Here is a 56,247-nt window from a genome sequence, read left to right on the forward strand (position 1 = left end):
CGCACCGGCGGCCGCCCGATCGCCCGCCCCGGCCCGGCCCCGCGCGCCAAGGCGCCGACGGCCAAGGACCCCACGCTCCCCGTCCGCGAAGGCGAACGGATCGCCAAGCTGCTCGCCCGTGCCGGCGTTGCCAGCCGCCGCGAAGTGGAGCGCATGATCATCGAGGGCCGCGTGCGGCTGGGCGACGATCTGATCGAAACGCCCTCTACCGTGCTGACCAGCCTTGCCGGCGTCACCGTCGACGGCAACCGGGTCGCCGCGCCAGAGGGCACGCGCCTGTTCCTGTTCCACAAGCCCGCTGGCCTCATCACCGCCGAGCGCGACATGGCTGGTCGCCCGACGATCTACAGCGCGCTTCGCAACGCCCTGCCGGACGGTGCGGGCCGAGTCATGCCAATCGGCCGACTCGATCTCAACACCGAAGGCCTGCTGCTGCTGACCAACGACGGTGAGTTCAAGCGCCAGCTCGAACTGCCCGCCACCGGCGTGCCGCGCACTTACCGCGCGCGCACTTTCGGCGACATCACGCAGAGCCGTCTGGAAGAGCTGATGGAAGGCATCGAGGTCGACGGTGTGATTTACGGCAGGATCGACGCCAACATGGAGCGCCGCACCGGGCGCAACCAGTGGATCGAGATGACCCTGACCGAAGGCAAGAACCGGGAAGTCCGCCGCGTTCTGGAAGCGCTGGACCTGCAGGTCAGCCGTCTGCTGCGCGTGTCCTACGGCCCGTTCCGCCTGGGCGACCTGCCCAAGGGGGCAGCCGGCGAAGTGTCGCAGAAGGACCTCGAAACCTTCCGCCGTACCCTGAAGGAAAACGAGGCGCGCGAAGCCAACGCTCGGGCCGTCGACGCAAGGAAAGCCGCCGAGGCCGGTGACGAAGACACCGGCACCAACGAAAATGCCGGCGTGGACGAGAATATCCCCGCAATCGAGGCTGGGGAGGCCGAGGATTGAGCGCCAACCTCCGCATCATCGCGGGTGAATGGCGCGGCCGCAAACTGGCCGCGCCCGCCGGTGACACCACCCGCCCCACCGCCGACCGCACGCGCGAGACGTTGTTCTCGATGCTGGTGAGCCGGCTTGGCACGTTCGAGGACCTCAAGGTCGCCGACCTGTTCGCCGGATCGGGCGCTTTGGGTCTGGAAGCCCTGTCACGCGGGGCAGCGCATTGCCTGTTCGTGGATCAGGATGCCGCCGCCATCCGCGCGATGCGCGGCAACATTGCGGCCTTGCGCGCACAGCCGCGTTGCGATGTGCGCGCCAGTTCGGTGCTTTCGCTGGGTCCGGCGAAGGAACCGCTCGATCTGGTGATGCTCGACCCCCCTTATGACACCGGCGCGGGTGCCGTCGCTGTCGATAAGCTTGCCCGGCTCGGATGGATCGGCGAGACAACCTGGGTGAGTCTCGAAACAGGCAAGGGCGAACCGGTGTCGATCAAGGGCTTCGAAACCGAAACCGAGCGCGATGTGGGCAAGGCCCGCCTCCACCTGCTTCGCCGGGTCAGCTGATCTATACCGTCGTCCCGGATCAGATCCGGGACGACGATCCCATCACCTTCTACTTACCGCCGCGATTTACGCAGCTGTCGGTGACCGTCTTGCTGCACTTGGGGTAATTCTTCTCCATCGCGGTTGCCGGCGGCGGGGTCAGTGCGCCTTTATAGGGACCGCCCTGATAGTTCTCATCGGCGGGCATCGCCGGACGCGCGGCCTGTGAGGCCGCCTGCGGGTCGGGCACGCCGGCGGTCGGCGTCCCCTCACCCGGAGGATTAGCCTGTCCAGCGGGGGTTGCCGGCGTTTCGCCCTTCATCTGTTGGACCACAGAATTCCAAGCGATCTGACGCTGCTCGGGCGTCATCTTGTAGATTTGCCCGCGCTGCTCGCCGGTGAGGGCCCAGTAGCCGTTCTGCTGGTCTGCGTTGAGCGTCCAGTAATAAACCTTGTAGTCGTTAGGCCAAGAGGCATAGTCCGCCTTCTGCTGCGGCGTCCAACCATCATGCACAGCCTTCTGCGCGGGCGTCAGCGCCGCGCCTTGAGATGTGGGCATCGCGGAAGCCGGCGCAGCCGCTGGTCCGGCTGGCATCTCCGCAGGCATGGCGGCATCGTCGGTTTCGGGGGCACTTTGGGCCTGGGTGGTGGCGGGAACCGCCAACATGGCGAGGGCGGCGCATCCTGCGAGTAACGACTTACGCATTCTCACTCTCCATTTATTATTATTGCTAACGAAACGACGCACGCCGCTGGGGAATGTTCCGTGGGTGCGACGAACCGGGCTTGCACCGCGACGCCCCGTTCCCTAACTGTTCACGGTGAACAACCTGCAAGCACCTCCCCCCTCGTCTGGCCCCGCCGAGACCATGATTGGCGGCCTGAACGAGCCGCAGCGCGAGGCGGTGCTGACCACCGAAGGGCCGGTGCTGATGCTGGCGGGCGCTGGCACCGGCAAAACCGCCGCGCTGACCACCCGGCTGGCCCATCTGGTGCGCGAGCGCCTTGCGTGGCCCAGCGAAATCCTCTGCGTGACCTTCACCAACCGCGCCGCGCGCGAAATGCGCGAGCGCGTGGGCCACATGATCGGCCCGGCGGTTGAGGGGATGCCGTGGCTGGGCACGTTCCACTCGGTCGCCGCGAAGATGCTGCGCCGCCATGCCGAACTGGTCGGCCTGCAGTCGAACTACACGATCATCGACACCGACGACCAGCTGCGCCTCCTCAAGCAGCTGATCGTCGCCGAGAACGTCGACGAAAAGCGCTTCCCGGCCAAGCAGCTGGCCGGCTGCATCGATCGCTGGAAGAACCGCGGCCTGAACCCGGGTGACCTCGATGCGGGCGAGAACGAGGCTTACGCGAACGGCAAGGGCAGGAAGTTCTACCAGCTCTACCAGGACCGCCTGAAGGCCGTGAACGCCTGCGATTTCGGCGACCTGCTGCTACACATGCTGAACATCCTGCGCACCCACCGCGATGTGCTGGATCAGTACCAGCAGCGCTTCAAATACGTCATGGTGGACGAATATCAGGACACCAATCAGGTCCAGTACCTATGGCTTCGCCTGATCGCGCAGGGCCGCCAGAACATCTGCGTTGTGGGCGACGATGACCAGTCGATCTATTCGTGGCGCGGCGCCGAAGTGGCCAACATCCTGCGCTTCGAGAAGGACTTTCCCGGTGCCAAGGTCATCAAGCTGGAGCAGAATTACCGCTCCACCCCGCAGATCCTCGCCGCCGCGTCGGGCCTCATAGACGAGAACACCCAGCGCCTCGGCAAGACCTTGTGGACGACGCGGCACGCCGGCGACAAAGTGCGCGTCATCGGCGTCTGGGACGGGCCCGAGGAAGCGCGCCGCATCGGCGAGGACATCGAACGGCTGGAACGCGAAGGCGCCCCGCTCGACCAGATCGCCATCCTCGTGCGCGCGCAGTACCAGACGCGCGAGTTCGAGGACCGCTTCATCTCGATCGGCCTGAAGTACCGCATCGTCGGCGGCTTCCGCTTCTACGAACGCGCCGAGATCCGCGATGCGCTGGCGTATCTGCGGGTCATCGCCCAGCCGCAGGACGACCTTGCGTTCGAGCGTATTTACAATGCCCCCAAGCGCGGCCTTGGCGCCAAGGCGCTGGAGGCGCTGCACACCCTGGCCCGCCGCCAGAACATCCCGATGACTCGCGCCGCGATCGAAATCGCCGACACAGATGAACTGCCTGCCCGTCCCCGCAACACTTTCCTTGCCCTGATGCGCGATTTCGCCCGCTGGCGCGACCTGTCCGCCACCGAAAAACCTTCGGACCTGCTGCGCACCGTGATGGACGAATGCGGCTATACCGACGCACTGCAGGCGGAGAAGAGCGCCGAGGCAACCGGGCGCCTTGAAAACCTCGCCGAACTCGCCCGCGCGATGGAGGAATACGACACCCTCGGCGAATTCCTCGAACACGTCAGCCTCGTTATGGACAACGAGAAATCGGCGGACGACGAGAAGGTCACGATCATGACCATGCACGCGGCCAAGGGGCTGGAATTCGACAACGTGTTTCTGCCCGGTTGGGAGGAAGGCGTGTTCCCCTCGCAGCGTGCGCTCGATGAGGGCGGCTTGGCCAGCCTTGAGGAAGAACGCCGCCTCGCCTACGTCGCGATCACCCGCGCCCGGCGTAAATGCACGATAGTCCACGCCGCCAACCGGCGCATCTATGGCCAGTGGAACAGTTCGATCCCCTCGCGCTTCATCGCCGAACTGCCCGAGGAACACGTCGATAGCGAAACCACGCTGTCTGGCGGTGCCTCGCTATGGCGCGCGCAATGGTCCGAACACGGCGATCCTTTCGCCGAAGTCGCCCGCACCCAGCCCTCGCGCATCGTCACGCGCGGGCCCGGCTGGCAGCGCGCGGCCGCGAAGGAGTTCGACACCAAACCCAAGCGCGTTGCCGAAAGCACCCGCAGCGCCGCCAGCTTTGCCGCCAAGCCTCGCGGAGACATTTCGGTTGGCGACCGGGTCTTCCATGAAAAGTTCGGCTACGGCGCCGTCGCCGCGCAGGAAGGCAACAAGCTGGAAATCGACTTCGAACATTCCGGCCGCAAGCGCGTGATCGACAGCTTCGTAAAGCCGGCCTGAAGGGGAAAAGCGGGCTCATGTAGAGCCCGCCTGCTTATTCGAAACCTTCCCGCTTGCTCCTGACGGCAAGCTGCCAACGCATTTACCGTCGCTGCGATGACCCCGCGCGCCTCTTCGATTGCCTCGTGCATCCTGCCCTGTACATTAGTTCAACAAGGCAAGATCAAAGCGAGAGGTATTGGGAAGTGCTCAAATCAGCAGACGGCGGCCTGCGGCCGGTGCCGTTCCCGATCGAAGATCCCGAACGTATCCCCGTGAAGCGCTACTTCGATGCGGATTTCTATCAGGCGGAGCTGAAGCATTTCTGGCCCAACGTCTGGCAAATGGCATGCCGCGAGGAGCAGATTCCCGATGTGGGCGACTGGATCGAGTACGAGAACGTCGGCAAGTCGGTGATCGTGGTGCGCACGGCCAGCGGCGTGAAGGCTTTCCACAACGCCTGCCGCCATCGCGGCGTGCCCTTCGCTGGCGGCACCCCGCTGGGCGCCTCGCACACCACCGCCCATGGCAACTGCGCGAAGAGCGGCTTCGTCTGCCCGTTCCACGGCTGGCGCTGGAACATGGATGGCGAAAGCACCAAGATCTACGGCAAGCACCTGTTCTCCGAACACCAGATGCAGGACGCCGAACTCAACCTGATCCCCTGCCGGGCCGAGACTTTCATCGGCTGCGTGTGGATCAACCATGACAACGACGCCCTGCCAGTGCGCGATTCGATCGGCCCCCTGGCCGACCGCCTCGATGCCCACAACATCGACAAGTTGCGCGCCGAATGGTGCTTCGGCGCCGTCCTGCCCGCCAACTGGAAGGTAGCGATGGAGGCCTTCATGGAAGGCTATCATGTCCAGCAGACGCACCCGCAGCTGCAACACGCCGCGCCGATGATGTATGACAGCATGTACGCCTTGCCGCGCGGCGCTTTCCCGCAAATGGCGATGGACGACCTCTCGCACACCGAGAACCAAGAGCTTCAGGTGAAGTCGATGGCCCTCCTTGGCGAAGGCATGGCGGGCATGATCCACGCCAAGGAAGTCGACATCGCGCGCAGCATGATCGGCATCGAGGAAGGCCTGCCCGAAGACAGGAACCAGGCCATGTTCATGTGGCTCGGCATGGTCATGCACCAGATTTCCGAACGTCTGAAAGCCGCAGGAGAACCGGTGCCGGACTTGTGTGCGGTATCCCAGTCACACCCGATCAATGCTGTGGAGTTCCTTTTCCCGCACTACTTCCTGCTACCCTATTTCAGCTCGATGTCAGCGTACCGCATCCGCCCGCTCGGCCCAGAAAGCTGCTTCTTCGAGATCTGGTCGCTGACCTTCTTCCCCGAGGGCCAAGAGCCGGAACCGATCATGGAACCCACCGTGCTGCCCTACGACAGCCCGGAATTCCCTCCGATCCCGCGCCAGGACTATGCGAACATCCCGATCCAGCAGAAGGGCCTCCATGCCAGCGGGTTTGAATACATGCGCCTCTCCAGCCAGGTCGAAGGCATGATCAGCAACTACCAGCGCATCCTTGATGGCTACCTCGCTGGTGCTCCGGCGGAAAAGCTGGCGGCGGCAACGCACAAGCTGGGCGGCAATTTCGACGGAAAGATCGAGGATCTGGGCCTCTGAGTACCCGCGCGATGCTTCGTGCAATTACAGAAAAGGAACTTGCAAGGTTCAAGAATGCTCTGTTCGCTGTTGACACAGCAGCCATGCTTTTTGCATCCGTCGCCGCGCAGGCGGGCACCGTTGCATGGGCGTCGACCGGCAAGATCGCCAACCTGTCCGGTCTTGGTGAGCGCCGCTCGGCACCCTTCACGGCCAAGAAACAAGGCAGAGGCCGGCGTTGTCGTCCTCGCCGCAACCAATGCCGCCGCGCTCTGGTCGGGCCTTGCCGCTGGCGCCCCCCCCCCCCAACGGCAGAGTGGCTGCCGAAACTGGTGGTATGGCGGCAGGACTTCACGCCGTCCTTGCGTACCATTGATACCGTGAAGGAGCAGGCATAGAGCGCGCCGCCGCCCTTTTGGGTCAATGGATCGCACACGGCCTCATCATCGGCTCAGGGCCGGACTTACGCTGACCATGACGGTCAGGCCGGATCGAACTTCATGGCCGCGCCGTTCATGCAATACCGCAAGCCGGTAGGCTTGGGCCCATCGTCGAAGACGTGGCCAAGGTGACCCACGCAGCGCGCACAGACGACCTCGGTACGGGTCATGCCGAACTTGCGATCTGTCTTGGTGGTGATCGCACGGGGATAGTGGTCATAGAAGCTGGGCCAGCCGGTGCCGCTGTCGAACTTGGTGGTCGAGGCGAACAGCGGCAGGGCGCAGCCCGCGCAAAGGAAGCGCCCCTTGCGATGTTCCTTGTTCAGCGGGCTGGTAAAGGCCCGCTCCGTCCCGCCCCTTCGCAGGATATCGTAAGCCTGCGGCGAAAGGCGCTGGCGCCACTCGGCGTCGCTTAAAGTGAGCCGTCCCGAACCAGGCAATGCCGCCAGAGCCTCACCGCCGAATGCCCGCCAACAGATCGCAGCGATGGCGGCTGAACCGCAAAGTCGCAGGAGATCACGGCGGTGCGGGGACGAAGGCATGGTCGGCTCCTGGAGCTTGGTGAAAAAGGGAATGGCGGGGCCGCAACCTTTGGCCATCGGCCCCGCCTGCGCCCCATCAGGGCATAAGCACTGTGTCGACGACGTGGATCACGCCGTTGGACTGCATGACATCGGGAATCGTGATCTTGGACTTGCCGCCCTTGGCATCGGTAAGCCACCAGGCTCCGGCCTTGTCCTTCCACGCGGTCAGCTTCTCACCTTCGACGGTGGTCAGAGTGGCCTTGCCGCCATGCATCTTGGCGTTGGCGGCGATGTCCTTGGCGGTCATCCGGCCGGCGACAACATGGTAGGTCAGTATCTTGGTGAGCGTCGCCTTGCTCTCAGGCTTCACCAGCGTTTCGACGGTGCCTGCGGGCAGCTTGGCGAATGCGGCATTGGTCGGCGCGAAAACGGTGAAGGGCCCGGGGCCCGACAGCGTTTCAACGAGGCCAGCAGCCTTTACCGCCGCCACGAGCGTGGTGTGGTCCTTGGAGTTGACGGCGTTCTCGACGATGTTCTTCGTCGAATACATCGCAGCGCCGCCAACCATCGGGTTCGAGCCGGCATATACCGACGTGGCGCCGCCCAGTATAAGTGCACCTGCCAGGGCTACGGCGAATGTCCGGGATTGTGCCTTCATGTCTAAGCATCCTTCCTTCTCGCACCCCGTTTCGTGGGATGCGAGAGAAGGTACGCAGGCCAACCCCGACCGGATGCACCTTGCCGCTCAGATAATCGAAAACTTTCCGACCAGCACTGGTGTAGCACTGGGCGCCTTGTGGGGAGCGCTGGCTGCATCCTCCATGGTGATCGCCAGCGTCGCCCCGTCACTCATGAATCGGCGCATGCCTTCGTCGACCGTGAGTTCGTCACCATCGGCGCGCACGATACCCAGCGATCGCGGCACGCCGTCCTCAGGAATGATCCATAGCTCGGGGCGCTTCGCAGAACCCTGCAGCGAAACGGCACCCAGGCGCAGCAAGCCCTTCTGGGGATCGTATGCCACTGCCATGATAGCGCCGCCATCGGCGCCTGAAAGCTGTGACACGGCAACGGATGTAGCGGGAGGCACAGCGACGACCGAAGGCGCAGGCTGACGGGTGACAAGGACAAGGGCCAGCCCCGCCGCAATGGCGCCAGAAACGAGCGCTCCGCCGCGCCACAGCCTAAGACTGCGCAGACCTGCGGAAGAGCGTACAGCCTTCCCGTCGCCGATGCGTGCCTCGACCGCGTTCCAGACACGCGCCGACGGAGGCATGGCGGCCACCGTGCCCAGCAGCGGCGACAGACGCCGACGCCAAGCCTCCACCTCGGCGGCAAAGGTCGGGTTCGACAGCTTCAGGCACAGTGCCTCGGCGCGGTCGGCGCCTTCGAGGACGCCCAGAGCCAGTTCGGCGGCAAGGGACCCATGTTCGGGGGAAAGCGGCAGATCAGGCATCGCCAAGGCACACCTTGAGCTTGAGCATCCCGCGCCTGATCCAGCTCTTGATCGTCCCCAGCGGCGTCTGCAAGTGGTCGGCAAGCTGCTGGTAAGTCAATCCGCCCAGGAATGTGCTGCGGATAGCCTCGGCATGTTGCTGTTCAAGACCATTCAAACAGGCCAGCAGGCGCAGACGCTGTTCGTCCTCCACCATAACGTCATCAGCGCGCGGCGCGTCGTCGGCCACAGCATCAAACGCGCCTTGCGGCGCAGCATCGTAACGCGGCTGCGCGCGCCGCCAGTCAATAGCCGCATTGTGCGCGATCGTCGCCAACCAGCTTACCGGGCTCGCCCGCGAAGCATCGAAAGTGGCAGCCCGGCGCCAGATCTTGACGTAAACATCCTGCAAAATGTCCTCCGCAGCCTCCCTGTCGCCAGAGATACGAAAACAAATGCCAAATAGTTTCGCCGAAGTCAGGTCATAAACCCGGCGTAATGCCGAAACATCGCCTGCTCCGGCCTGGCCCAAGGCCGCGGCCAGCGTGGTTCTCGCATCGACTGCATTCTTTTCGGCGACATTACCCATTCGATGCCCCAGACGACCCTGACCCTGATGCCTAGCTCAAACCGGCAATGGAAGTACTGTTCCGAATGTGAATCGAATTCCTGCAAGCGCAAGCCGAAGATTTGGGCTTCAAGCAGGTCAAATTGGCAAGTTAGAATGCTGATGCCGCAGTCCGGTCAACTCGGCAATGTCCCCGTCTGGCGAAGGGCTTCGCCAAGTGCAAGCGCCGCCGATGTGGCAAGGTTCATCGAACGTACCTGCGGCCGCATCGGGATGCGCACCTTCGCAGGGCAGCTGTCAGCTATAGCGGCGGGGACGCCCGCACTTTCTTTTCCGAAGAACAGGACATCGTCGGCCATGAAGCGGAAATCGTAGGCCGATTCGCGGCTCTTAGTAGTGAACAGCACCAGTCTTCGGGGGCCAATGGCAGCCCGGAACGCGTCGAAATCGGCATGACGGGTGATGGAGACATGATCGATATAGTCCATGGCGGTCCGACGAACTCTTCGATCATCCCACTCGAAACCCATAGGCTCGATAAGATCGACAGCCGCCCCGAAACAAGCCCCAAGACGCAGAATGGCGCCGACATTGCCGGCAATTTCAGGTTCAAAAAGAGCAATGCGCATTCGGGCTAATTGGCGCGGACCAAGGTCCCATGCAAGCCCGCACTACAATCTCGGGCCGTATGCTCGCACACCGCAGTCGCAAGAGCCGCGAACCGGCTGCAATGAACCGGTACTCGCCCAGTTCGGCCGCCTGCGCGCACGCGGTCGTGCCATGCGCGGCAAAAGCATCCGGCGTCAAAACGGTGGGGGAAGCGGCGACTGGCGTGCGCAAGCCTGATAAGCCCTAGCGAAGGAAAAATATGGCTGAATGGGCATCGCGCCGGCCAGATTGCTCGACGCTTTTCGTCAGGCCGGAGCAGGCCATAACTCTACGTATGGGCGCGGGTAGGCGCCTCGGATTTTGTCGGTTGAAGCGGCAGCTCAAAATCCATTCCCGTGATGATAGAAATGTTAAGTCACGAAACAGTTTCATGAACGACATGAAACTGTCATTGCAGCGTCATATAGCCGGCCTCAGCCGAATTCGGGAATTGGGAAGTTCTGATGCGAAAGATCGTCAATTTGCTGTTCATGCCAGCAGTGATCTCGGTCGCGGCCCCTGCTTACGCGTCAGAAGATGAGCAGGCTTGGATCGGTGGCACAGCCACAGTGAAGCTGGGCGACAAATGGCGCCTTTCGCAGGAAATCATTTCCCGTTTCAGCAATGATCGCGACGGCCTCTATGAAGTCGAAATGAATTCCCTCATCGGTTACAAGGTCGCGGACAAAATAACCGTTTGGGTCGGCTATACGCACGATCCAAATTACGAGGGCGGCCATTTCTCGGTTATGGAACATCGAGGGCGGCAGCAGATCACCATGGATAATATCGTGAGGATCGGCCCAGGACAACTTAGCGCAAGGTTGCGACTGGAGGAACGCTGGCGTGAAGGGGTCGACGGCACCGCCTACCGGGTTCGACCCTACGTCAAATACGTCCTGCCCTTCCGTTCAGGTGGCAAAGCGGCTCTTGTTCTGAGCCATGAGAGCTTCATTGATCTGAACAAGACGAACTTTCAACGTGTACAGGGCGAGGAAAGGATGCGGAACATGGTTGCCGTTACGACGCCGGTAACGAAAAACGTGAACTTTGAAGTAGGCTATATTCACCAGCATGGGTTCCGTCCGGGCGTTGACGATAGCAACGACAATGTCCTTTCGGTTTCACTTGCTTCCAGCTTTTGACGGTGACGGCTGACCCGTTTCCCTGGACTTCCCGGAATGGTGATGACCGTCTCGCCGTTTGCCCGCAGATGAGCGATCGTCCGATGCTGACGCAAAAATAGCCGTCCAGTAGAGATGGCCGGCAGCCACGTCAGAAACATATCGGTTTTTTACGATGGGAGTTGACTGCCGTGAAATCATCGGCTAATTTCGATGCATGACCGATGTCGATGCCCTCGCAGCTTTGGGCGCGCTTGCCCACCCGACAAGGCTCGATGCCTTTCGCCTGCTTGTCCGGCACGAACCCGCCGGCCTCTCTACAGGCCAGCTTGTTGAGGCGTCCGACCTAACGCAGAGCACCTTCTCGACTCATCTCGCGGTTCTGGTGAAAGCTGGCCTCGTCAAACCCGAGAAGCGCGGTCGCCAGATGATCCAACGCGCCAACCTGGATGTGCTGCGGGCCTTGATGCTCTTTCTCGCAAAGGATTGTTGCCAGGGCCGCCAGGAGCTTTGCGAACCGCTGCTTGCCGAACTCACCTGCTGCTGAAGGACCTTCTAGTGAGCGATCCCATCGACATTGTAATCTATCACAATCCCGAATGCGGCACCTCCCGCAATACGCTTGGGATGATCCGTAATGCTGGCATCGAGCCGCACGTCATCGAATACATCAAGACGCCTCCCACGCGTGATTTGCTGGTCCAGTTGATCGCGCGCGCCGGGATCACCCCGCGCCAGTTGCTGCGCGAAAAAGGCACACCCTATGACGAGCTGGGTCTGGGCGACACATCGTTGTCCGATGATGTGCTGCTCAGTGCTATGATGGCGCATCCGATCCTGATCAATCGTCCGCTGGTCGTTTCGCCGCTTGGCGTGAAGCTGTGCCGGCCCTCCGAAGCGGTGCTCGATCTCCTGCCAAGCGCCCAGCAAGGTGCCTTCGCCAAAGAGGATGGTCAGTTGGTCGTCGACGATGCAGGCGTACGGATCTGAGACGCAAAGCCCGGCGCGGCTGCGGATAATGCCGATCGACGCCGCCGATTGCGACGTACTCGCGTTACCGGCCGAGTTCGCCCCGCTCTGCGCCGCCTACCTCGTGAAACACTCGAAAGCCCCGTCCTGATGCCCCTGCGCACGCTTGCCGATCCGACCGATCTTCCTAACCTCGACCGCACTTATGCGATCGAACGACCCGCGTTGGCTTTTGGCGCGGGGCATCCGCCGCCTCGCATCCTGCTGCTCTATGGATCACTTCGCGAACGATCCTTTTCACGGCTCTGCGTCGAGGAAGCCGCGCGGCTGCTTCAGTTCTTCGGCGCCGAGACACGGATTTTCGATCCTTCAACCCTGCCGTTGCCTGATCAGATTGCCGGAGACGACCATGACGCGGTCCATGAACTGCGCGAACATTCGATGTGGAGCGAGGGCCATGTCTGGTGCAGCCCCGAGCGGCACGGCCAGATCACCGGCGTGATGAAGACACAGATCGATCACCTGCCGCTCTCGATGGGCGGCATGCGCCCGACGCAAGGCCGCACGCTCGCGGTGATGCAGGTGTCCGCCGGCTCGCAGTCGTTCAACAGCGTCAACACGCTGCGCTTGCTCGGCCGCTGGATGCGGATGTTCACCATCCCCAACCAGTCGTCAGTCGCAATGGCCTACAAGGAGTTCGACGAGGCGGGCCGCATGACGCCGTCGAGCTATTACGACCGGATCGTCGACGTGATGGAGGAGTTGGTCCGCATCACGGTGCTGATGCGCCCCCATGCCGTGCAACTGGTCGACCGCTATTCCGAGCGCAAGCAAGCCGGCCTCCCGGTCGACCCGGCCACTGACCATTCGGCAGTTGCCATAACGCCCCAGAACGCCGTCGTGTGACGCAACGCAGCGGCAATCAGATACAGCGGCTGTTTACCCGGCTGCCTGGCCTCGACGCGAGGCACTCAAGAAAGATGGCGTGATGATCGCTGCGATACTGATCTTCCTGCTGACGATCACCCTGGTCATCTGGCAGCCCAGAGGCCTTGGCATCGGCTGGAGCGCGCTGGGCGGCGCAGCAATCGCGCTGCTCGCGGGCGTGGTGTCCCTCCACGATATTCCCGTCGTCTGGCACATCGTCTGGAATGCGACCGCCACCTTCGTCGCAGTCATTATCATCAGCCTGTTGCTCGACGCTGCAGGGTTCTTCGAATGGGCGGCGCTGCACGTCGCGCGTTGGGGCAGAGGCCGGGGGCGCAAGCTCTTCACGCTAATCGTGCTGCTCGGCGCGGCAGTCTCGTCACTGTTCGCCAATGACGGCGCGGCGCTGATCCTCACCCCGATCGTGATCGCGATGCTGCGCGCGCTCGGCTATGGCGACAGGGCAACTCTCGCCTTCGTGATGGCCGCAGGCTTTATCGCCGATACCGCCAGCCTCCCGCTAATCGTGTCGAACCTCGTCAACATCGTGTCGGCCGACTTCTTCGACATCGGCTTCGGCCGCTATGCGCTGGTCATGGTGCCCGTCGATCTCGCCTCGATTGCGGCTACGCTCGCCATGCTGATGTTCTATTTCCGCCGCGACATTCCTGCCGCCTACGATGTCAGCCAACTCTCTCGTCCCGACGCGGCAATCAAGGATACTGCGACCTTCCGTGCTGGCTGGGTGGTGCTCGCGATGCTGCTGGCGGGTTTCTTCCTGCTGGAGCCGCTGGGCGTGCCTGTTAGCGCTGTCGCGGCTGTCGGCGCCGTGCTGCTGCTCGTCATAGCCGCGCGCGGGCATGTGATCAGCACCGGCAAAGTGCTGAAGGACGCTCCGTGGCAAGTCGTGATCTTCTCGCTGGGCATGTACCTCGTCGTCTATGGATTGCGTAACGCCGGGCTGACCGGGCAAATCTCGATCCTTCTCGATCACTTCGCGCAAGGCGGCATCTGGGGCGCTGCAATCGGCACCGGTCTGCTTACCGCCGTGCTCTCCTCAATCATGAACAACATGCCGACCGTACTTGTCGGCGCGCTCTCGATCGACGGCAGCCACGCGACCGGCGTCGTCAAGGAAGCGATGATCTACGCCAATGTGATCGGCTGCGATCTAGGCCCCAAGATCACCCCGATCGGCTCGCTGGCCACGCTGCTCTGGCTGCACGTGCTCGGTCAAAAGGGTATCAAGATCCGGTGGGGATATTATTGCAAGGTCGGCGCCGTGATGACCTTTCCGGTCCTGCTCGTCACCTTGGCCGCGCTCGCGATCCGTCTGGGCATTGCGTGAGCCCTACCGCAGTAGTCGCAGGCTGATGGGATAGGTCGGGCCCGATTGAAGCATTCCTCTCACATCGGGTAATCTGCTGTGATTATCATGGCCTTGCCACGAAAGCAGGCATACCTTCGCAGCGCTTTGCCATTCGAGGCCCCTCGTGACTGACCTGCCCCCCCCTGAAATTGCTGACTTGCTGGTCGTGCGCAGCGAGACGGTGAACACCTGTCCCGCTGTGCACGCCCACGATGTAGTCAACCGACTGGTATCCCCGTATCGAGCCGCGCACCGGGGCCGATGGTGCCGCGCGCGAATTGCATCCTCTCGCTGCGCTCGGGCTCATGCCCCAGCGCGGGGACCTGCACCGCTCGCAGTATCAGGTCGCAGGCACCCCGAAAAGCGTGAGGCGCCTTGCCCTGCACGCTGATCTTGCCGCTCCGGCGGTTGATGGTGACGAGCAGCTTGTTCAACCGAGTTTCACACAGAAAAACACGATGCTCGCGTCATCACCTCAGCACCTTCAGAAGATCGCCGCCTTCACCCCGAGCACGAAGCGCGGGCCGTAATATTCGACCTGGAGCGGGCGTTCCTTGTGGCCCAGGTAGTAGTGCAGCTTCTGGTTGGTGAGATTGCCCGCCTCGCCGAACACGGTGACGTTTTCAGTGACGTTGAAGTTCACCGTCAAATCGAGGCTGGTGTAGGCGCCGTAATAGCTGTCGCTGTCCGCGTCGGCGCCATATTCCTCGATGTAGGCGCCCTTGTAGTTCATCGCCAGGCGCGTCGAGAAACGCCCGTCATCGTAGTAGACCGCCACGTTGGCGAGGTTGTCCGCCTGGCGCGGCACCCTTACCCCGCGTCCGTCGGGCAGGGTGAATTTCGAGCGGATCAGCGTATAGTTGGCATTGACACCCAGGTTTGACAGCAGACCGGGCAGGAAGCTCAGGCGGCGCTGGACGTTGAACTCGAAGCCGTAGAGGTCGCCCGCCGCGCCGTTGGCTGGGGTTAGGAAGGCCACGCCGTCGATGCCGCGATACGTGCCCACGCGGCGGCTGTCGTAGATCGGGTTGGAGATGCGCTTGTAGAAGGCGCCTGCCGAGATCACCCCGTCGTTGCCGAAATAGTGTTCAACGATCAGGTCGCCGTTCCATGAATACGTCGGCTTGAGGTCGGGGTTACCGCCCGAGAACTCGAGATCGGCCTCGCTGAAGGCGCCACCCGGCGCAAGGTCTCCGAAGTCGGGGCGGGCGAAAGTGCGGGTCACGGCAGCGCGCAGGTTGGTGTCGCCATCAAGATGCAACGTAGCGTGAAGCGAAGGCAGGATCGCAAGGTAGTCGTTAGAACTACGGGTGTTCTCCAGCGCGCCGTTAACCAGCACCTGGCCGTCCACGGTGGTCTTGGTGTATTCGATGCGCACGCCGCCCAGCAGGGTCAGCGCATCGCTGGGCGTCCAGGTGCCCATGACGTAGCCTGCCGCCTGCTTTTCGTAGAGCTTGAAGGTGCGGCCCAGCGCACCGCCGTTCTGCGCTGTGGCCGACCCGGCTTCGTCGAGCACGAGATTGCCGCGATTGGCAAGATACCAGTCGACGAGGTTCTGCTCGCTCACCACTTGCGAGAACTGGCCGGCGTACTGCTGCCCTATCGGCAGTTCATCGAGATAGCCGCCGCGACCCGGCTGGTTCATCAGCGGGAAGTCGGCCAGCGTCGGCACCGGCCCGGCGGCTGGGTTCCAGGTGTAGAACAGATCCTCGAACGTCGCGTTGCGTAGCTTGTCGCGGTACTTGCCGCCGGCCTTGAGGGTCAGCGTATCGCTCGCCGGGACGGTCAGGTTGCCTTCCAGCACGATGCGGTCGGTTTCCTTGACTCGGATCTTGTACAGCTCGACGTTGGCCAGGCGGGTGAGCGAGGGGTTCATCTGGAAGCTGGAGGGCAGGTGGTTGCCGATCGCATTCGCCGGATCGGTGCCGCCGTCGATCTCGTTGTAGGCAAGGTTGCCCGAGCCCCGGTTCTCCAGCCCCTCGTACCCCACGTTACGCTGATCGAAACGGACCACGAAATAACTGTTGTCCTGCCCATCGGGCGTGTCGCCATAGCGGAACAGGTTTTCGTAGTGCGAGACCTTCCAGTCGAACTTGGCGCCGCCGCCTAGCATGTGGATGCCGCCCAGCTCGCCGCCCGACAGCTCGGTGATGAGAGTGTTGAAGATATGCTGCACCTCGACCCGGTTGGAGGCGAAGTTCAGGCGGTGCTTGTAATGCGTCTCGTCGTCGCTGAGCGAGCCGTAGGTGCCGCGCGCATAAATCTTGCCGCCGTTGTCGAAGGCATATTCAACCGCGCCGTTGATGCCGGTTGTCTCGCGCACGCCGGTATAGTCGCGCAATTCCAGGCGGGTGATGCCGATCCCGTCGCCGCCGCGGCGCGGCTCGTAGTTGTCGGTCGCCCAGTGGCGCTTGTAGTACGAGCCGGTGAGTACAAAGCCCAGCCTGCCGATGCGGTTGCCATAAAGCGCGGTGGCGAGGAAGCCGGGCTTGTCAGCCTTTTCCGAATAGTTCGCGCCGGCGGTGATCTGCAGCGTGCGCTTGTCAGGCGCGGTCTTGGTGATGAAGTTCACCGAGCCGCCAATGGCGTCCCCTTCCATGTCGGGCGTCACCGCCTTGGCGACAACGACCTGCTCGATCAGTTCGGAGGGGAAGAAGTCGAACGCGGTGGCGCGGCTGGTGGTCTCCTCTTCGGCGGTGGGCAGGCGGTTGCCGTTGATGAGGGTGGAGTTCCATTGCGAGGGCAGGCCGCGCACGGCCACGAAGCGGCCTTCGCCCTGGTCGCGCTCGATCGAGACGCCCGGCAGGCGCTGCACTGCTTCGGCGGCGTTGCGGTCGGGCAGACGGCCGATGCCGTCGGCGGTAAGGATGTTGACGATGTTGTCGGCGCGGCGCTGCTCGGCAATCGACTTCATCTCGCTGGCGACGATGGTGCCGGTGACGACGATCTCGTTCGCGGGGTTCTCCTCCGCGGGAAGGCCCTGCGCCTGTGCGGCGCCGGCGACGATGATTGCGCCGAGGCTGGTGCCGAGGCCGATGGCGATCATGATTGCGCGTCTGGTCATAGATTTACCCCGAATTGTTCATAGCCTTCGGATCGAATCCGGCAGCTTCGCCAAATGAATTGCCATGGCATCGCAATTTCCGACCAATTCATTGAATGCATCGCAGCAATAGACGCGAAAAACAGGGGCGCTAGGAATAGATTAAAGCCCCGGAAGGTTTAACCATCCGAGGCTATCGCATTTTTATTATAGATATACGCCTACTTCATATTATCGTTATCAAATCTTTTTCTGAAATAAAGCGCTGATATCGTCATCATCGCCATGCACATCACGGCAGATGCATAAGCGAGCCAGATGAAGAAGTGCAGCCAGTCCAACGTCACGCCCGGCATGTTGCGCACCAGGGTCAAGGCCACACTACCCGAATAGCCTGAGGCATCGGCGACATAGATGAGGAACCCCGCTGTGCCCGCCCGCCGGCTCGCTGCGACCAGTCGGTCGAACAGCATCGCGTTGAACGGGGCATAGCCGAGGTACAGGCCAAGCCCGGACAGGATCATCCACGCCAGCGGCGACAGCAGGCCGAACTGGAACGCCAGCGTCGATAGCCCGATCAAAAGCGCGCCGCCCATGACGATCGCGTGGACCGCCATCAATGCTCGGCGGTTGTCGCGCACCAGCACGAGGCTGGCGAGGATCAGCAGCGTCACCACCGCCACTGGCAGTTCGCTTGCGGTGAAGACTTCCGAAACGCCGGCGTAGCCAAGCTCGGTCCAGATCTCGGCGGCGAAGTTGTCTCGCAGATCGCGCAGCGCGGTAAACAGCACATAGGCGCACACCAGCGTCGCTACGCCCGGGCCATAATCGCGCAGGAACGCGCGGCGCGCCTCAGCGGGCATCGGCGGCCGGGCCATGCGCTCGGCCTGCTCCTCGACACTGGGCGGGGGAAGCTGGGCAAGGCCGATCACGGCGATCACCAGCAGCGGGAAGAACAGCAGCCCGGTGGCGGCAGGCATCCAGAACTCGGTCACGTCGAGGCTGGTCATCAGCCACAGCGCCACAGACTTTACCACGCCCGACGAGACGATGAAGCTGGCGCACAGAATCGCAGCCAGCACCTCGCTGGTGCGCCGCCCCTCAAGGTATCCGAACACCAGCCCCCAGATCATGCCCAGCGGCAGACCGTTAAGGAACAGCGCGAGGACTTTCCAGTCCGTCGGCAACACGGCGAACAGCACGAGCGCCGCCCACGAGAATGCCACCAGCACGACGATCGCCACCCCGCGACGCGACGCCGCCATCTCGGAGACGACCTTGACACCGATCAGCTTGGACAGCGCGTATCCCGCGACCTGCGCGATCACCAGCGCAACCTTGAAATCGATCATGCCCTCCCAGCCCTGCACGTCGGCATAGGTCGCCGCCGTGAATGGCTTGCGGAAGGCGTACATCGAGAAATAGGCGGCGAAGCTGGCTAGGCCGCCGTAGAGCGCCAGCGCCCAGGGGTGGCCCTGCGCCAGCCACTGCCGCAGCGACACGTGCTGTGCCATCGCGTGATCCGCCGCCAGCACGGTCACGGCAGGAACCGGGTCGGCGCCGCGCCGGGGGCCTCGCCGCGCTCGATCGCCTTGGCAACTGCGGTGAGCGCGAGGTCGAGGTGGGCAACGCTTTCGATCACGAAATCAGCCCCGGCGGCGGTGAACTCGGCGACGACGCCCTGCATCAGCTCGGCCCGGTCGTCACGCGACAGGGCCAGGAAGGTCGCCTGGTCGAGGCCGACGCCGTTGCCCGAGCCGGCCAGACCCACGGTCCACATCCCGGCGTGTCGGCCAGCCTCAATGCCTACGGGCGCATCGTCAACGGCGATGCAGGCCGAGGCCGGCCACACGCCCATCTCAACCAGCGCCTTCCACAGCATCAGCGGTGCCGGGCGGCCTTGTGCGGTTTCGCCCGCGCAGACGATCGCCTCGGGGGCATAGCCCTGCGCGGCGGCGGCGGGGATGATGTTCGCCATCATCGTGCGCGTGTAGCCGGTGGTCGAACCGACGCGGATGCCGCGCGCGCGCAGCATTTCGAAAGCCTCGGCCGCGCCGGGGATGAGATCGCGGCAGATCGCGGCGCATTCCTGCATCGCCGGCTCCAGCCGCTGCATCAGGGCATCGACTTCGGCCTCGCTCCACTCCGCGCCCCTCGCCTTGAGCCAACGCGCGGCGATCGCCGGCTCGGACAGCATGGCAACGACGTGCTCGCGCTTGGCTTTGCCCATGTAGCGGCGAATCACCGGCTCCTCGACAAGGACGCCGACCTCGTCGAACACGCGCTGCATCGCCATGACCGGCGCGCGGCTGCCAAAGTCGATCATCGTGCCGGCCCAGTCGAACAGGACGGCGGCGATCGGGGAACGCGAAACCGAAGAGGCAGTCATCATGCAATCTCCTTTAAGGGGCTGTTGATCGCCGCACCGACCACGCGCTCGCCGATGGCGAAGGCGGTGGACATGCCAGCGCCGCACGTCACGACAGTGACATGCACGTCCGGGGCGACGGTTTTGGTGAACCAGTTCTGGCGGGGCGATGAGGCATAGATACCCACCCACCGCTCCACGGGCCTCGGCGCACGGCCGAGCACGGCCTCGAATTCGTCGAGGACGAGACGGTCGACCGCCTCGTGATGGAAGGGATCGGGCGCATCGCCGTATTCATGGCTGTCGCCCACGATGAGCGAGCCGTCGGCAGACTGCGCCACGATCAGGTGTACGCCGGCGTCCAGTTGCGCGCCCTGTTCGGTGCGCAGTTGCGCGGTCAGCGCCGGCGCCTCGGGCAGCGCGGAATAGCCTTCGTAGCGGGCCAGCCCGAGGTCGCTCATCACCGGGCGCGGCAGGCGATAGCCGGGGGCGGCAAGGCGCATCATCTGCAGCTTGCAGCGCGTCACTTCATGCTCGGCCATGACATTGGGAAACAAGGCGTTGAGGTCGTCGCCCGGGCACACGAAAATGGCCTGCGCGCGGTACTCGCCGCTGCTGGTCATGACGCGGCCGGTATCGCAGCCTATGACCGTCCCGGGTTCCGCGAAGGTCACACCCATGTCACGTTCAAGCCACGCCGCGATTGCCGGGATCGCGCCCCGCGCTTCAACGCGCAGTTCATGCGGGCTCACAAGCGCAGCCTCGCACGGCGCGAACGGCGTCGCGGGATCGAGCATGCGCAGTTCACGGTCCGACAGCAGGCGGCACCCCTCGGCCATCTCGGTTTCCATGAACGCCTCCAGCACTGCGGCCGCCGCCTGGCGGCGCACGGGCAGCACGAGGCCCTCCTGCTCGATGCCGATCCCGGCGCGCGGGGCCACTTGCGCCCAGACATCCCGGGCGCGGCGGGCAAGCGGCCACATGTCATGACGTTCCTGGCCGGTCACCGTGACGAAGCCGAAGTTGCGGATGCTCGCCCCCACGGCCCGCGCATGGCGGTCGATCACCACGACGCGCTTGCCGGCGCGCGCCGCAGCCAGAGCGTGGGACAGGCCCACTATGCCGCGGCCAATCACCGCGACGTCGAATTGAATGCTCGAAGCTGCCATTGCCTGCCTGTGACCGTCCTGTAACAATCATGCGTCACATGCGGTCTGGCCCGATCCCGTGATCAGGGCCAATGCATCTCGGGAATGGCGACCATAGACGGCGCAGCCCAAACCAGAACTGAGGGTCCGTGAGCGTCAACTTTCTCCATCTACGTTCGTTCTACGCGGTCGCCTCCGAGCGCAGCGTCAGCAAGGCCGCGCGCCGCCTGAACATCTCGCAGCCGACGCTGTCCAAGCAACTCAAGGCGCTGGAGGACCGCTACAAGGTCAAGCTGATCGAAGGGATGCGCCCGCCGCTGACCCTTACCACCGCCGGCCGCGCGCTCTACGACAAGGCGGAGCGCCTGTTCGGCATCGCCGACGAGATCGGCGCATTGCTGGGCGAGGACGACATCGATAGCGGCGCGCTGCTGCGTCTCGGCACCGATTCGCCGCCCTATGCCGCCGAATTCATGGCCGCCTTCAAGGCCGCCGTTCCCAACGCGCACTTCCGCGTCACGATCGCCAACGCGCACCAGACCAACGAATTGCTGCTCAAGGCTCAAGTCGATATCGGCATCATCTGCGAGCCGCCGGTCGAGAACGACTATACGTACGCTCCGCTCTACAAGGACCGGCTCGTCGCCATCCTGCCCGCCAAATGGCCCGACGATGGCTTGGCCGCCCTCCCGCTGGAACGGCTCGGCCGGGAAGTGATCCTGATCCGCGAGGCGACGTCGCGCACGTTAGCAGCGATGAACCGCCTTCTCGCAGACATCGGCCTAGCCCCCGGGCAGACGATGGAACTACACACCCGCGAGATGATCCGCGAAGCGGTGGCGCAAGGTCTCGGTATGAGCCTGATGTTCGAAAAGGAATGCCCGCCCGACAGCCGCATCCGCGTGATGCCGCTCGACACCCATTCGTCCACAATCGAGGTGAAAGGCTATCTGGCGGTCCGCACCGAACGCAGGCGAATGCCCATGATTCGACAATCGCTGGCGATTGCACGCGCAATGTCCGGACAATCGATCGTGGGTTGATGAGCATGCCGGATTTGGGGCGCGAATTACATTTCGACGAAGTTCGCGAGTGCGATCGGTGGGCCGCGAAATCTACCAATGCATTCAGGGCGAAGTTGCCCCAAGTCCTGCAAGGTCAAGCGCGTGAAGATCGGCAAGCCGTCCAAGCCCTTCATGCGGTCTGATCGGCATATCCCGATCAACGCAAAACGGAAATGTCATAGGTAGAAGAATACTTAGGCCGCCCCAGTCGACTGGAGCGGCCCATAAGAGCAGATCAATTTCAGATCTTGTCGCCCAATGCGCCCTTGACGCTACCCTTGACGTCTTGAGCCGTACCCTTCAATTGCTGGGCCTTGCCCTCAGCTTCCAGTCGTTCATTGTCGGTTGCCTTACCGGCCGCTTCTTTCACATTGCCGGCAACCTTGTTTCCAGCAGCTTTCACTTTGTCCGCAAATTCACCCATGACGGCGTCCTTCTTTATCGTGATCGAGGGCTGAAGACCTCGATGATAAAACCCGGATCGATGGGTTAGGTTCCGCGCGTCTGACCGCGGTTAACTAAAACGCGGGCTAGGCGTTCGTGTACGGATAGGGGTCGTGACCGTCCGGGTCTGCGTGGTTGATCGACGTTCATACGAAGAGGTTCCCCTCGCTTTTTTGCACGTTGGCGGTCGGACTGACGCCGCCTATCCACGCGCGCGTCTCCCTGAGCACTTCATCCGCAAACGCAATGTCGTAGACCGCCCGCGCCAGGACAATCGCGCCGACCATAGCCGGCCGGGCAAACGCCATATTTCGCCTCCCTACAAAATCTACCATGCGATCCGTCATTCACGAAATGCGGCAAAGTCCGGGATGGGCGCTGAACCAGGGCCGAAGGCTGACACGCGCCAGCCACAACAGTCTGCGGCAAAAGGGGAATACGGTGGACGCTCTTCCCGCGTCCAGTTCACCAGTTCCAAATACCGTTGGAAACCATGGTGAGCCCTGCTGGGTTCGAACCAGCGACCTACTGATTAAAAGTCAGTTGCTCTACCGACTGAGCTAAGGGCCCCGATGCCGCGAGCGGCCTTGGTGGGGGTCACCTAGGGGCAGCGCGGGGCTTGGTCAAGCGGGCACGCAGTTGTCGGACACTAAGTCCTGTAAGAGGATCGCACCAGCGGCCCGCGATCGTCGCCGCAGGATCGAGGACAAAGCGGCGTGTTCTGAAGGACGGGTGCGGAATCACGAGGTCGCTTTCCCCCTCTCCACCAACATAAGCGCCGCCGTTCCACAGCACGATATCAAGGTCCAGTACGCGGGCGCCCCAGGCGCTGCCCGTGCGGCGGCGTCCGAAGCAGCGTTCGATCTTGTGCAGCTTGCGCAGCATCTCGTCCGGCCCCCGCTTCGAGCGGACCAGTGCCGCCGCATTGGCGTAGCGGCGGCGCGAGGGGCCCAGCGGCGGCGTCTCGATCACGCGGGAGGCTGCCAGCAGGTCCAGCTTGCCATGATCCAGCGCCGTCAGGGCAGCCGCCAGCACCCGGCGCGGGGAGCCGTGGCGGGGGTGCCGCATGTTCGAGCCTAGCGCGACGAGGTAGCGGTGCTTCGCCACCCGCGTCAGATATCCTGCGCGATGCGGGTGTAAAGCTGCGGGCGGCGGTCGCGGAAGAATCCCATGCCGGCGCGGTGGGTGGCGGCGCGGGCGAGGTCCAGGGTGGCGACCAGAACGCCGGTTTCCTCGCGCCCGAATTCGGCGAGGTAATCGCCCCATTCGTCGGTGATGAAGGAGTGGCCATAGAACGCCTGCTCGCTGCCGCATTCAATTTCGGCACCGATGCGGTTGGCGGCGATCACCGGCATGCAATTGGATACCGAGTGCCCCACCATCGCGCGGCGCCACATGCGACTGGTATCGAGCGTGGCGTCATAAGGCTCGGAGCCGATCGCGGTGGGGTAGAACAGCAGTTCCGCGCCCATCAACGCCATCACGCGCGCGCATTCGGGATACCACTGGTCCCAGCAGACGCCGACGCCGATGCGGGTGCCGAACAGGTCCCAGACCTTGAAGCCATCGTTGCCGGGGCGAAAGTAGTACTTTTCCTCGTAACCGGGACCGTCGGGGATGTGGCTCTTGCGGTAGGTACCGATGATCTGGCCATCGGCATCGATCATGGCGAGAGTGTTGTAGTAGTGATGCCCGTCCCGCTCGAAAAAGCTGGTCGGGATAGCGATTTTCAGCTTCGCGGCCAGCGCCTGCATGGCGATCACCGAGGGGTGCTCGGCGGTGGGGCGGGCCAGCGCGAACAGCGCCTCGTCCTCCACCTTGCAGAAGTAGGGGCCGGAGAACAGTTCGGGCGGCAGCACGATCTGCGCGCCCTTCCCCGCCGCTTCCTCGACCAGCGCGGAAACGGCGGCGATGTTCTCGCCCTCATCAGCTGAGTTCAGCGCAAGCTGGAGCGCGGCGACGGTGATCTGACGGTTCGACATGGGCGCGGCCCCTATCAGTCCCGCTTGCGGAAAAGAAGGGTCATGCGGTCGCTCTCGCCGATCGCGAGGTACTTCGCTTTATCCTGTTCCTTCAGCGCCAACGTGGGCGGCAGGGTCCAGACGCCCCCGGGCCAGTTCGCAGTGTCCTTGGGGTTGGCGCTGACCTCGGACTTTCCGGCGAGGTCGAAGCCGTTGACTTCCATGAAGCGGATGACGTCCGCCTCGCGCAAGTAGCCCTTGGAGCCGTCGGTGTACGAATAAGGCGCATCCGCCTTGGCGCGGTGCTGCTCGATGCCGATCAGGCCGCCGGGCTTGAGCAGGGCACGCATCGCCTTCATCTCGCTGTCGGCAATGTTCCAGTTCAGCAGGTTGTGCATCATGCGCGGCACGATGATCACGTCGAACGTGCCCTTCTCGCCCTCGGGCACGGCGTCCAGCGTGTAGGCGGCGAAGCGCGAGGCATCCATGCCGGTGAACTTGGCGACGTCGGCCGGATAGGCAGCGGCGGCCTTGCGGATGCCGTCCTGCCGATCGGGCTTGAAGGCGCCGCTGGTTGGGTCGAAGAACAGGCCGACCAGATGGCCCTGTTGGCCCAGGTACAGGCCAAGGAAGCGCGAGTACCACTCTCCGCCCGGCGCATATTCGCCGACTTTCATCTGCGGGCCGACGCGGAAGAACGACAGCGTCTCCACCGGGTGACGCGCTGCGTCGCGGGCGCGGTCGTCCTTGCGCAGCGGGCTGGAGGCGGCCAGTTCGAGCAGCGCCTCGCAGCCCTTGCACTGCTGGGTCGGCGCGGTCTTTCCCGTATCGGCGGCGAGCGGCGCGGCGACAAGGCCGATGAGCGAGGACAGGGTCAACAGGGCGCGGCGCATGAGGCTCTCCATTTGTGGTCGGCGCGAGACTAGCCACACTCGGGGCAATGACAAGCGGCACCGGCGTACCTATCTAGCGGGCCAGTGCTTCGAATTGAGGACAGAGATAGAGATGGAAACGGCAATCGTAGCTGGTGGGTGCTTCTGGTGCACCGAGGCAGTGTTCCGCGACGTGGTCGGCGTGAACAAGGTGGAAAGCGGCTATATCGGCGGCAGCGTCGAGAACCCGACCTACAAGGCAGTATGCTCAGGCTCGACCGGGCACGCCGAGGCAATCATGGTGGAATTCGACCCCGCCGTGATCTCGCTGCCCGAAATATTCGACGTGTTCCTCGGCACGCATGATCCTTCGCAGCTCAACCGTCAGGGCAATGACGTGGGCACCCAGTACCGCTCGGCGATCTTCCCGCTGGACGAGGCGCAGACGCAAGAGGCGCAAGCGGCAATCGCCCGCTGGAACGGCGAGCATCCGGGCGAAAAGGCGGTGACCACCATCGAAGGCCCCGCGCCGTGGTATCCCGCCGAAGACTATCATCAGGAATACTGGGACGGCGAAGGCCAGCGCAACCCGTACTGCATGGCTGTGATCCCGCCCAAGCTGATGAAGCTGCGCAAGAGCTTCCAGAACAAGGTCAAAGGCTGACAAGGCCCAGGCCTAATCGTCCGTACATTCTGAACGACATCACAGATGACTTTCCCGCTGTTCCACCAAGGGACAGCGGGAAAGTCGAACTTTCCAAAAGTCCCAGTAACTATACGGAGTTTTTCAGCTCAACCATCAATAGAGAAACCGCCCGTGGCCCACTTCCGTACCGTTTCGCTGTCCTTGGCCGCCATAGCCGCCGCGCTCGCCGCCAGCCCGGTGCTGGCCGATTCCGCGATGATCGCCGGAACCGACGTGCTGCGGACATGGAACCTCGTGGTGCTGGGCGACCTCACCTCCTCTTCCGAAGTCGAGGGCCGCACGTTCGTCGGCGGTAACCTGACCGGCAATTCTTCGAACTACCAGATCCAGCCCATCGCCGCCTCCAGCACCGGCACCCCCGGCCTGACCGTGGTGGGCGATGTGAACGGCGGATCGAAGAACCTCAACAACGGCTCCGGCGCCGTGGTCGGCGGCAGCGTCAACAGCGGCCTCAACCTCAATGGAGCGGCGCAGACGGTGCTGGTCGGCGGATCGATCAGCAATACCAACGTCAACCAGAACACGGTAACCTCGGGACTCGCCGCCAGCGACCCTTCGTTCAGCCAGAACCTCACCCAGCAGAAGAGCCTCATCGAAACCTCGATGACCAGCCTCAGCCACAACATGAGCACGCAGGCGTCGAACAGCGCGCTGACCATCACCGGCAACACCGGCACTTTCAACGCCCAGCCCGATTCCAGCGGCGTGGCCGTGTTCAACATCTCGTCCGCCGACCTCGACAAGATCGGCGAGATCAAGTTCAACCTCAACGGCGCCGACACCGCGATCGTCAACGTCTCGGGCGCATCGATCACGCTGAACGATAACTTCCTCGGCGGCACCCAGAATTTGGGCGAACACGTCATCTGGAACTTCCCCGATGCCAAGGACCTGTCGCTGACCACCGCATGGGGCGGCTCCGTACTCGCTCCGGGCGCCGCGGCGACGACCGGGAACTACATCCAGGGCTCGGCCGTGTTCGGCAGCCTCGTCCAGAACGGCGAGATGCATATCGGAACCTACACCGGCGGCTATACCGCACCCAGCGATCCGGGCACCTCGACCAGTTCGGGCGGTTCTTCGTCGGGCGGCAGCACTGCGGTGCCGGAGCCGGGCGTGGTTGCGCTGTTCGCTGCGGTGCTGGGCGGGCTGGCGTTCTGGCGCCGGCGCAAGGTTGTTGCAGGGTAAGTTAAGAGTAGAAGCAGGGGAGCATAGCCCCCCCTGCCCCCCCATTATCGTCGTCGTGGCGCGCGCAGCTTTGTAGTGCGCTCACTTCGAGGTTTGCTTGCGGCAAAGCCGCCTTCCCTCCTCGACGTCACCTGACGCATACGCTGGAAAACAAAGCCTGCGGCGCGGTTACGTCATCGCAATGCGCACAAAAACGAAGCCGCACGCGCAGCCTCGACAATACCGGGGTCTGGGGCAATGGTCCCAGGTCTTGCCCTTAATCCTTGACCCAGCGCGCCACGAAGAACCCGTCCAGCCCGCCGACCTCAGCCAGCATCCCCGGATCGGTGCGCAGGAACCCATCAGCGGTAGGCGCTAGACCCTCTGGCAGTTCAGATGCCTCGATCGGCAGCACCGTCAGGCCTGCCGGAGCAGCCTGCTCCTCGCCCTCTGCCGCTTCCAGTGAGCACACGGCATAGATCAGCCGTCCGCCCGGCTTGAGCCAGCCCGCCGCGCGTTCGAGGAGTTTCGCCTGAAGCTCCACCATCTCGTCGATCTGGCGCGGGGAGATGCGGTGCAGGACGTCGGGATGGCGGCGGGCGGTGCCGGTTGCGGTGCAGGGAGCGTCGAGCAGGATCGCGTCGAACTTCTCCTCCGGCTCCCACGTCAGCGCGTCGGCCAGCACCACTTCGGCTTCGAGCATGGTGCGCTTGAGGTTGTCGCCCAGGCGCTCAAGGCGACGCTTGGCGTTGTCCAGCGCGGTGACCTGCCAGCCTTGCGCTGCAAGCTGCATGGTCTTGCCGCCGGGCGCAGCGCAAAGGTCAAGAACGCGCCCTTTGCCATTTGGCCCCTCGCCCGCGCCCAGCAGCCTGGCGGGCAGGCTGGCGGCGAGATCCTGCACCCACCAGGCGCCGTCCCGGAAACCCGGCAGCAGGTCGATCGCCGAACCGCGCGGGAGGCGAAGGTGCCCGGGCATCAGCGAGACGCCGCCCATGCGCTCTGCCCATTCGGCGGTCTCCGCAGGATTACGCAGGGCGATATCTAGCTGCGGCGGCTCCACCAGACCGGCGGCGATGGCATCGGCCCGCTCGCCCCAGCGCGTCGCGGCCGCTTCGGGCAGCGTTGGGACGGCAGGCAGCCTGGCCTCGCGCTTCATCAGGGTGGAGAAGACGCCGTGGGCCAGACGCCGCGGGCCGCCCATGAGCAGCGGCAGGCCAGTGGCGATCACCGCATGCGGCGGTGTCTCCAGCCGCAGCACCTGCGCCAGCATTATCTGCAGCACGGCGCGGGCCTTGGCGTCGTCTGCCAAAGCCATCTTGGTGGCCGAGTCTATCAGCTCGTCCAGATCCTGCCGCCAGCGCAGCGCCTCGCCGGCAATGGCGCGGGCAAGCGCCCGGTCGGCGTCACCGCGCACTTTGGCGAGGGCACCGCCCGCCGCCTGGTCGAGCGTTTCGCCCCTGCGCAGAACGGCATCGATAAGGTGAAGCGCGGCACGGCGCGCCGGAAGGCCGGGAATGTCCATCGCGGGCCCCTATACCGGATTGCGTTTTTCCGCCAGCGTCGCCACATGACAAGTATGACCAAGCGCGCAACCCAGCGTCCCGAAGGCTTCTCGAAGCCGAACCACTGGACGAACGAGCCAGCGCCCAAGCCGGCGCAATTCAAGGATGGTGAAGACCCGGACGGTCTTTCGCCCACCCGGTATGGGGATTGGGTGCGCAACGGGGTTGCCGTCGATTTCTAAGGATTGAAGTCTGAGGGAAGACCTGGGGCCATTGCCCCGGACCCCTTGTCTGTCTCGCTGCCCGCGCAGCAGTGACGCGCAATGGGCAAAGTTGTTGCGGCGAAGCCGCCTTCGATCCTGTCCTTGCGCGCGTGACCTCGACAGTACCGGGGTCTGGGGCAATGACCCCAGGTCTGCCCCTTCAACTATCGCTGCCACCCACCGCCAAGCGTCAGAAACACCGCAATCTGGTCATCCACCACAGCCGCCTGCGCCGCCGCGTGACTGACTTCCGCTGAGGCAAGGCTACCCTGTGCGCTCAGCAGGTCGAGGAACCCGCCGCGTCCGAAGCGGAACAGCTTGCCTGCCTGTCCTGCCGAAATCTCCGCGCTATCCCTCGCACGGCCCAGCGCCGCTGCACGATCGCGGCCGCGGGCGTAGGTTTCCATCGCGCTTTCCGCCTCGCGGAGGGCATTTAGCACCGTGCTGTCGAACGTCGCGATATCGGCGCGGACTTTTGCGTCGGCCTGATCGATCCGGGCGTGAACGACCGGCCGGTTGGGAAACGACCAGCTGAGCAGCGGGCCGAGGCTGAACCCGAAGCTGCTGCCTTTGCCGATATTCTCCAGCGGGCCGGACAGGCCGAGCGACGAACCGAGGCTGACTTGCGGATAGAGGTCGGCAACGGCGACGCCGATGCGCGCGGTATCGCCTGCGATGGTCCGTTCGGCCTGGCGGATATCGGCGCGGCGGCGGATCAATGCAGCGCCGTCCTCGACCGGAAGCGCTCCGGCCAATCGGGGCAGCGCTGCGCAGTCCGCTACTTCGCGCGGGTACTCCGCCGGGGGGCGGCCAAGCAGCGTAGCGAGCAGGTAGAGTCCGTTCTGGCGCGTTGCCGCGAAGGCCGGCAGGGCGGCGGCACTGGCATCGACGGCGGCGGCAGCGCGGCTGACATCGAAGGCGGTGCCGCGTCCGCCGCGTTGCAGGCGGCGCGTCGCGTCGAGGGTCTGGCGTTGCAGCTGCACGACCTTGCGGGTCACGCTCAACTGGTAATTGGCGGCGCAGACATCGGCGTAAGCCTTCGTTGCCGCACCGGCCACGCTCACTCGCACGGCGTCGCGCGCGGCTTCCACGGCGGCGCGGTCGTCCTCGCTTGCCTCAATGGCCCGGCGCAGCTTGCCGCGCAGGTCGAGCGGATAGCTGAGCGCCAGCCCGAGATTGTCAGTAATGATGCCCGGCAGCGGCCTGCCGGTCTGCGCTTGACGTGACACGTCTATCGCGCCGGACACCGAAGTCGTCAGCGCCCGCCCGCCTTCCGCCTCGCGCACTACCGCTTCGGCGCGTTCGAGGTTGGCGTCGGCGGCGCGCAGATCCGCGTTGGCGGTGAGTGCCTGCTCGACCAGCGCATCTAGGCGCGGATCATCGTAAAGGCTCCACCAGCGATCGGGCAGCGGGGCTTGTGTGAAAGCCGCGTCATTGCCCGAGACGAACTCTCCCTGCGCGGAAGGCGCGGTGGCCACGGACTGTTCGGGGGGGTGATAGTCCGGTCCGGCCGTTGCGCAGGCTGACAAAGCGAGCGCCATCGCCGCGGCCGAGAGGAAGCGCGAGACGGTCATCACTTGGCTCCCTGCGCCGCCGGCCTGGTCGCCGGAGCGGGATGCTCCACGGTCACTGTTGCGGTGCGGCCCAGGATCAGCCGCACGTCCTTGGCAACATGCGTCAGCTTCACGCGCACCGGGATGCGTTGGGCAAGGCGCACCCACGAGAAGGTCGCCGCGACGTTGGGAAGGAGATTGCCCGAATCGCTGCGGCTATCGTCATTGATGCCCGCCGCGATGCTTTCGACCCGGCCTTTCAGCGCCTGCCCCTCGCCCATGAGGTGGACAGTGACAGGGGCACCAACGTGGATCATCGGCAGCTTGGTTTCCTCGAAATAGCCTTCGACGCGGATCGAATCGTCGTCGACCAGAGCCATCGCCTGACTGCCTGCGGCAAGATAATCGCCAGGGTGCAGGTCCAGGTTGGTAACGGTGCCGTTGACCGAGGCATGGACCTGCGTGCGCGAAAGGTTGAGTTTGGCGCCGTCAAGCGCACTCTCCGCTTCGGCCAGCGCCGCGCGGGCCGTGGCGACGCGGGCGACGTTCTGCTCGTGCGATTCGGTGGCGACCAGGTCGCCCAGCGCCAGATCGCGTGCGGATTCGCGGCCCGCCTGCCCCAGCGTCGCTTTGGCGCTCGCCACGGAAGCCTGCGCCTGTTCGACGGCAAGGGTATAGCGCGGACGGTCGATCACGAAGAGGAGGTCGCCCGCCTTCACCGTCTGGTTGTCATGCACCGCCACGGATGTGACGAGGCCGCCGATGTCGGGGGTTACCCGCACCACGTCGGCGCGCACGCGGCCGTCGCGGGTCCAGGGGCTGCGCTCGTAGTGGTTCCACATCCAGAACGCGATGAACGCGGCCAGGACGACGATGACGATGGTGGCGGCGCTACGGCCGATCGCGGGAAGCAGGTTCTTCATGGATGGAGACCGATGTGGGGGGCAAGAAGGGAAAGCGCGCCGAGGACCATGATGTAGATGCACAGGTCCACAAGGGCGCGATAGGCGACGAAGCGATAAAGGCCCGAGACGTTGATGAAGCGCAGAAGAATCATCGTCAGCACCGAGGCGATCACCGCGAGCAGCAGGATGGTGGGCATGTAAACGCCCCCAATGGATATTTCGCCGTTCATGGCAGGCCTTTCAGCGCGGCGGCGTCTGGGAACAGGTTACGGCGCAGGGATACGAGCGCGAGCGCGGCCTGGCGGCGCACGGAGCGATCCTCATCGGCCACGAACAGGATGAGCGCCTTGTCGATATCGCCCAGCAGTTCGGGATCGGCAGGGGCGCGTTCCTCCGGCTCCAGGCGGCGGTAGTAGGCGCCGACTTCGGCCAGCACGCTGGTGAGTGTGCCGGTGCGCGCTGCCGGAAGATCGAGGCGCAATTGGCGCAGCTCACCGATGGCGACGCCAGTGCGAAGATCCCGCAGCACGTCGTAAAGGGGCTCGCCCGGCTGCTTGCCGCTCAGCACCAGACGGGGGGAAAGCACCGCGATGCGGTCGAGCATCCGGTTGATCCAGCCGCGCACATCGGGCGGGCCCATCACGTTGCTGCGCTCGGCGATGTCGCGCCACCCTGCGCGCAGGGTGCGGCGGATAGCGCTCTTCAGCCCGGCGGTCTGCAACAGACGCGCCATGACGATCGCGAACAGCGTCCCGGTAAGCTGGGCCAGCGCGCCGTTGGCAAAGCTGACGAAATTGTCGTTGTACTTCACGGCGATGATGAAAGGGCTGCCCATGCCCAACAGCGCGGGCAACGCCACCCCGGCAAAGCGCGGCGAATGCATCAGCGAGCCCAGCACCAACAGCGCCGGGGCAAGGGTCAGAGCCAGTTCCGGGAAGCCGGTCACCCTGGGCAGGATCATGAAGGCATAGATGAACCCGATGATCGTCGCGATCAGGGTGCCCCAGAAGAACAGGCGCAGTGGCAGCACCGGATTGTCCATCGCCGAGAACAACGCGAGGAACACACCTGAAAGCATCACGGCGGTGGCGCCATCGCTCCAGCCGCTGCCGATCCACAGCACGCTGCCCAGAATGATGGTGACCGCAGCCCCTGCCGCGCCGCGCAGTGCGCCGGCGACGTCGCGGTGCACTTCGCGGTTGCGCCGGCCTTCGAGCAGGCGCGGAATACGCAAGGACACCGGCTTGCGATCGAGCGTGCCGAGCTGCTCGGCAAGGTCGCGGCAGTCGAGATGGGCGTCGATCAGGCTGGAAAGACGCGAGCCGAGGCTGAGCTGGAGCAGGTCGTCCCAGTTGGACCGGGCGCTCACTTCGGGTTCCAGCGCCAGGCAGCGGGCTTTGAGATCTTGGGCTGCCGCTTCGCGATCTTCCCGTGGGCCCTCGATCGCATCAAGCCAGGCGCGGGTATCGGCAAGCAGGGCCACAGCGGAGTCGGCAAGCCCCCCGCGCTCACGCAGGGCAGCGACGCGGTCCGCCACGGCAGCGCCCAGCGGCATGAGCAGCGATAGCTGGTCCTGCAACGCCCGCACCGTCCGCACGCGCGGAGCGGGGCGGCTGGTTTCGTATGGCAGATGGATGGACAGGTTGTGCAGTTCGGTAACGTCCTGCGCCAGGCGGCGGCGTTCCGCCTCGACGGCCGCGTCCGGTTCCAGTTCGAGGGAATCGCGGCTCCACCGTTCGGCATCGCGCAGCATCATGGCAACGCGGCCCAACAGGAACGTGGAGACCGAATTGGGGAACACGACGCCGTGCATCAGGCTGGAACACAGGATGCCGATGGTGATTTCCTGCACCCGCAGCGAAGCGTCGGTGAAGATTTCGCCAGGGGTGTTCACTGCCGGCAGCACGATCAGCACGGCGGTATAGCCGGCCAGCACGAAAGCGTAGCCGCGCGGGGTGCGCTCAAGCAGCGAGACGAAGACGCAGAGCGCCAGCCACGATGCAATAGCCAGCGTCAGCAGTTCCGGGCTATGCGAAAGCGGCGGCACCATTATCACCGCCATAGCGGCGCCGACGAACGTCCCGATGACGCGGAACAAGGCTTTCGAGATCACCGCGCCCGCCAGCGGCGCCGCGACGATGTAGGAGGTGAGGAAGGCCCAGTAAGGGCGCTCCAACCCGATCGAGAAGGAAATGTAGGTCGCCAGAATGGCCGCCGCGAGCGCCTTGAGCGAGAAGACTGCAGCAGGAATGCCCCAGCGGTTGAAGAGCGCGGCGTTCATGCCCGGCTCCGCATTTCGGCCGCACGTTCGGCCACGATGCCGAGCAGGCGCACCGCTCCTTCGAGCTGCGCGTCGGGAATGCCTTCGAGAAGTTCGATGCGCAGTTCGATCAGGCGCTTTTCCGCCTCGCCGGCCAGCTTCTTGCCTTCCGCCGTCAGATGCAGGCGATTGGCGCGGCGATCTTCCTCATCGGGGCGACGTTCGACCAGACCGCCACGCTCCAACTGTTGCATGGTCCGCACCAGTGAGGCTTCGGTGATACCGATCGCACGGGCAAGATCGCCCTGCCGCGCGCCCTTTCCGAGCCGTTCGAGATGCACGAGCGCCCATCCCGCAGAATTGGAAATCGCCAGCGAGCCGAGAATGCGGTCGGCAAGCTGCAACCACGCGCGCGAAACCGGGCTCAGCTGCGTGGCGAGTTCATGGGCAAGGGTGATTCGATCAGTCATGGAAGCGGTTAGTTAGGCTCCTAACTATCCTTCGACAACATGGGCTTTCTTGCGTTTTACAAACAAGCAATGCCGGAAAGTGCAATTTGTGCAAGCCGTCCGATGCAGAAGAGTGCCAGCTTCCATCGCGCGGGCTCGATCTACGCCCGTGGGTCGGTTGCATTCTAAGGCAAGATCTCGATCGGGGTGCCATCAGCGACTGCCTCCCACAAAGCCTCGATCTCGTCGTCCGAAACCGCGATGCACCCGTCGGTCCAGTCGCCGGGCACGCGGCCTTGAGTCCACGAATTGGGCTGGCCGTGGATCATGATCATCCCTCCGGCAGAGCGGCCATGCGAAGCGGCATAGGCGCGGTCGGCCGCGCTGGGATACGAAATGTGGAGCGAGAGGTGGTAAGCGCTCTGCGGATTGGCCCAATCGATCGCGTAGCGTCCCTCTGGGGTGCGCTCATCGCCTTCGAAGCGTTTTGGGCCGACCGGCTCATCGCCGAGCTGGATATGTTCGATGACGTGCACGAGGCGCTCGTCCGCGTAAAGTTCCATGATCCGCGCCGCCTTGCGCACACGGATCAGGTCAATTTCAGGCAAAGGCCGCGGCAGGGGCTGCGGCGGGGCCTGTGCCTCGGCCGCAGCGATGCCAAAAAGCAGCAGCAACGGGGCAAACCGAAGTGCGCCCCGCATCGCCGTCAGTCCGCGAAAGGATCGCGCACGAGGATGGTATCCTCGCGCTCGGGGCTGGTGGAAACCAGCGCGACCGGGGTTTCGATCAGTTCCTGTACGCGCTGGATGTACTTGATCGCCTGTGCCGGAAGGTCGGCCCACGAACGTGCCCCTGCGGTGGTGCCCTGCCAGCCGTCCATTTCTTCGTAGATCGGCTCTACCGCAGCCTGGTCGGCGGCGTGGCTGGGGTAGTAATCCATCACCTTGCCGCGCAGACGGTAGCCGGTGCAGATCTTCACCTTCTCGAACCCGTCGAGGACATCGAGCTTGGTCAGCGCAATGCCGGTAACGCCCGAGATCGCGCAGGACTGGCGCGTCAGTACCGCGTCGAACCAGCCGCAGCGGCGCTTGCGCCCGGTGACGGTGCCGAATTCATGGCCACGCTCACCCAGGCGCTGCCCGGTCTCGTCTTCCAGTTCGGTCGGGAACGGACCGGAACCCACGCGGGTGGTGTAAGCCTTGACGATGCCCAGCACGAAGCCGGTCGCCGAAGGGCCAAGGCCCGAACCGCTGGCCGCCGTGCCCGAAACCGTGTTCGAGCTTGTGACGAAGGGATAGGTGCCGTGGTCGACGTCGAGCAGGACGCCCTGCGCACCTTCGAACAGGATGCGCGCACCGGCCTTCTTGACCTTGTTCAGGCGGCGCCACACCGGCTCGGCAAACTGAAGCACGAAAGGCGCGATCTCGCGCAGTTCGTTGAGCAGGGCCTCGCGGTCGATCGGCGGCTGGCCGAAACCGGCGCGCAGGGCGTCGTGATGAGCGCAGAGACGGTCGAGCTGCGGCTCCATCGAGTCGAGATGGGCCAGATCGCAGACGCGCAGCGCGCGGCGGCCGACCTTGTCCTCGTAAGCCGGGCCGATACCCCGGCCCGTGGTGCCAATCTTGCCGGCGCCGGCTGCCGCTTCGCGCAGGCCATCCAGCTCGCGGTGGACGGGCAGGATCAGCGGGCAGTTATCGGCGATGGCGAAGTTGTCGGAATTGATCTCGACGCCCTGCCCGCGCAGCTTCTCGACTTCGGACTTGAGGTGCCAGGGATCGAGCACCACGCCGTTGCCGATGATCGACAGCGTGCCGGTGACGATGCCCGAGGGCAGCAGGCTCAGTTTGTAGACCTGTTCGCCCACGACAAGCGTGTGGCCGGCGTTATGGCCGCCCTGGAAGCGGACGACGGCGTCGGCGCGGCTTGCCAGCCAGTCGACGATCTTGCCTTTGCCCTCATCGCCCCACTGGGCGCCGATCACGGTTACGTTGGCCATGGATATGCTCCTCCACCCTGCCCAGGCGGATCCGGTGACGCCCTTCGACAGGACTCGGCGAAACGGATGAGTTGATGGGGCATTGTGCCCCGGCTTTTCGCCCCGCGCCCTAAGGCGTAGGCGGCGGGGTAGTCAAGACCCAGCTTGGCCGTCCCGGAACGGGTCCGGGACGGCAGCAGTCAGATTTCCAGTGCCTCGCCGCTTTCGAGGCGGTGCGAGCAGCCCAGTGCGACGGCGTCATCGCCCTCGCTCAAAGCCGCCACGGTGATCCAGCCGATCGCCCGCTGGCGCGCCGCCACTTCGCGGTCGTGCCCGAGCGGGAGGAATAGCTTGCGTTCCTCGCTGCTGCCCGAGACGAGCACGTCGATCAGCCGATCGGGATAGAGCGAGAAGCCGGTGGCCGGCTCGGGATCTAGCCCCGCGCCGCCGAGAATCGCGTATGTACCGCCGCGCCCCATGCTGCCGGGGATACCGTCCGCATAGATCGTGAAGCCCAGCCATGACTGGTATTCGAAGCCATGCCGTTCGGACGGGTCCAGCGTCAGGCGGGCCTTGTCGCTCACACGCGCGGCGATAGCGCGCAGTCCGGCGATGCGGCTGGCCAGAACGCCGTCCACGTCGAAAGCCGCAAGCCTCTCGATCGCGGCGTCGAACGGACCGACCGCATAGAGCAGCGGCAGGTACGTCTCGCCGCCAGCGTCGACCAGCCCACCTGCATCCTTGGAATCGAGCATCCGGCGCACCGCCTCGATGTTCGCGGCGGGAAGCGGCAGGGCCTCGGCGCTCAGGGTGTCGACGAGGTCGGGCAGCGTGAAGTCGACCGAAACGCCGGTGGCACCCGCGGCCCGGAGGGTTTCGATGGCCAGTTCGACGATCTCGGCTACGGCGTCGATCGAATCGGTGCCGATCAGTTCGGCGCCCAGCTGCAACCGCTCACGCGCGGGGTCGAGGCCGTCGCCCTTCACGGTGACAACCTGCCCGGAATAGGAAAGCCGCAGCGGGCGCGGCGCCTGTGCCAGGCCGGTCGCGGCAATGCGTGCCACTTGCGCGGTGATGTCCGAACGCAGCGCGAGGGTGCGCAGCGAAACCGGGTCCATGAAGCGGAACATGCGGCGCACCTGCACACCGGCCATACGGCTGGCCAGCGCCTTCTCGAATTCGAGCACAGGCGTCTCGACCCGCGTATAGCCGTGGCTTGCAAGTACGTCGTGCGCGGCGCGGCGCACGGCCTGCGAGGCCCATGCCTGCTGCGGAAGTCGGTCGCCCAGTCCCTCGGGCAGAAGATCGCGGTCGTTTTCCTGCATAATGCGCGCGCCCTTAGCGGGATGGTGCGGGAATGTCGAATGGGTTGGCGCATGGCCCTCGCGTGACAGGCCATGCGCAGCGTCCTTCCCGCCGCGATCAGGCCAGCTGGTTGCCCAGCCCCGCAGCGTGCTTCGCCGCGATCCAACCGAAGGTCATCGACGGCCCCACGCTCGCCCCGGCGCCAGGGTAGACGCGGCCCATCGGCGAGGCGGTGGTGACGCCGCAGGCATAGAGCCCCGCGATCACCGAGCCGTCCTCACGCAATACGCGCGAATCGCAGTCGCAGACCACGCCGCCATAAGTGCCCACGTCGCCGGGAACGATGGGGATGGCGTAAAACGGTCCTTTCTCGATCGTGCCCATGCACTGGTTCGGCCCGTCCTTGAAAAAGGGGTCGCCCAGCCAGTTGTCATAAGCGCGCACGCCGCGCTGGAAATCCTCGTCCCGCCCGCCGCGCACGAAGCCGTTCCAGCGCTCCACGGTGTCCTTGAGCGCATCGGCGGGCACGTCGATCAACGCGCCCAGGGCCTCGACGGTGTCGGCCCGGCGCATCCAGCCCGAAGCAACCCACTGGGCCATATTCTTCTTGGCAGTGCCCCTGCCGGCGACGGCATATTCGTCCATGTACTGCTGGTCCATGATCGCCCAGCTGGGGATCGCGGGAACGGTGCGATTGCGCACCAGCATGTTCTCGCAGAACTCCTCGTAGGAACCGCCCTCGTTCATGTACCGCACCCCGGTCTGGTCGACCTGGATGGCGTGGGGTTTGCCGGTCGTGCTCTGGGTGCCGGGCTTGACGTAGTCGGTGTCCCAGCCGGGCGCCTCGGTCATCTGGAAGCCCACCATCTGGTCCATCTGCGCCAGCTGCGCGCCCTTTGCGGCCAGTTCTACATGCATGTCGCCGGTATCGCTCTCGATCCCGTTGGACCACTTTGAATGCGTGCCGGGCATGTGCTGATCGCGCATGGCCTGGTTCATCGAAAAACCGCCTGCATTCATCAGCACGCCCAGCTTCGCGCCGACACGCCAGGGCCGGCCGTCCCGGACGGTGACGACACCCACCGCCCGGTCGCCGTCCATGATGACTTCGCTGACGGGAGAGTCGGTGCGGATCTGCGCCGCCTCCTTCTCCAGCACCGCCTTGAGCATCCGCCCCTGCAGCGCTGCTCCGGCGGTGACCCAGTGCTTGCCGGTCAGCTTGCCGGCGACGACCTTGAGCGCGATCTTGAAGAACAGCCGCTTGATCGCCCAGGAATGTCTCATGAACGGCAGCTTCATCCCGTCGTCGAGCCGGACGGGCACTTCGAGGAAGCCCTGTCGCAGCTTCGGCGCCCATTCCTTGCCGAGCTGGTTCTTGTCGAATGGCAGCGCGGTGACGGTGCGGCTGGTCTTCACGCCGCCGGGAAGCTCGTCGTAATAGTCAGGCCAGAAGGTAGATCCGCGTTCCATCCTCACGCCTTGCGCCACGATGAAGTCGAGCATCTTCGGCGCTTCGACCGCGTATGCACGGCGGCGCGCGGGACTGGTGCCCGGCGAATCCGGCCCATCGGGAACCACTGCGTCGAGATACTGGCAGGCCTTTTCGAGGCTATCCTCGCCCGGGTCCATGAAACGGTTGCCGGGTATCCACATCACCCCGCCCGACTTGCAGGTGGTGCCGCCCACCCACGGCGCCTTTTCGAGGATGACGGCCGACTTGCCCGCCTGCTTCATCAGCAGCGCCGAGGCCATCGAACCTGCACCGCTGCCCACGACCACCCAGTCGAAAGTCTCGTCGAACTGCGTCATCGTAGCTATTCCTCTCATCCGTGATGCCGCGCTGCTGCGCATGCGTTCAACACGGGGATAGATCGGACTTCGCGGACTTTGGCAACGCCGGACAAGCCTGCGGATGCAGGTTTCGCCGGAGCGAAGGATTACACTTGCCGTCGCGTTTTCGTGTGCCCTTGCAAGGCCGTCTGCCTATGAGGTGAACCGCAAGAGAGGAAAACCCGCCGCAATGACCGAAACCGTGCCCGCACTGCCCGTTTTGAGCACCATCACCATGGCTCGCGAAGGACGGCTGCTGCGCATGACACTTAGCCGGCCCGAGGCGCTGAACGCGATAAACCTGGCGCTGCACGATGACCTCGCCGAGGCGATGTGGTTCGCGCAGGTCGACACCGGCTCCGACGTCATCTTGCTGACCGGCGCAGGCCGCGCGTTCTCCGCCGGGGGCGACCTTGGCCATATCGAGCGCAATGCCAGGAACCCGCACCTGTTCGACCACGAGACGCGCGTCGCCAAGCGCATCGTCTCGACCCTGCTCGACATCGACAAGCCGGTGGTATGCCGGTTGAACGGCCATGCGGTGGGGCTTGGCGCAACGCTGGCCCTGCTGTGCGACGTGATTTTCGCAGCCGAAGGGGCGAAGATCGGGGACCCGCATGTGGGCCTCGGCCTTGTGGCCGGGGATGGCGGCGCGGTGATCTGGGCCCAGCGCATCGGCCTGACCCGCGCCAAAGAATACCTGCTGACCGGCGACCTGCTCACCGCGAGCAAGGCAGCCGAGATCGGCCTGATCAACCACTGCGTCCCGCTGGAAGAACTCGACGCACGGGTCGACGCCTTCTGTGCCAGGCTGCTGGGCGGCGCGACGGGCGCTATTCGCGCGACCAAGATTCTCACCAACATCGAGCTCAAGCGGCTGGCGACTGCGCTGATGGACGCAGGCATTGCCTATGAAAGCGTGTCGGTACGCAGCGCGGACCACCTGGAGGGCATCCAGGCTCTAAAAGAGAAGCGGCCCCCGAAATTTACGGGCCGGTGATGCCAGCGGTGGGTTTGGTTGCGGGGTAGAGTGAACTCTCCTTCAGCCCGGCGAACCGCCATCTCCCTATTTTTTCAAAGCGGGGGCTCGGATCAACTTTCCGCGAACGTGTAGGGCTGCGCAGCCCGACGATAGTCGTCGGCCAGCACATCACGGCCGATTGGCGGGACCGACCGAGCTGTGCATTCGGCACGCTGGCACAAACGGCAGGTAACGCCGATCGGCGTGGTCGGCGCGCTTACCGGATCGACTTTGGCGGCGTAAACCAGCCGTCCCGCATGTTCGGCTGCACAGGCCAGCGCGACGGCGCGAACCACGCGGGGCGCGCCGTACCCAGCAGCCCCGCCGGTGACAGTGCGGGCGATCGAGAAGAAGCGCTCGCCGCCCGGCAATTCCAGCCACTGCGTCGCGATTTCGCCGGGACGGCGAAAGACCTGGTGGACGCTCCACAAGGGGCACCCTCCCCCATGCGCGGCAAAGGGAAAACCCGCGCCGTCGAGGCGTTTGGACACGTTGCCCGCCTCGTCCACCCGGATGAAGAAGAAGCCGACGCGCTCCTCGCCGGGGCGCTGAAGCGTAGTGAGGCGGTGGGCGACCTGCTCGAAACTGGCGCCAAACAGCGCACAAAGCGCGTCGATATCATAGCCGCGTTGTTCCACCGCGCGGGCAAAGCGGCCATAGGGCATGACGATCGCGGCAGCTGCATAGCCCGCCAGCGCGCGCAACAGCAGCGTGGCAGTGGTGCGGCTGGTAAAACTCTCGGTGCGAATCGACTGCTTGATTTCGGCACGAAGCGCGGTGTGGGCTATGTGCGTGGCGATCTGGAACATGCGGCTGGCGCTGTCGAGCGTATCGGCGATCAGCAGCTGCTGGTTGTGCCGGTCGAACCGGCGCAGCGATTCCATCAACACCTCTGGCGGCAGGAAGCGCACGCGCACACCCTTCTCGGCCAGCCACGCGGTGGCCCCGCCGGCCTTGTCGATCTCTGCCGCAAGTTCCTCGGCGCGTTGGTCCAGCACGTGGAAGTAATTGCGCGCGCTGGCAAGAAAACGCTGAGCCTCACGCACCGGTTCGTTCTCGTCCGCGCGCGGCCCGGCGGCGCGCTGTTCGGCCAGTGCCTGCGCCTCGCGCGTATAGGCCTGGTGCAGCCGCAGCAGCGCCTCGGACACGCCGGGGAAGCTGGTGGCAAGATCTGCGACTTCCAGCGCAGGCAGGTCGATATCGGCGAAGATGGGATCGCGCAGCACTTTGTTCAGGCGGCGGGCGTAGTCCTCTCCATCGTCCCCGGCGATGTCCGCGATATCGAGCCGGTAGGTGCGCGCCAGACGCAGCAGCATGTCAGCCGTGACGGGCCGCTGATTGCGCTCGATCAGCGCGACGTAGCTGGGCGAAATCTCGAGATCGCCCGCCATAGCTTGCTGGGTAAGGCCAAGTTCCCGGCGCAGGCGGCGCAGCCTTGGACCAAGGTATAAGGGACGGTTTTCTGCCATTACCGCCCCACCCTGTCAGGACAGCACAACTTTACAAGGAAAATCTGTAAAGATTGACAACAGCACCTTGCAAGCCATTCCGGCTCGCTAAATTTGCGACTAGCTGAAGGTCATCGAACGAAACATCCTTCCGCGAGAGGACCCTCCATCGTGACCTACCAGAGCAAGATCATCGAAGCCGGAAAGGCCATCGGCGCCGAAGCCCACTGGAACGGGATCGAGCCGGAAACGGTCGCCCGCATGCGCATGCAGAACCGGTTCCAGACCGGCCTCGACATCGCCCGCTACACCGCGCGCATCATGCGTGAGGACATGGCCGCCTATGACCAGGACCCCGCCAACTACACCCAGTCGCTGGGCTGCTGGCACGGGTTCATCGGTCAGCAGAAAATGATTTCCATCAAGAAGCACTTCGGCACAACCAAGCGCCGTTACCTGTACCTGTCGGGCTGGATGGTCGCCGCCCTGCGCAGCGAGTTCGGCCCCCTGCCCGACCAGTCGATGCACGAGAAGACTTCGGTCCCCGCACTGATCGAGGAACTCTACACCTTCCTGCGCCAAGCCGATGCGCGCGAGATGGGCATGATGTTCCGCGACCTCGACAAGGCCCGCGAAAGCGGCGACGAAATGGAAGCCAAGCGCCTGGAACACGCGCTCGACACGTATGAAACGCATGTCGTCCCCATCGTCGCCGATATCGACGCCGGGTTCGGCAATGCCGAGGCGACGTACCTGCTCGCCAAGAAGTTCATCGAGGCGGGCGCCTGCTGCATCCAGATCGAGAACCAGGTTTCGGACGAGAAGCAGTGCGGCCACCAGGACGGCAAGGTCACGGTTCCGCACGAGGACTTCATCGCGAAGATCCGCGCGGTGCGCTACGCCTTCATGGAACTGGGCGTGGACGAGGGCCTGATAGTTGCCCGCACCGACTCACTCGGCGCCGGCCTGACCAAGCAGATCGCCGTCACCAGCGAAGCCGGCGACATCGGCGACCAGTACAACTCGTACCTCGACTGCGAGGAAGTGTCCGCGATCGGCCACGGCGACGTTTTGATCAGCCGCGACGGCAAGCTGCTCAAGCCCAGGCGCCTGGCCAGCAACCTGTTCCAGTTCCGCCCCGGCACCGGTGAGGACCGCTGCGTGCTCGATTGCATCCACGCTCTTGAAAACGGCGCGGACCTGCTGTGGATCGAAACTGAGAAGCCGCACATCGGCCAGATCGGCGGCATGGTCAGCCGCATCCGCGAGGTGATCCCGAATGCCAAGCTGGTCTACAACAACTCGCCCAGCTTCAACTGGACGCTCAATTTCCGCCAGCAGGTTCATGACGCCTGGGAAACGGCGGGCAAGGACGTCTCGGCTTTCGATCGGGCCCGCCTGATGAGCATCGACTATGACGGCACCGAACTGGCGGACGAAGCCGACGAGCGCATCCGTACCTTCCAGAAGGACTCGGCACGCGAGGCAGGGATCTTTCACCACCTCATCACCCTGCCGACTTACCACACCGCGGCGTTGTCGACCGACAATCTTGCGAAGGAATACTTCGGGGACGCCGGCATGCTGGGTTACGTCAAGGGCGTGCAACGTCAGGAAATCCGCCAGGGCATCGCCTGCGTGAAGCACCAGAACATGGCGGGCTCCGACATGGGTGATGACCACAAGGAATACTTCGCCGGCGAGGCTGCCCTGAAGGCGGGCGGCACGCACAACACGATGAATCAGTTCGCCGCGTAACAGGTTGAGACGAACGCCCGGAGACAGTCTCCGGGTGACTTGGGGAAGCTCCCCGCAAAGCAAGGAAAGGAATGACCATGACCACCATGACGACCGAACCGGCCCGCGCCCGCGCGGTGCTTTCGAACCAGGACTTCAAACTCCTTCAGGAAGCTGTCCTGTTCTACCTCAAGGCGCACGAGGATGATCCGATCTCGTCCACGTACTCCAATCTCTATCATCGCCTCGGCAGCGCCGCGCGCCGCTGAAGCATTAGTTTTCCTGGGGAGGAAAGCTTGGCCCGTCGCACCATGTGCGGCGGGCCATTTCGCTAGATTAGAACCGATTCGGACCAGCTTGTCTGCCGATCCGGTACAAACGATTTAAGCCACATTAAAGATTGCCGCGTTACAATTTCGTCATGAGCCAAACAGGCGCCGAACACTTCTTTCAGGTCCTCCTCTGCGCGAGAGACCAGCATCGGCCGGAGATGGTCGTGCTGGCAATCCTTGCCTGCGCCCTGGCTGGCGGTAAGGCCATGTCCCTCCTCTACCAGGCGCGCGGCCGCAAGCGCAGCGGTGGCTACCTGCTGGCCGGCCTCATACTCGGCTTCGGATGTTGGGCAGCACACTTCATCTCGTCTTTGGGCTTCGATACCCGCCACCATCATTCCTATTCGCCGTGGCTGACTGCCGTTTCGCTGGTCGTCGGCATTACCGGAGCACAGGCCGCGCTCTATCTGGCAGTACAGTCGCGATCGAAGGTCGGCCTCGTCCCCGCCGCACTGCTGCTGAGCGCGGGGCTGGCGGCAATGCACTACACCGGCATGGCGGCGCTGGAAGTTCCCGCAATGCTAAGCTGGGATTGGCATCTTGTGGCGGCTTCGGTCGTCTTGCCGGCAATCCTGTTCTATCCCGGACTTTTCATCGCCCTGCGCGCGCGAGGTTTAACTCATATTCTCGCGGCAGCCGGATTGGTAACGATGGCTGCGCAGGCCCTTCACTATTGCGGCACAGCCGCGCTGACCTTCATTCCGTCGCACCTCTCCGACCAGGGGCTCTCGATACCGCAGGAGGAACTGGCCGCATGGCTGTGCGTCGGCTCGCTGGCGGTGGTGGCGATCAGTACGTTTGCGCACCAATTGCGCCAGCGCGCCCACGCCGCACGGTTGCTGGCCGAGCGCCAGTTTGCACAGTTGGTCAGGGGCACGTCCGATTACGCGATCTGCATGCTCGACCTCAGCGCGCATGTTGCGCAGTGGAACGCGGGCGGCCGCTCGCTAATCGGCTATGACGATGCCGAGGCGCTGGGCCTGCCCTTCGCGCGCTTCTTTACAGCCGAGGACCGCGCTGCGGGCCGCCCCGCACTCGCCATCGCCGAGGCAGATGCTCTGGGCATCTCCAAGGGGCAGTGGCTTTGCACCCGCAGCGACGGGTCGCATTTCTGGGCGCACGGCACGATCGAGAAACTGTGCGACGAGGACGGCGCACCCATCGGTTATTCGCTCATCACCCGCGACATCACCGAGATCAAGACGGCGCAGGACGCGCTGGCCGAAAAGTCACACCAGCTCGACACCGCACTGGAACACATGAGCCAGGGCCTGTGCATGTTCGACTCACAAGAGCGCCTGATCTTCGCCAACCGCGCCTTTTACCGGGTCTGGGCAATCCCGGAAGAGCGCTGCCAAGCCGGAACCACCCTTACCGAACTGGTCTATGCCGGCTACTTGGCGGCGGAGTACCACCCGGTTCAGACGCTCGATAAGATCCGCAAGTCCGTCCTGCGTGCCAGCACTTCGGGCGACCGTCCTTCATGGCATCTCGATGTCAGCAACGACCTGGTACTGGCGATCAGCGAGCGTGCGCTGCCCGACGGCGGCTGGATCGCCACATTTGAAGACATCACCCAGCAGCGCCGTTCCGAAGCCCGGATCGCGCACATGGCCATGCATGACCCATTGACCGGCCTGCCGAACCGCGCCCAGTTCAATCGGGAAGTGGACGCAATGATCGCCGATGCCACGCTGGCGCACGAGAAAGTCGCAGTGCTCGCCATCGACCTCGACCGCTTCAAGGAGATCAACGACACGTTCGGACATGCCTCAGGCGACCACCTGCTACAGGTTCTGGCGGGGCGCTTCAGCGCCACCCGCCGCGAAGGCGAGGCGTTGGCCCGCCTCGGCGGCGACGAATTCGCGGCCGCCATCCGCTTCACCCGCCGCAGCCAGCTCAACGACTTCATCGCCCGAATCCGGGCCTGCATCACTGTGCCGGTTGACGATCAAGGACAGCCACTCACCGTTGGCGCCAGCTTGGGTGTCGCCACTTACCCGCTTCACGGCGACACCCGCGAGACCCTGCTCAACAATGCCGACCTCGCGATGTACCGCGCCAAGGCCAGACTGGGTGAAAGCATCTGCTTCTTCGAAACGGGCATGGACGAAAGAGCGCGCGAACGCAGGCAGCTCGCCAACGACTTGCGCCAAGCCGGCGCGAATGGCCAGTTGAGCGTACTCTACCAGCCACAGCACTCGCTGCGCACCGGCGCGGTATCGGGCTACGAGGCGCTGCTACGTTGGATGCACCCCCGCCGGGGGCTGGTATCGCCCGACGAATTCATACCCATCGCCGAGGAGACTGGCGAGATCATCGCGCTGGGCGAATGGGTGCTGCGTGAGGCCTGCCATGAAGCCCGGTCATGGCCGGGCGAGGAGAAGGTCGCGGTCAATCTTTCGCCCGTACAGTTCCTTCAGCCCAATCTTGTAGAAATGGTCCGCTCCGTTCTGGTGGAGACGGGCCTTCCTGCCCGCCGGCTCGAACTGGAGATCACCGAAACCGCCATCATCCACGATAAACTGCGCGCGCTCCATTGCCTGCGCCTCATCAAGGCCATGGGCATCAGCGTGGCCATTGACGACTTCGGCACCGGCTATTCCTCCCTCGACACATTGCAGTCGTTCCCGTTCGACAAGATCAAGATCGACAAGTCGTTCCTGCTGAAATCAGAAGGCAGCGCCCAAGCCCGCGCCATTATTCGCGCCGTTCTGGCGCTGGGCCGCAGCCTCGACATACCTGTGCTGGCCGAGGGAATCGAGACTGAGGGGCAGCTCAGGGTGCTGAAGGCGGAAGGCTGCGACGAGGGCCAGGGTTATTATTTCGGCCATCCCTCTGCCGCGCCCAGTTTGAAAGTGCGGGAAGCAGCGCCGTGAAGACAAGCCGGTCCAGCTCTCATGATATTGAAAGATATCTTCATCTTTCCTCACCCCGGCGTTTACCAATGCAGGAAAAATTAACTTCCTTGGTCTTAGCTTGGGCCAAACCGGATGGGGATCTGCGTGTATTTGGGGCTTGATAACGAGAAGGCGGACACGGTGAAGTCCGGCGCGATTGGCGATGACACGACCATGCCTTCGCTAGACACCGCGCTGCAGGCTGCCTCACTCGCCGAAAAGCGCCTTCGCGAGGCGATCGAGGCGATCCCGCAGGGCATCGTCTTCCTCGACGAGGAAGACCGCTACATCCTGTGGAACGAGCGCTACGCCGAAATCTACGAGAAGTCCGCCGACTTGCTGAAACCCGGCGTAAGGCTGGCCGATGCCTTGCGCATCGGCATCGAGCGTGGCGACTATCCCGAGGCGACGGGACAGGAAGAGCAATGGCTGTCCAGCCGCATCGCCCAGTTGCACCAGCCGGGGCGGCGACACGAACAGCGTCTGTCGAACGGGCGCTGCATCATGATCGAGGAGCGCCGCATAGAAGGCGGCGGCACGATCGGTATCCGTGTCGACATCACCGACCTCAAGCAGAAGGAAGAAACGTTCCGTCTGCTGTTCGAACTCAACCCCCTTCCGATGCTGGTCTACGATCAGGAGACAGGCCGCGTCCGCGCCGCCAACGAGGCCGCCTACGCCCTGCTCGGCTATGGCCCCGGCGAAATGGATTCCCTGCCCGCGCGTGCTCTGTTTCCCGCAAGCCTGTGGCAAAATGCCTCCGAACTGCTCGCCACCGACCATTCCGATGCCAACGACTGCTGGCAGATGCTGCGCAGGGATGGAACTTGCGTCGACACGGCTATCTCCACCCGCCTCTCCGGGCTGGAGGACCATGCCGGCACCATCGTCTCGATCTTCGACGTAACAGAGCGCCGCCGCATCGAGCAGCGCATGGCCCACATGGCGCGGCACGACGAACTGACAGGCCTTGCCAACCGCGCCCACTGCCGCGAACACCTGCGCGACCTGCTGGACCGTGCCGGCTCCACCGAAACCATCACCTTCGCGCTGGTCGATCTCGATCATTTCAAGCCGGTGAACGACACTTACGGCCACCATTTCGGCGACGTCGTGCTGACCGAGACCGCAACGCGCATGCGCGAACTGATCCCGCCAGACGCCCTGCTGTGCCGGGTGGGCGGCGACGAGTTTGCGGTGATCTTCCGCCGCTCCAGCCTGACCCAGGCCGAATTGGTCGCCAAGTCGATCATCACCACGCTCTCCGAACCGTTCTTCGTGCAGGGCCACATGATCCACATCGGCGCCACTATCGGCTTCGCATCCTCTCCATACGACACCCGCGAAGCCGAAACGCTGATGCGGTATGCAGACCTTGCGCTTTACGCCGCCAAGGGTGAGCGGCGCGGAACCTGCCGGGGCTTCGAAGCCGGCATGGATGCAGCCGCGCAGGAGAAGAACCGGCTGGAGAAGGACTTGCGCGCGGCAGTCCGCCAGGGATCTCTCGAAGTCCATTACCAGCCGATCGTCGACCTGCAGACCGGCGCGGTCGAATGCTATGAGGCGCTGCTGCGCTGGAACCACCCGGAGCGCGGCGCGGTGCCGCCCGATGTCTTCGTTCCCCTGGCCGAGGAGATGGGCCTGATAGACCCGATCGGCCGCTTCGTGCTGGGCAGTGCATGCGCAGAGGCCATGCGCTGGCCGGCGCATGTACGCGTCGCGGTGAACGTCTCGCCGCTTCAGTTCCGCAACGGCAACCTGCTGAGCACAGTCATCAACGCCCTGTCCACCTCTGGCCTCGCCGCAGAGCGGCTGGAGTTGGAGATCACTGAAGCGGTGCTGATGGAAAAGGGGCCACGCCCGGCCGCCATCATCCGCAACCTGCGCGCCTTCGGAATCGGCATCTCGCTGGACGATTTCGGCACCGGCTATTCCTCGCTGAGCTATTTGCTCAACTACCCTTTCACCAAGATCAAGATCGACAAGTCGTTCATCCTCAACCTGCACCAGGAGGCGAGTTCGCGCGCCGTGATCCGCGCCGTCATCGGGCTGGGCCGCAGCCTGGGCCTGACCGTCACCGCCGAGGGCATAGAGCACGAGATCGACCGCGATTATCTGCGCGAGGAAGGCTGCACGCAGGGGCAGGGATATCTGTTCGGCCACGCAGAGCCGCCACTGGCGATCGCCGCGGCGCAGTGCCGCGCCGCCTGATCAGGATCGCAGGCGAGCGAACCGCGAGCAGTCAGGCCTGGATCGCGCGGCGGCAGAATTCCCAGAGGTCCTCGGCGAGTCCCTCACGCTCGGCGGGATCGGCCGCCCCCCCTTCTTCGGCAAGCAGCACGGTGTGCACCGTGGTCGAGACAAGATTGTAGATCAGCCGCGCCTGAAGCTGGGAATCCGCAGCGCGGAACACCCCCTGCCCCATTCCGAGCGCGACATGCCCGGCCATCACGTCCAGTAGCGGTTCAAGCGCCGAGTTCAATTCAGACGGCCGGGTCTGCGCCAGGCGAAGGTGCTCGCGGCTGAGGGCAGCGCCTCGCCGGTTGGCACCCATGCGGTCCTGTCCCAGTTGCCCGACGACGATCCCGGTGACGATAGCCTGCAATGCCTCCACCGGCCCGGCGCACCGCGCCGTAATCTCGCGGAATTGCAGCGCAGCGGCGCGCAGAGACTGGTCGAACACCGCCAGCACGAGATCGTCCTTGCCCTGGAACCGCTCGTAGAAAGCCCTCCGCGCGAGGCCCGCACGCGCCAGCACGGCACGGATCGTCAGCCCCTCCAGCCCCGCTTCGTCGAGCAGGTCGTAAGCGGCGCGGATTAGCACCAGCGTGCGGTCCGCCGCATCCCCGGAAGTTCCGGCAGGAATTTCGGGGAGCGCGAACAGGGGCGGATAAGTCGTCGGCATTGCTCCCCCGCTAGGCCGTGATCGCGTGCCGGTCCAGCCTGCCTGCATGCAAAACACGCACCTTGTGACTGCGCGCCAGGCACGCACCGCCCTGTCCGGCGATTGACTTGCCAACCCGCCTCGGAGTACAAGTTTGAGAACGCTGTTCTCGGGTTAAGCGAGCAAGGCGAAAGAAAGCGAGAGGAACCATGGCAAAGGTCACATACGTCGATCACACTGGCACGGCGGTGGAGGTCGATATCGCGGTTGGCGAGAACGTCATGCGCGGTGCACTCTACAATGGCATCGAGGGCATAACCGGGGAATGCGGCGGCGGTCTCTCCTGCGCGACGTGCCACTGCTACGTCGACGATGCATGGACCGACGCGGCCGGCGGCCCTTCCTCCGAAGCTGAGGCCGAACTGCTAGAATCCACAGCGGCCGAGGTAAAGCCCAGTAGCCGCTTGTCGTGCCAGCTGGTGGTCACCGAGGCACTCGACGGCATGGTCGTGCACATGCCCGAACACCAGCTCTGACCGCGCGGATAGGGAGACAAGAAAAATGCCTATCGACGCCGCCAATCCCGTCGCGCCCGTGTTCCCGCGTCATGTCGGCATGGACCAGGTGCCAGCCCACGTGCCACCCGAACTGATCCGGCAGTCCGGCCTGACTTTCGGCCCGGACTTCCTTGCAAACCCACACGATTTCATGGCCGCGCTCCACGAAAAGCAGCCGCCGATCTATTACGATGTCAGCCCGATGGGTAATATGTGGCACCTCATCAAGCACGAGGATGCGCTGTTCGGCCTGCGCCACCCGGACGTCTTTTCCAACGAGGGCGCCACCCCCTTCCCGCGTGATCCGGACGACTATTTCTACTTCATCCCGATCGAGATCGATCCGCCCCACCACCGCAAGTACCGCAACATCGTCGACCCGGTGTTCAGCCCTCAGGGCGTGCTCAAACTGGAAGGTCAGATCCGCCAGCGTGCCAACGACCTGATCGACGCGATCGATGCCAAAGTCGCCGCCAGGGAGACTTGCGAATATACCGAAGACTATGGCCGCCCGCTGCCCGTCTCGGTCTTCCTCGACATCATGGGCTTGCCGCAAGACATGCGGGACGAATTCGTCGACTGGGCGGTGAAGCTGCTGCATTCGAACGACCGGGCGATCATGGCCGAACAGATGGGCAAGATCACCGCCTATCTGAAGAGCGCGATCGAGGACAAGAAGGCTAATCCCGACGACGGCGTCGTTAGCTGTAGGCGCTTGCAACCGTAGCAGCTTCTGCTCGCAAACAGCGCCTTTTCCTGCCCAGATTACCTGACAACGAGCCGACTATGCTGCTCACGCTATCCGACAATGTGCTCGCCATCATCCGCGTCTGCTCGCAAACGGCAAAGGGCCGCTCATGGTATCTGCCAACTACAAAGTCGAGATTAGCAGTCATTTGCTGATGCGCGATGCTCACGCAGCTTTGTGGAACCCAAGATCAGAAAGTACACGATGGGGCAAACCACCATCAGCATCACTGCTGGATCGGTAGCCCATCTCGTTGGGCCATCGCTGTCCGGCTCACTTGCTACCGCGAGCATGAGCGCGATTGATCCTCGCACAGCGGCGTAGGTGGCAGGAACAAGCAGGATGTGGAGAAGCCACCCGTAGCGGAACCGCATGGCGCCAAACCAGCAGAGTACAGCTATGGCGGGTGGAGCGAGTGTGGCGGCTACGAAGCCGCAGAACCAAATGGCAAACCCTGCCGGAGTCAGCGTATCGCGATAGTAGCTGGCGATCCCATCCGGTCGCAATCCGAGAGCGACGAAAGAGCCTGCGACGACAACGGCACCCAAAGCCGTCAGTCCGACGCCACGCAATGTCCCGTGTCTCGGCATCAATCTATGCAATCCAGTAAGCCATTGATCAGGCTGCTCGCACTTTGGCTCGGAAGAAGGTCGTTTCCGACCCAATCAGATCGGGGTCGATCCCGCTCTCCTCGGCGGCCAGTTGCTGGATGATCCGCCAAATCTCGGGGGCGGTGAGGCGCGCGCCGTCGCGGGCAAGCCTGCCACGGTTCTGCTCCGTGACCAGTCGGGCGAGATCGCCGATAGTGTCGCACCTCCGAGGTAATCGCCGGCGGTCGAGGTGCCGTAACCATAGCCCCGCGTAGGCGCTCGCTCCAGCAGCGAAGATGCGAAGGGGAGGTGCCAGCGTCGTGAAGGCGAGGATCGCGACCGCGACAGCGAAGCAGAGACCACTGACAATCCCAAGCCATCCGGCTCGCGTCGCCGGCATCTTGAGGTCGGTATCGGCTTCCAGGTCGCTGAACGCTTGGCGCAGCTTCCCACCGATCAGCGGCGCCAACGGCGCATCCGGCCCGACGTGCCGGCCAAGCCCGAGCGCGCGTCGAAGCCTGTAGAACGTCATCTGCGTGGCGCATGTCGTGCCGCCCCCGCTGTAGGCTGCGACATGCGCGACGACATGGTCACGCACCTCGCCGAACGTTGTCCAAGGCAGGTTCGAGCGCAGGCGCAGATCGAAGGTGCGCTCGATTGCGAGGAAGAAGTCGGTGTCGTCGCCATCACCGACCCAGCCAACCGTATCGAGCACCTGCATGAACCCGGCTCCTCAGCGGTTCTGCAAAACGACCGTTTCTGACGAGCCGATCGCCTTGCTGGGCCGGCAACGTAAATCTGCGGGCCGCACTTTGTCAAAACTGTTCTGGAAACCCGCGTCGCAAAACGGTATGCCCCGCACGAGTTTGGAGAAGATCAGACGCTCATGCGGGTCGGCTATGCCAGGGTCAGCACCAGCGACCAGAACCCCGAGCTCCAGCTCGATGCGCTGCGGCGGGCCGGCTGCGAGCGGGTGTTCACCGAAAAGGCGTCGGGCGCGCGCGATGACCGGCCCGAACTGGCGCGCATTCTGGAAGACGTGCTGCGCGCAGGCGACACGCTGGTTGTTTGGAAGCTCGACCGCCTCGCCCGCTCGCTCAAGAAGTTGATCGCCACGGCCGAGGATCTGGAGCGCGAGAAGATCGGGCTGGTGTCGCTGACCGAGAGCATCGACACGACAACGCCGGGTGGCATGCTCACCTTTCACGTGTTCGGCGCCATCGCGCAGTTCGAGCGTGCCCTGATCCGCGAGCGAACTACCGCGGGGCTAGTGGAGGCGCGCCGGCAGGGTCGCAAGGGTGGCCGCCCATCGGCAATGCGCCCGAGCGACGTCGCCGCGGCACGGGCGATGATGAAGGAGGGCACGTTGCCGGTGCGCGACATCGCCAAGCGCATGGGCGTGTCGGTCGCGACCCTCTATCGCTATGCAGGCAAGCGCGGCAGCGGTGCATCGATCAAGGAGGCTGCAACAGCCCATGGCTGACCGGGCGAAGCGACCGCCTGGAGAGGCGCTGATCGATCTTCGCCGACGGTTGTCGCTGTTGCCCCCACGCGACCCCGGTCGCACCGAGATCATCGCCCGTGCGGCCGAGGCCTATGGCATCTCCATCTGGACCCTTTACCGGGCGTTGCGCGAGCTGAACCGCCCCAAGTCGGTGCGCCGGTCCGACCATGGTGCGACGCGGGTTGCCCCGCAGGCCGAGATGGAGCGCTACGCCGAGATCGTCGCCGCACTGAAGATCAGGACCACCAACAAGAAGGGCCGGCACGTTTCGACCGCCCGCGCCATCGAGTTCCTGGAAACCGATGGCGTCGAGACGCCGGAGGGCCTGGTCAAGGTAGCACCCGGCCTGCTGAAGCGGGCGACCATCGACCGGCTGCTCCGCTCATCAGGGCTGGACTATGCCCGCGTGACCCGCCCCCACGCAGCCGTTCGTTTTCAGGCGCGGCGATCCAACGAGCTGTGGCACTTCGACATGAGCCCGTCCGACCTCAAGCAGGTCGAGGCGCCGCTCTGGATCGAGCAGGGTCGCGGCAAACCCACGCTGATGCTGTTCTCGGCCGTCGATGACTGCTCGGGCGTGGTCTACCAGGAATATCGCAGCGTCTATGGCGAGGATGCCGAGTCCGCGCTGCGCTTTCTATTCAACGCCTTCGCCGCCAAGCCTGAGCCCGAACTGCCGTTCCAGGGCCTGCCGGTCACGATCTACATGGACAACGGCCCGGTCAGCCGGTCGCGCGTGTTCCAGTCGGTGATGGGCAGCCTCGGCGTGCGCGTCCTCACCCATCTGCCGCCGAAGGCCGACGACCGGCACACCGCGGCCCGCGCCAAGGGCAAGGTCGAGCGGCCGTTCCGCACGGTGAAGGAGGTGCACGAGACGTTGTACCACTTCCACAAACCCAAGGACGAGGCGGAAGCCAATCTGTGGATGCGGCGTGCGCTGGTCACCTACAACAACGGCGACCATCGTTCCGAGCCACACGCGCGGATCGAGCACTGGCTGCGGCACCTGCCCGGCGATGGCGTGCGGGCCATGTGTTCATGGGAGCGGTTCTGCGCCTTCGCTCGTGAGCCCGAGCGGCGCACCGTTGCGGGCGACGCGACCGTCTCGGTTGAGGGCGCTTCCTACGAGGTCGAGCCCGAGCTCGCCGGCGAGACGGTGACGCTGCTCTGGGGGCTGTTCGACCAGCAGCTCTTCGTGGAGCATGACGGCAAGCGGCATGGCCCTTACGAGCCGTCGCGCGGCGCCGTGCCGCTCTACCGCTATCGCAAGTATCAGAAGAGCCGCGCCGAGGAGCGGCTCGACAAGGTGGTCCGGCTCGCTGACCAGCTGGGGCTGCCCCGCGCGACCGTGACGGGCGGCGACCGGCCGCTGCCGTCGCTGCCGCCCTCCACCGCAGGGCTCGCGGTGCGGCAAACACCTTTTCCGGAGCCGGCGGTCGAGACGGCATACCCGACCGGGCTCGCGGCGCGCCACGCCATCGTCGACCAGCTCCGGCGACCGCTCGGCTCGCTGCCTGAGGCAGACCGCGCCTTCATCGACGCGCTGCTGGGCGAAACGCTCGACAAGACCATCATCGCTGACCGCATCCGAGAGCGGTTCCAGTCAAGACGGGGGACAAGCTGATGCTCGCCGACGTTCAATCCAGCTACGGGCTCGCCCGCCCGTTCCAAGGCGTCGGCAACTTCGAGACAGAGCATCAGCGCAACCTCGTGCGCGAGGTCTGTGCGGCCGTGCAGACCGGCAGGTTGATCGTCGTCTCCGGCCTGGTCGGATCGGGCAAGACGCACCTGCTGCGCCGCATCGAGGACGAGCTGGCCCGGGCGGGCAAGGTCGCCGTCGCCAAGTCGCTTGCGGTCGACAAGCGCCGCACCTCGTTGCCCTCGCTGATCGAGGCGCTGTTCTACGATCTCTCGCCCGGTGACCGTGCCCAGGTGAAGATTCCCAAGCAGGCCGAGCGCCGCGAGCGCGACCTGCGCGACATCATGCGCAAGGGCAAGCGCCCGGTCGTACTGGTGGTCGACGAGGCGCATGACCTGCACCACAAGACGCTGACCGGCCTCAAGCGGTTGATGGAGGTGGTGGCTGATGCCGGCGTGCTGCTGTCGGTCCTTCTGGTCGGCCATCCTCGGCTACGCAACGACCTGCGCCGCCCGCAAATGGAAGAGATCGGCTACCGCACGACCACCTTCGACTATGAGGGCATCGGCGCCGAACGCCGCGACTATGTTGCCTGGCTGCTCGGCGCCTGTGCGGCCGAGGGGGTCAAGGTTGCCGACTTGATGAACGAGGACGCGATCGACCTCATCGCCGAGCGCCTGCGCACCCCGCTCCAGATCGAGATGCACCTGACACTCGCCTTCGAGCAGGGCTTCCGCTTCGCTGCCAAGCCCGTCACGGCCGAGATCGTCGAGCAGGTGCTGTCGCGGGCGATTGACGACCTCGAACCCACGCTGACGCGCAACGGTTACGATGCGGGCGCGCTCGCCAGCCAGCTCAACACCCGGCCGTCCGACATACGCGCGTTCCTCGCCGGAACGCTGGACGCCGAACACACCCGCGACCTGACCGAGCGGCTCCGCGAAGCCGGTGTGCCGATATGATACTGGCTGTCCTCGCCTTGGTATCTCCCGCACGCGGACGCAACGCATGTCGTCTGTGCCACCGATTGTGGACGTTGCGCTTCTCTCATAGCCTGCCGGCATGAACAGGCATCTTACCGCAGCTTCTTTATCGATCGTCAGCTTGCTCAGCGCGTGCTCGGCCTCGGCCGAGAGGAGGTTGGAGGGACGAGTCTTCGACATCCCGAGAGCCAACGACATATCCGACAATGATAAGCCGTTCTTTCTACCAGCGCTCGATCCCAGCGACGGGTTCTCGTTCTACCTAAATCCGAGCGCAAGCTTGCCGGAGCGAAACTTGGTGGGCGTGGCAAGCAAGAAGCGGATGTGTGCCCGCGCAGCGGGAACAGAGGCGCTTGTCAACTCGACTGTCTGCGCAAGTCGCCCGCTTTCATGGCGCGGCCGAACACTGCGCAAGGTAAGTGATGGTGTTTTCTGGACATACCAGTTGCCAGCCGAAGCAGGTCAGAAGCGTCCTCCATCGCTGGCGAGTTGCTCCGCCATGGGCGGAGGCTCGCGGCCGGGGCTCTGCACGGCCAATCTGCCGTATGACAATCTCGTGCTGACGATTCACTTCCGAGACAATCAGGTCGGCTCGCTCCAGGCATTATACGATCAATCCGTTGCTAGCCTGAGGAAGTGGGAGCGCTGATGCTTACGGCAAACCCGGCGGGAACGATCGCTGCCAGACCGCTCACCGGCACTCCTCGCTATTGGCAGAAAGCGAGAACAGGCCTTCTCCGTTTGCGAGCAGGCGCGGATGATGGCGAGCACATTGTCGCATAGCGTGAGCAGCATGGCCCACCTGCTGTCAGCAAATCTGAGCAGAAATCCGCGCTGTTTGCGAGCAGAGGCCAGTATCTTTGCAATCGCCTACA

At 64.3% G+C, this 56,247-nt stretch carries 54 protein-coding genes and 1 tRNA gene; 25 read left to right on the forward strand and 30 right to left on the reverse strand.

The annotated features are described in order from the left end of the window. The first annotated feature begins 18 nt into the window (after positions 1-18). Both V474_RS06665 and rsmD read left to right on the forward strand, forming a co-directional pair. Complete coding sequence (locus V474_RS06665) at positions 19-957, forward strand: pseudouridine synthase (protein ID WP_082699640.1); 939 nt, start codon at positions 19-21, stop codon at positions 955-957. Then, a complete protein-coding gene (gene rsmD / locus V474_RS06670) occupies positions 954-1,511 on the forward strand; it encodes a 16S rRNA (guanine(966)-N(2))-methyltransferase RsmD (protein ID WP_059150652.1) in 558 nt (185 codons plus the stop codon). The genes V474_RS06665 and rsmD overlap by 4 nt, the downstream gene beginning before the upstream one ends. Positions 1,512-1,560: 49 nt before the next feature. Here rsmD and V474_RS06675 read toward each other — a convergent pair whose 3' ends face one another. Next, the gene (locus tag V474_RS06675) at positions 1,561-2,196 is read right to left on the reverse strand and encodes a hypothetical protein (RefSeq protein WP_059150653.1); all 636 of its coding nucleotides are present in this window, start codon (positions 2,194-2,196) and stop codon (positions 1,561-1,563) included. 163 nt (positions 2,197-2,359) lie between these two features. On the opposite strand from V474_RS06675, the gene V474_RS06680 reads away from it, so the two are divergent. The 3 genes from V474_RS06680 (at position 2,360) to V474_RS26380 (ending at position 6,608) form a co-directional block, all read left to right on the forward strand. Further along, a complete protein-coding gene (locus tag V474_RS06680) occupies positions 2,360-4,612 on the forward strand; it encodes an ATP-dependent helicase (protein WP_059150654.1) in 2,253 nt (750 codons plus the stop codon). A 185-nt stretch (positions 4,613-4,797) separates the two neighbouring features. Beyond that, complete coding sequence (locus tag V474_RS06685; protein ID WP_082699611.1) at positions 4,798-6,231, forward strand: aromatic ring-hydroxylating oxygenase subunit alpha; 1,434 nt, start codon at positions 4,798-4,800, stop codon at positions 6,229-6,231. Positions 6,232-6,242: 11 nt separating this feature from the next. Beyond that, positions 6,243-6,608 (forward strand): hypothetical protein, encoded by a 366-nt coding sequence (locus V474_RS26380; protein WP_059150655.1) that lies wholly within the window; start codon positions 6,243-6,245, stop codon positions 6,606-6,608. 83 nt (positions 6,609-6,691) lie between these two features. Here V474_RS26380 and msrB read toward each other — a convergent pair whose 3' ends face one another. The 5 genes from msrB to V474_RS06715 all read right to left on the reverse strand — a co-directional run bounded on the left by msrB (position 6,692) and on the right by V474_RS06715 (position 9,806). Next, the gene (gene msrB / locus V474_RS06695; RefSeq protein WP_082699641.1) at positions 6,692-7,192 is read right to left on the reverse strand and encodes a peptide-methionine (R)-S-oxide reductase MsrB; all 501 of its coding nucleotides are present in this window, start codon (positions 7,190-7,192) and stop codon (positions 6,692-6,694) included. A gap of 76 nt (positions 7,193-7,268) precedes the next feature. Then, complete coding sequence (locus V474_RS06700; protein WP_082699612.1) at positions 7,269-7,832, reverse strand: fasciclin domain-containing protein; 564 nt, start codon at positions 7,830-7,832, stop codon at positions 7,269-7,271. 87 nt (positions 7,833-7,919) lie between these two features. Then, positions 7,920-8,630, reverse strand: coding sequence for an anti-sigma factor (locus tag V474_RS06705; RefSeq protein ID WP_059150656.1), 711 nt, complete (start codon positions 8,628-8,630; stop codon positions 7,920-7,922). Further along, positions 8,623-9,198: a sigma-70 family RNA polymerase sigma factor gene (locus V474_RS06710; protein WP_059150657.1), complete on the reverse strand. Its 576-nt coding sequence runs from the start codon at positions 9,196-9,198 to the stop codon at positions 8,623-8,625. The genes V474_RS06705 and V474_RS06710 overlap by 8 nt, the downstream gene beginning before the upstream one ends. 155 nt (positions 9,199-9,353) lie before the next feature. Next, entirely contained in the window at positions 9,354-9,806 is a 453-nt protein-coding gene (locus tag V474_RS06715; RefSeq protein ID WP_059150658.1) for a tRNA (cytidine(34)-2'-O)-methyltransferase, read from the reverse strand. Positions 9,807-10,289: 483 nt separating this feature from the next. Between V474_RS06715 and V474_RS06720 the strand changes: the two genes are divergently transcribed. The 5 genes from V474_RS06720 (at position 10,290) to V474_RS06740 (ending at position 14,193) form a co-directional block, all read left to right on the forward strand. Then, on the forward strand, positions 10,290-10,970 hold the full coding sequence (locus V474_RS06720) for a DUF2490 domain-containing protein (protein ID WP_059150659.1): 681 nt from the start codon (positions 10,290-10,292) through the stop codon (positions 10,968-10,970). A 196-nt stretch (positions 10,971-11,166) separates the two neighbouring features. Then, positions 11,167-11,496, forward strand: coding sequence for an ArsR/SmtB family transcription factor (locus tag V474_RS06725; RefSeq protein ID WP_059150660.1), 330 nt, complete (start codon positions 11,167-11,169; stop codon positions 11,494-11,496). 11 nt (positions 11,497-11,507) lie between these two features. After that, positions 11,508-11,939, forward strand: coding sequence for an arsenate reductase (glutaredoxin) (gene arsC / locus V474_RS06730; protein ID WP_059150661.1), 432 nt, complete (start codon positions 11,508-11,510; stop codon positions 11,937-11,939). 129 nt (positions 11,940-12,068) lie between these two features. Further along, positions 12,069-12,824, forward strand: coding sequence for an arsenical resistance protein ArsH (arsH, locus tag V474_RS06735; RefSeq protein WP_059150662.1), 756 nt, complete (start codon positions 12,069-12,071; stop codon positions 12,822-12,824). An 82-nt stretch (positions 12,825-12,906) separates the two neighbouring features. Next, complete coding sequence (locus tag V474_RS06740) at positions 12,907-14,193, forward strand: arsenic transporter (RefSeq protein WP_059150663.1); 1,287 nt, start codon at positions 12,907-12,909, stop codon at positions 14,191-14,193. A gap of 239 nt (positions 14,194-14,432) precedes the next feature. On the opposite strand, the gene V474_RS06745 is transcribed toward V474_RS06740, so the two are convergent. The 5 genes from V474_RS06745 to V474_RS06765 form a co-directional block, all read right to left on the reverse strand. Beyond that, a complete protein-coding gene (locus V474_RS06745) occupies positions 14,433-14,648 on the reverse strand; it encodes a hypothetical protein (protein ID WP_059150664.1) in 216 nt (71 codons plus the stop codon). Positions 14,649-14,698: 50 nt separating this feature from the next. Continuing rightward, complete coding sequence (locus tag V474_RS06750) at positions 14,699-17,278, reverse strand: TonB-dependent receptor (protein WP_082699613.1); 2,580 nt, start codon at positions 17,276-17,278, stop codon at positions 14,699-14,701. Between the two features lie 200 nt (positions 17,279-17,478). Next, positions 17,479-18,771: a DUF5690 family protein gene (locus tag V474_RS06755; protein ID WP_059150830.1), complete on the reverse strand. Its 1,293-nt coding sequence runs from the start codon at positions 18,769-18,771 to the stop codon at positions 17,479-17,481. 23 nt (positions 18,772-18,794) lie between these two features. Beyond that, positions 18,795-19,649 (reverse strand): phosphonoacetaldehyde hydrolase, encoded by an 855-nt coding sequence (gene phnX / locus V474_RS06760; protein WP_059150665.1) that lies wholly within the window; start codon positions 19,647-19,649, stop codon positions 18,795-18,797. Beyond that, positions 19,646-20,794 (reverse strand): TIGR03364 family FAD-dependent oxidoreductase, encoded by a 1,149-nt coding sequence (locus V474_RS06765; RefSeq protein ID WP_059150666.1) that lies wholly within the window; start codon positions 20,792-20,794, stop codon positions 19,646-19,648. The genes phnX and V474_RS06765 overlap by 4 nt, the downstream gene beginning before the upstream one ends. Positions 20,795-20,922: 128 nt before the next feature. Between V474_RS06765 and V474_RS06770 the strand changes: the two genes are divergently transcribed. After that, entirely contained in the window at positions 20,923-21,816 is an 894-nt protein-coding gene (locus V474_RS06770) for a LysR family transcriptional regulator (RefSeq protein ID WP_059150667.1), read from the forward strand. 262 nt (positions 21,817-22,078) lie between these two features. On the opposite strand, the gene V474_RS06775 is transcribed toward V474_RS06770, so the two are convergent. From V474_RS06775 to V474_RS06795, 6 genes are all read right to left on the reverse strand, one after another. Next, a complete protein-coding gene (locus V474_RS06775; RefSeq protein ID WP_059150668.1) occupies positions 22,079-22,261 on the reverse strand; it encodes a CsbD family protein in 183 nt (60 codons plus the stop codon). Positions 22,262-22,427: 166 nt separating this feature from the next. Continuing rightward, entirely contained in the window at positions 22,428-22,589 is a 162-nt protein-coding gene (locus tag V474_RS26110; RefSeq protein WP_169795013.1) for a hypothetical protein, read from the reverse strand. A gap of 186 nt (positions 22,590-22,775) precedes the next feature. Beyond that, positions 22,776-22,851 (reverse strand) — tRNA-Lys (locus tag V474_RS06780). A 27-nt stretch (positions 22,852-22,878) separates the two neighbouring features. Continuing rightward, entirely contained in the window at positions 22,879-23,388 is a 510-nt protein-coding gene (gene folK / locus V474_RS06785) for a 2-amino-4-hydroxy-6-hydroxymethyldihydropteridine diphosphokinase (protein ID WP_059150669.1), read from the reverse strand. 5 nt (positions 23,389-23,393) lie between these two features. Then, positions 23,394-24,263: an N-carbamoylputrescine amidase gene (gene aguB, locus V474_RS06790; protein WP_059150670.1), complete on the reverse strand. Its 870-nt coding sequence runs from the start codon at positions 24,261-24,263 to the stop codon at positions 23,394-23,396. A 14-nt stretch (positions 24,264-24,277) separates the two neighbouring features. After that, positions 24,278-25,135, reverse strand: a complete 858-nt coding sequence (locus tag V474_RS06795) for a class I SAM-dependent methyltransferase (protein WP_059150671.1) — start codon at positions 25,133-25,135, stop codon at positions 24,278-24,280. A 112-nt stretch (positions 25,136-25,247) separates the two neighbouring features. Between V474_RS06795 and msrA the strand changes: the two genes are divergently transcribed. After that, positions 25,248-25,778 carry a peptide-methionine (S)-S-oxide reductase MsrA gene (msrA, locus tag V474_RS06800; protein ID WP_059150672.1) on the forward strand — a complete coding sequence of 177 codons (531 nt, stop codon included), beginning with the start codon at positions 25,248-25,250 and terminating at the stop codon, positions 25,776-25,778. 153 nt (positions 25,779-25,931) lie between these two features. Then, on the forward strand, positions 25,932-27,008 hold the full coding sequence (locus V474_RS06805) for a choice-of-anchor A family protein (RefSeq protein WP_059150673.1): 1,077 nt from the start codon (positions 25,932-25,934) through the stop codon (positions 27,006-27,008). A 256-nt stretch (positions 27,009-27,264) separates the two neighbouring features. On the opposite strand, the gene V474_RS06810 is transcribed toward V474_RS06805, so the two are convergent. After that, complete coding sequence (locus V474_RS06810) at positions 27,265-28,509, reverse strand: RsmB/NOP family class I SAM-dependent RNA methyltransferase (RefSeq protein WP_059150674.1); 1,245 nt, start codon at positions 28,507-28,509, stop codon at positions 27,265-27,267. A 54-nt stretch (positions 28,510-28,563) separates the two neighbouring features. On the opposite strand from V474_RS06810, the gene V474_RS24815 reads away from it, so the two are divergent. After that, complete coding sequence (locus V474_RS24815) at positions 28,564-28,731, forward strand: DUF1674 domain-containing protein (RefSeq protein WP_082699614.1); 168 nt, start codon at positions 28,564-28,566, stop codon at positions 28,729-28,731. A 185-nt stretch (positions 28,732-28,916) separates the two neighbouring features. On the opposite strand, the gene V474_RS06815 is transcribed toward V474_RS24815, so the two are convergent. The 9 genes from V474_RS06815 to V474_RS06855 form a co-directional block, all read right to left on the reverse strand. After that, entirely contained in the window at positions 28,917-30,326 is a 1,410-nt protein-coding gene (locus V474_RS06815) for an efflux transporter outer membrane subunit (RefSeq protein ID WP_201785995.1), read from the reverse strand. Continuing rightward, entirely contained in the window at positions 30,326-31,228 is a 903-nt protein-coding gene (locus V474_RS06820) for an efflux RND transporter periplasmic adaptor subunit (protein ID WP_059150675.1), read from the reverse strand. Before V474_RS06820 ends, V474_RS06815 begins: the two co-directional genes overlap by 1 nt. Beyond that, on the reverse strand, positions 31,225-31,440 hold the full coding sequence (locus tag V474_RS06825) for a DUF1656 domain-containing protein (RefSeq protein WP_059150676.1): 216 nt from the start codon (positions 31,438-31,440) through the stop codon (positions 31,225-31,227). The genes V474_RS06820 and V474_RS06825 overlap by 4 nt, the downstream gene beginning before the upstream one ends. Continuing rightward, positions 31,437-33,491, reverse strand: a complete 2,055-nt coding sequence (locus tag V474_RS06830) for an FUSC family protein (RefSeq protein WP_059150677.1) — start codon at positions 33,489-33,491, stop codon at positions 31,437-31,439. Before V474_RS06830 ends, V474_RS06825 begins: the two co-directional genes overlap by 4 nt. Further along, complete coding sequence (locus tag V474_RS06835) at positions 33,488-33,940, reverse strand: MarR family winged helix-turn-helix transcriptional regulator (protein WP_059150678.1); 453 nt, start codon at positions 33,938-33,940, stop codon at positions 33,488-33,490. The genes V474_RS06830 and V474_RS06835 overlap by 4 nt, the downstream gene beginning before the upstream one ends. 164 nt (positions 33,941-34,104) lie before the next feature. After that, positions 34,105-34,620 carry a L,D-transpeptidase family protein gene (locus V474_RS06840; RefSeq protein ID WP_059150679.1) on the reverse strand — a complete coding sequence of 172 codons (516 nt, stop codon included), beginning with the start codon at positions 34,618-34,620 and terminating at the stop codon, positions 34,105-34,107. A 5-nt stretch (positions 34,621-34,625) separates the two neighbouring features. Beyond that, on the reverse strand, positions 34,626-35,915 hold the full coding sequence (locus tag V474_RS06845; RefSeq protein WP_043970859.1) for an adenylosuccinate synthase: 1,290 nt from the start codon (positions 35,913-35,915) through the stop codon (positions 34,626-34,628). A 179-nt stretch (positions 35,916-36,094) separates the two neighbouring features. After that, positions 36,095-37,219: an ATP phosphoribosyltransferase regulatory subunit gene (locus V474_RS06850; protein ID WP_059150680.1), complete on the reverse strand. Its 1,125-nt coding sequence runs from the start codon at positions 37,217-37,219 to the stop codon at positions 36,095-36,097. A gap of 97 nt (positions 37,220-37,316) precedes the next feature. Continuing rightward, entirely contained in the window at positions 37,317-39,008 is a 1,692-nt protein-coding gene (locus V474_RS06855; RefSeq protein WP_059150681.1) for an FAD-binding protein, read from the reverse strand. Positions 39,009-39,219: 211 nt separating this feature from the next. On the opposite strand from V474_RS06855, the gene V474_RS06860 reads away from it, so the two are divergent. Then, positions 39,220-40,029, forward strand: coding sequence for an enoyl-CoA hydratase/isomerase family protein (locus tag V474_RS06860; protein WP_059150682.1), 810 nt, complete (start codon positions 39,220-39,222; stop codon positions 40,027-40,029). A 92-nt stretch (positions 40,030-40,121) separates the two neighbouring features. Here the strand turns inward: V474_RS06860 and V474_RS06865 are convergent, their stop codons facing one another. Continuing rightward, positions 40,122-41,519, reverse strand: coding sequence for a helix-turn-helix domain-containing protein (locus V474_RS06865; RefSeq protein ID WP_059150683.1), 1,398 nt, complete (start codon positions 41,517-41,519; stop codon positions 40,122-40,124). A 150-nt stretch (positions 41,520-41,669) separates the two neighbouring features. On the opposite strand from V474_RS06865, the gene V474_RS06870 reads away from it, so the two are divergent. The 4 genes from V474_RS06870 to V474_RS06880 all read left to right on the forward strand — a co-directional run bounded on the left by V474_RS06870 (position 41,670) and on the right by V474_RS06880 (position 48,678). After that, positions 41,670-43,256: an isocitrate lyase gene (locus tag V474_RS06870; protein WP_059150684.1), complete on the forward strand. Its 1,587-nt coding sequence runs from the start codon at positions 41,670-41,672 to the stop codon at positions 43,254-43,256. A 77-nt stretch (positions 43,257-43,333) separates the two neighbouring features. Further along, the gene (locus tag V474_RS26115) at positions 43,334-43,504 is read left to right on the forward strand and encodes a hypothetical protein (protein ID WP_169795014.1); all 171 of its coding nucleotides are present in this window, start codon (positions 43,334-43,336) and stop codon (positions 43,502-43,504) included. 152 nt (positions 43,505-43,656) lie between these two features. Beyond that, positions 43,657-46,446 carry a bifunctional diguanylate cyclase/phosphodiesterase gene (locus V474_RS06875; RefSeq protein ID WP_059150832.1) on the forward strand — a complete coding sequence of 930 codons (2,790 nt, stop codon included), beginning with the start codon at positions 43,657-43,659 and terminating at the stop codon, positions 46,444-46,446. A gap of 126 nt (positions 46,447-46,572) precedes the next feature. Then, on the forward strand, positions 46,573-48,678 hold the full coding sequence (locus V474_RS06880) for a putative bifunctional diguanylate cyclase/phosphodiesterase (RefSeq protein ID WP_059150833.1): 2,106 nt from the start codon (positions 46,573-46,575) through the stop codon (positions 48,676-48,678). A gap of 31 nt (positions 48,679-48,709) precedes the next feature. Here the strand turns inward: V474_RS06880 and V474_RS06885 are convergent, their stop codons facing one another. Beyond that, positions 48,710-49,372 carry a TetR/AcrR family transcriptional regulator gene (locus V474_RS06885; RefSeq protein WP_059150685.1) on the reverse strand — a complete coding sequence of 221 codons (663 nt, stop codon included), beginning with the start codon at positions 49,370-49,372 and terminating at the stop codon, positions 48,710-48,712. Between the two features lie 188 nt (positions 49,373-49,560). Here V474_RS06885 and V474_RS06890 point away from each other — a divergent pair, with 188 nt between their 5' ends. After that, complete coding sequence (locus tag V474_RS06890) at positions 49,561-49,887, forward strand: 2Fe-2S iron-sulfur cluster-binding protein (protein WP_059150686.1); 327 nt, start codon at positions 49,561-49,563, stop codon at positions 49,885-49,887. A 25-nt stretch (positions 49,888-49,912) separates the two neighbouring features. Further along, positions 49,913-50,635 (forward strand): cytochrome P450, encoded by a 723-nt coding sequence (locus V474_RS06895; protein WP_236710738.1) that lies wholly within the window; start codon positions 49,913-49,915, stop codon positions 50,633-50,635. Between the two features lie 639 nt (positions 50,636-51,274). Here V474_RS06895 and V474_RS06905 read toward each other — a convergent pair. Next, the gene (locus V474_RS06905; protein WP_007685994.1) at positions 51,275-51,967 is read right to left on the reverse strand and encodes a hypothetical protein; all 693 of its coding nucleotides are present in this window, start codon (positions 51,965-51,967) and stop codon (positions 51,275-51,277) included. A 165-nt stretch (positions 51,968-52,132) separates the two neighbouring features. Here V474_RS06905 and V474_RS06910 point away from each other — a divergent pair, with 165 nt between their 5' ends. From V474_RS06910 to V474_RS25495, 4 genes are all read left to right on the forward strand, one after another. Continuing rightward, the gene (locus V474_RS06910) at positions 52,133-52,729 is read left to right on the forward strand and encodes a recombinase family protein (RefSeq protein WP_007685993.1); all 597 of its coding nucleotides are present in this window, start codon (positions 52,133-52,135) and stop codon (positions 52,727-52,729) included. After that, entirely contained in the window at positions 52,722-54,374 is a 1,653-nt protein-coding gene (locus V474_RS06915) for an IS481 family transposase (protein ID WP_007685992.1), read from the forward strand. The genes V474_RS06910 and V474_RS06915 overlap by 8 nt, the downstream gene beginning before the upstream one ends. Next, positions 54,374-55,351: an ExeA family protein gene (locus tag V474_RS06920; RefSeq protein WP_007685991.1), complete on the forward strand. Its 978-nt coding sequence runs from the start codon at positions 54,374-54,376 to the stop codon at positions 55,349-55,351. Before V474_RS06915 ends, V474_RS06920 begins: the two co-directional genes overlap by 1 nt. 100 nt (positions 55,352-55,451) lie before the next feature. Next, the gene (locus V474_RS25495; RefSeq protein WP_062121710.1) at positions 55,452-56,021 is read left to right on the forward strand and encodes a hypothetical protein; all 570 of its coding nucleotides are present in this window, start codon (positions 55,452-55,454) and stop codon (positions 56,019-56,021) included. The last annotated feature ends 226 nt before the right edge of the window (positions 56,022-56,247 follow it).

Source organism: Novosphingobium barchaimii LL02 (assembly GCF_001046635.1).
GTDB classification, from domain to species: Bacteria; Pseudomonadota; Alphaproteobacteria; order Sphingomonadales; family Sphingomonadaceae; genus Novosphingobium; species Novosphingobium barchaimii.

Bases quoted from the DNA above. Each gene is read 5' to 3' on its own strand.
- V474_RS06810 (WP_059150674.1), bottom strand. From the start codon at position 28,509: ATGGACATTCCCGGCCTTCCGGCGCGCCGTGCCGCGCTTCACCTTATC.
- V474_RS06830 (WP_059150677.1), bottom strand. From the start codon at position 33,491: ATGAACGCCGCGCTCTTCAACCGCTGGGGCATTCCTGCTGCAGTCTTC.
- V474_RS06920 (WP_007685991.1), top strand. From the start codon at position 54,374: ATGCTCGCCGACGTTCAATCCAGCTACGGGCTCGCCCGCCCGTTCCAA.
- V474_RS06725 (WP_059150660.1), top strand. From the start codon at position 11,167: ATGACCGATGTCGATGCCCTCGCAGCTTTGGGCGCGCTTGCCCACCCG.
- V474_RS06820 (WP_059150675.1), bottom strand. From the start codon at position 31,228: ATGAAGAACCTGCTTCCCGCGATCGGCCGTAGCGCCGCCACCATCGTC.
- V474_RS06915 (WP_007685992.1), top strand. From the start codon at position 52,722: ATGGCTGACCGGGCGAAGCGACCGCCTGGAGAGGCGCTGATCGATCTT.
- V474_RS06890 (WP_059150686.1), top strand. From the start codon at position 49,561: ATGGCAAAGGTCACATACGTCGATCACACTGGCACGGCGGTGGAGGTC.
- V474_RS06740 (WP_059150663.1), top strand. From the start codon at position 12,907: ATGATCGCTGCGATACTGATCTTCCTGCTGACGATCACCCTGGTCATC.
- V474_RS06895 (WP_236710738.1), top strand. From the start codon at position 49,913: ATGCCTATCGACGCCGCCAATCCCGTCGCGCCCGTGTTCCCGCGTCAT.
- V474_RS06865 (WP_059150683.1), bottom strand. From the start codon at position 41,519: ATGGCAGAAAACCGTCCCTTATACCTTGGTCCAAGGCTGCGCCGCCTG.
- msrB (WP_082699641.1), bottom strand. From the start codon at position 7,192: ATGCCTTCGTCCCCGCACCGCCGTGATCTCCTGCGACTTTGCGGTTCA.
- V474_RS06910 (WP_007685993.1), top strand. From the start codon at position 52,133: ATGCGGGTCGGCTATGCCAGGGTCAGCACCAGCGACCAGAACCCCGAG.
- V474_RS06855 (WP_059150681.1), bottom strand. From the start codon at position 39,008: ATGACGCAGTTCGACGAGACTTTCGACTGGGTGGTCGTGGGCAGCGGT.
- V474_RS06755 (WP_059150830.1), bottom strand. From the start codon at position 18,771: ATGGCACAGCACGTGTCGCTGCGGCAGTGGCTGGCGCAGGGCCACCCC.
- V474_RS06835 (WP_059150678.1), bottom strand. From the start codon at position 33,940: ATGACTGATCGAATCACCCTTGCCCATGAACTCGCCACGCAGCTGAGC.
- V474_RS06845 (WP_043970859.1), bottom strand. From the start codon at position 35,915: ATGGCCAACGTAACCGTGATCGGCGCCCAGTGGGGCGATGAGGGCAAA.
- V474_RS06705 (WP_059150656.1), bottom strand. From the start codon at position 8,630: ATGCCTGATCTGCCGCTTTCCCCCGAACATGGGTCCCTTGCCGCCGAA.
- V474_RS24815 (WP_082699614.1), top strand. From the start codon at position 28,564: ATGACCAAGCGCGCAACCCAGCGTCCCGAAGGCTTCTCGAAGCCGAAC.
- V474_RS06825 (WP_059150676.1), bottom strand. From the start codon at position 31,440: ATGAACGGCGAAATATCCATTGGGGGCGTTTACATGCCCACCATCCTG.
- V474_RS06700 (WP_082699612.1), bottom strand. From the start codon at position 7,832: ATGAAGGCACAATCCCGGACATTCGCCGTAGCCCTGGCAGGTGCACTT.
- V474_RS06765 (WP_059150666.1), bottom strand. From the start codon at position 20,794: ATGGCAGCTTCGAGCATTCAATTCGACGTCGCGGTGATTGGCCGCGGC.
- V474_RS06905 (WP_007685994.1), bottom strand. From the start codon at position 51,967: ATGCAGGTGCTCGATACGGTTGGCTGGGTCGGTGATGGCGACGACACC.
- arsH (WP_059150662.1), top strand. From the start codon at position 12,069: ATGCCCCTGCGCACGCTTGCCGATCCGACCGATCTTCCTAACCTCGAC.
- V474_RS06860 (WP_059150682.1), top strand. From the start codon at position 39,220: ATGACCGAAACCGTGCCCGCACTGCCCGTTTTGAGCACCATCACCATG.
- msrA (WP_059150672.1), top strand. From the start codon at position 25,248: ATGGAAACGGCAATCGTAGCTGGTGGGTGCTTCTGGTGCACCGAGGCA.
- phnX (WP_059150665.1), bottom strand. From the start codon at position 19,649: ATGATGACTGCCTCTTCGGTTTCGCGTTCCCCGATCGCCGCCGTCCTG.
- V474_RS25495 (WP_062121710.1), top strand. From the start codon at position 55,452: ATGAACAGGCATCTTACCGCAGCTTCTTTATCGATCGTCAGCTTGCTC.
- V474_RS06715 (WP_059150658.1), bottom strand. From the start codon at position 9,806: ATGCGCATTGCTCTTTTTGAACCTGAAATTGCCGGCAATGTCGGCGCC.
- V474_RS06750 (WP_082699613.1), bottom strand. From the start codon at position 17,278: ATGACCAGACGCGCAATCATGATCGCCATCGGCCTCGGCACCAGCCTC.
- V474_RS26110 (WP_169795013.1), bottom strand. From the start codon at position 22,589: ATGGCGTTTGCCCGGCCGGCTATGGTCGGCGCGATTGTCCTGGCGCGG.
- V474_RS06775 (WP_059150668.1), bottom strand. From the start codon at position 22,261: ATGGGTGAATTTGCGGACAAAGTGAAAGCTGCTGGAAACAAGGTTGCC.
- aguB (WP_059150670.1), bottom strand. From the start codon at position 24,263: ATGTCGAACCGTCAGATCACCGTCGCCGCGCTCCAGCTTGCGCTGAAC.
- V474_RS26380 (WP_059150655.1), top strand. From the start codon at position 6,243: ATGCTTCGTGCAATTACAGAAAAGGAACTTGCAAGGTTCAAGAATGCT.
- V474_RS06720 (WP_059150659.1), top strand. From the start codon at position 10,290: ATGCGAAAGATCGTCAATTTGCTGTTCATGCCAGCAGTGATCTCGGTC.
- V474_RS06710 (WP_059150657.1), bottom strand. From the start codon at position 9,198: ATGGGTAATGTCGCCGAAAAGAATGCAGTCGATGCGAGAACCACGCTG.
- V474_RS06850 (WP_059150680.1), bottom strand. From the start codon at position 37,219: ATGCAGGAAAACGACCGCGATCTTCTGCCCGAGGGACTGGGCGACCGA.
- V474_RS06840 (WP_059150679.1), bottom strand. From the start codon at position 34,620: ATGCGGGGCGCACTTCGGTTTGCCCCGTTGCTGCTGCTTTTTGGCATC.
- V474_RS06885 (WP_059150685.1), bottom strand. From the start codon at position 49,372: ATGCCGACGACTTATCCGCCCCTGTTCGCGCTCCCCGAAATTCCTGCC.
- V474_RS06875 (WP_059150832.1), top strand. From the start codon at position 43,657: ATGAGCCAAACAGGCGCCGAACACTTCTTTCAGGTCCTCCTCTGCGCG.
- V474_RS06680 (WP_059150654.1), top strand. From the start codon at position 2,360: ATGATTGGCGGCCTGAACGAGCCGCAGCGCGAGGCGGTGCTGACCACC.
- V474_RS06795 (WP_059150671.1), bottom strand. From the start codon at position 25,135: ATGCGCCGCGCCCTGTTGACCCTGTCCTCGCTCATCGGCCTTGTCGCC.
- V474_RS06675 (WP_059150653.1), bottom strand. From the start codon at position 2,196: ATGCGTAAGTCGTTACTCGCAGGATGCGCCGCCCTCGCCATGTTGGCG.
- V474_RS06815 (WP_201785995.1), bottom strand. From the start codon at position 30,326: ATGACCGTCTCGCGCTTCCTCTCGGCCGCGGCGATGGCGCTCGCTTTG.
- V474_RS26115 (WP_169795014.1), top strand. From the start codon at position 43,334: ATGACCACCATGACGACCGAACCGGCCCGCGCCCGCGCGGTGCTTTCG.